The sequence below is a fragment of the Isoptericola sp. NPDC056578 genome (genome assembly GCF_042793275.1).
Taxonomy (GTDB): domain Bacteria; phylum Actinomycetota; class Actinomycetes; order Actinomycetales; family Cellulomonadaceae; genus Isoptericola.
The window spans coordinates 55585-109982 of sequence record NZ_JBHTVC010000007.1; the positions used below are offsets into that span (position 1 = coordinate 55585).

At 74.9% G+C, this 54398-nt stretch carries 53 protein-coding genes and 1 tRNA gene (2 of these 54 only partly in view); 29 read left to right on the top strand and 25 right to left on the bottom strand.

What is annotated here, in order from left to right:
- On the bottom strand, positions 1-84 hold the start of the coding sequence (locus tag ACFQ80_RS04790) for a pyridoxamine 5'-phosphate oxidase family protein (protein WP_430562761.1). It extends 618 nt beyond the left edge of the window; 84 of the gene's 702 nt are visible here — the first part of the coding sequence; the start codon lies at positions 82-84; its stop codon lies off the left edge, out of view.
- 134 nt (positions 85-218) lie between these two features.
- On the opposite strand from ACFQ80_RS04790, the gene ACFQ80_RS04795 reads away from it, so the two are divergent.
- Positions 219-1556 carry a PLP-dependent aminotransferase family protein gene (locus ACFQ80_RS04795; protein WP_430562762.1) on the top strand — a complete coding sequence of 446 codons (1338 nt, stop codon included), beginning with the start codon at positions 219-221 and terminating at the stop codon, positions 1554-1556.
- A gap of 3 nt (positions 1557-1559) precedes the next feature.
- Here ACFQ80_RS04795 and ACFQ80_RS04800 read toward each other — a convergent pair whose 3' ends face one another.
- Positions 1560-2774: an FAD-dependent oxidoreductase gene (locus ACFQ80_RS04800; protein ID WP_430562763.1), complete on the bottom strand. Its 1215-nt coding sequence runs from the start codon at positions 2772-2774 to the stop codon at positions 1560-1562.
- A 141-nt stretch (positions 2775-2915) separates the two neighbouring features.
- On the opposite strand from ACFQ80_RS04800, the gene ACFQ80_RS04805 reads away from it, so the two are divergent.
- Complete coding sequence (locus ACFQ80_RS04805; RefSeq protein ID WP_430562764.1) at positions 2916-5027, top strand: prolyl oligopeptidase family serine peptidase; 2112 nt, start codon at positions 2916-2918, stop codon at positions 5025-5027.
- A gap of 18 nt (positions 5028-5045) precedes the next feature.
- Here the strand turns inward: ACFQ80_RS04805 and ACFQ80_RS04810 are convergent, their stop codons facing one another.
- Positions 5046-5693 carry a TetR/AcrR family transcriptional regulator gene (locus ACFQ80_RS04810; RefSeq protein WP_430551642.1) on the bottom strand — a complete coding sequence of 216 codons (648 nt, stop codon included), beginning with the start codon at positions 5691-5693 and terminating at the stop codon, positions 5046-5048.
- 167 nt (positions 5694-5860) lie between these two features.
- Here ACFQ80_RS04810 and ACFQ80_RS04815 point away from each other — a divergent pair, with 167 nt between their 5' ends.
- Together ACFQ80_RS04815 and ACFQ80_RS04820 are read left to right on the top strand one after the other, a co-directional pair.
- Positions 5861-8758, top strand: coding sequence for an efflux RND transporter permease subunit (locus ACFQ80_RS04815; RefSeq protein ID WP_430551643.1), 2898 nt, complete (start codon positions 5861-5863; stop codon positions 8756-8758).
- On the top strand, positions 8755-11073 hold the full coding sequence (locus tag ACFQ80_RS04820) for a YhgE/Pip family protein (protein WP_430562765.1): 2319 nt from the start codon (positions 8755-8757) through the stop codon (positions 11071-11073). The genes ACFQ80_RS04815 and ACFQ80_RS04820 overlap by 4 nt, the downstream gene beginning before the upstream one ends.
- An 18-nt stretch (positions 11074-11091) precedes the next feature.
- Here ACFQ80_RS04820 and ACFQ80_RS04825 read toward each other — a convergent pair whose 3' ends face one another.
- Positions 11092-14334, bottom strand: a complete 3243-nt coding sequence (locus ACFQ80_RS04825) for a VWA domain-containing protein (protein ID WP_430562766.1) — start codon at positions 14332-14334, stop codon at positions 11092-11094.
- 139 nt (positions 14335-14473) lie between these two features.
- A complete protein-coding gene (locus ACFQ80_RS04830; protein WP_430551646.1) occupies positions 14474-14674 on the bottom strand; it encodes a hypothetical protein in 201 nt (66 codons plus the stop codon).
- A 71-nt stretch (positions 14675-14745) separates the two neighbouring features.
- Here ACFQ80_RS04830 and ACFQ80_RS04835 point away from each other — a divergent pair, with 71 nt between their 5' ends.
- A complete protein-coding gene (locus ACFQ80_RS04835; RefSeq protein WP_430562767.1) occupies positions 14746-15771 on the top strand; it encodes a hypothetical protein in 1026 nt (341 codons plus the stop codon).
- 121 nt (positions 15772-15892) lie between these two features.
- Here ACFQ80_RS04835 and ACFQ80_RS04840 read toward each other — a convergent pair whose 3' ends face one another.
- From ACFQ80_RS04840 to ACFQ80_RS04855, 4 genes are read right to left on the bottom strand one after another with little or no spacing between them, the layout of a single operon-like run.
- Entirely contained in the window at positions 15893-16354 is a 462-nt protein-coding gene (locus tag ACFQ80_RS04840; protein ID WP_430562768.1) for a PTS glucose transporter subunit IIA, read from the bottom strand.
- The gene (locus ACFQ80_RS04845) at positions 16354-16584 is read right to left on the bottom strand and encodes a PTS transporter subunit EIIB (RefSeq protein WP_429735428.1); all 231 of its coding nucleotides are present in this window, start codon (positions 16582-16584) and stop codon (positions 16354-16356) included. The genes ACFQ80_RS04840 and ACFQ80_RS04845 overlap by 1 nt, the downstream gene beginning before the upstream one ends.
- 59 nt (positions 16585-16643) lie before the next feature.
- Entirely contained in the window at positions 16644-16895 is a 252-nt protein-coding gene (locus ACFQ80_RS04850; RefSeq protein ID WP_429765703.1) for a PTS transporter subunit EIIB, read from the bottom strand.
- Entirely contained in the window at positions 16892-17725 is an 834-nt protein-coding gene (locus ACFQ80_RS04855) for a GntR family transcriptional regulator (protein WP_430551649.1), read from the bottom strand. The genes ACFQ80_RS04850 and ACFQ80_RS04855 overlap by 4 nt, the downstream gene beginning before the upstream one ends.
- A gap of 291 nt (positions 17726-18016) precedes the next feature.
- Between ACFQ80_RS04855 and ACFQ80_RS04860 the strand changes: the two genes are divergently transcribed.
- Together ACFQ80_RS04860 and ptsP are read left to right on the top strand one after the other, a co-directional pair.
- Positions 18017-19366: a PTS transporter subunit EIIC gene (locus ACFQ80_RS04860; RefSeq protein ID WP_430551650.1), complete on the top strand. Its 1350-nt coding sequence runs from the start codon at positions 18017-18019 to the stop codon at positions 19364-19366.
- Positions 19366-21048: a phosphoenolpyruvate--protein phosphotransferase gene (gene ptsP, locus ACFQ80_RS04865; protein WP_430562769.1), complete on the top strand. Its 1683-nt coding sequence runs from the start codon at positions 19366-19368 to the stop codon at positions 21046-21048. Before ACFQ80_RS04860 ends, ptsP begins: the two co-directional genes overlap by 1 nt.
- Before the next feature lie 72 nt (positions 21049-21120).
- Here the strand turns inward: ptsP and ACFQ80_RS04870 are convergent, their stop codons facing one another.
- From ACFQ80_RS04870 to ACFQ80_RS04880, 3 genes are read right to left on the bottom strand one after another with little or no spacing between them, the layout of a single operon-like run.
- Complete coding sequence (locus ACFQ80_RS04870) at positions 21121-21678, bottom strand: vitamin K epoxide reductase family protein (protein WP_430562770.1); 558 nt, start codon at positions 21676-21678, stop codon at positions 21121-21123.
- 59 nt (positions 21679-21737) lie between these two features.
- On the bottom strand, positions 21738-22010 hold the full coding sequence (locus ACFQ80_RS04875; RefSeq protein WP_430562771.1) for an HPr family phosphocarrier protein: 273 nt from the start codon (positions 22008-22010) through the stop codon (positions 21738-21740).
- Between the two features lie 31 nt (positions 22011-22041).
- Complete coding sequence (locus tag ACFQ80_RS04880) at positions 22042-22842, bottom strand: TetR/AcrR family transcriptional regulator (protein ID WP_430562772.1); 801 nt, start codon at positions 22840-22842, stop codon at positions 22042-22044.
- 123 nt (positions 22843-22965) lie between these two features.
- Between ACFQ80_RS04880 and ACFQ80_RS04885 the strand changes: the two genes are divergently transcribed.
- Together ACFQ80_RS04885 and ACFQ80_RS04890 are read left to right on the top strand one after the other, a co-directional pair.
- Positions 22966-23928, top strand: coding sequence for an ATP-binding cassette domain-containing protein (locus ACFQ80_RS04885; RefSeq protein WP_430551655.1), 963 nt, complete (start codon positions 22966-22968; stop codon positions 23926-23928).
- Positions 23925-24773 carry an ABC transporter permease gene (locus ACFQ80_RS04890; protein WP_430562773.1) on the top strand — a complete coding sequence of 283 codons (849 nt, stop codon included), beginning with the start codon at positions 23925-23927 and terminating at the stop codon, positions 24771-24773. The genes ACFQ80_RS04885 and ACFQ80_RS04890 overlap by 4 nt, the downstream gene beginning before the upstream one ends.
- Before the next feature lie 71 nt (positions 24774-24844).
- On the opposite strand, the gene ACFQ80_RS04895 is transcribed toward ACFQ80_RS04890, so the two are convergent.
- Positions 24845-25684, bottom strand: a complete 840-nt coding sequence (locus ACFQ80_RS04895; RefSeq protein ID WP_430562774.1) for an aldo/keto reductase — start codon at positions 25682-25684, stop codon at positions 24845-24847.
- Positions 25685-25873: 189 nt separating this feature from the next.
- Here ACFQ80_RS04895 and ACFQ80_RS04900 point away from each other — a divergent pair, with 189 nt between their 5' ends.
- Positions 25874-26329 (top strand): ribonucleotide reductase stimulatory protein, encoded by a 456-nt coding sequence (locus tag ACFQ80_RS04900; protein WP_430562775.1) that lies wholly within the window; start codon positions 25874-25876, stop codon positions 26327-26329.
- A 49-nt stretch (positions 26330-26378) separates the two neighbouring features.
- Here ACFQ80_RS04900 and ACFQ80_RS04905 read toward each other — a convergent pair whose 3' ends face one another.
- Complete coding sequence (locus ACFQ80_RS04905) at positions 26379-27104, bottom strand: cation transporter (protein ID WP_430562776.1); 726 nt, start codon at positions 27102-27104, stop codon at positions 26379-26381.
- A gap of 78 nt (positions 27105-27182) precedes the next feature.
- Here ACFQ80_RS04905 and ACFQ80_RS04910 point away from each other — a divergent pair, with 78 nt between their 5' ends.
- Both ACFQ80_RS04910 and ACFQ80_RS04915 read left to right on the top strand, forming a co-directional pair.
- Positions 27183-27428, top strand: coding sequence for a hypothetical protein (locus ACFQ80_RS04910; protein WP_430562777.1), 246 nt, complete (start codon positions 27183-27185; stop codon positions 27426-27428).
- Between the two features lie 73 nt (positions 27429-27501).
- On the top strand, positions 27502-27723 hold the full coding sequence (locus ACFQ80_RS04915; RefSeq protein WP_430551660.1) for a hypothetical protein: 222 nt from the start codon (positions 27502-27504) through the stop codon (positions 27721-27723).
- Positions 27724-27734: 11 nt separating this feature from the next.
- On the opposite strand, the gene ACFQ80_RS04920 is transcribed toward ACFQ80_RS04915, so the two are convergent.
- A complete protein-coding gene (locus ACFQ80_RS04920; RefSeq protein WP_430562778.1) occupies positions 27735-28286 on the bottom strand; it encodes a TetR/AcrR family transcriptional regulator in 552 nt (183 codons plus the stop codon).
- A gap of 103 nt (positions 28287-28389) precedes the next feature.
- On the opposite strand from ACFQ80_RS04920, the gene ACFQ80_RS04925 reads away from it, so the two are divergent.
- Complete coding sequence (locus ACFQ80_RS04925; protein ID WP_430562779.1) at positions 28390-29583, top strand: FAD-dependent monooxygenase; 1194 nt, start codon at positions 28390-28392, stop codon at positions 29581-29583.
- Positions 29584-29615: 32 nt separating this feature from the next.
- On the opposite strand, the gene ACFQ80_RS04930 is transcribed toward ACFQ80_RS04925, so the two are convergent.
- On the bottom strand, positions 29616-29960 hold the full coding sequence (locus ACFQ80_RS04930) for a hypothetical protein (RefSeq protein WP_430562780.1): 345 nt from the start codon (positions 29958-29960) through the stop codon (positions 29616-29618).
- Positions 29961-30038: 78 nt separating this feature from the next.
- On the opposite strand from ACFQ80_RS04930, the gene ACFQ80_RS04935 reads away from it, so the two are divergent.
- Together ACFQ80_RS04935 and ACFQ80_RS04940 are read left to right on the top strand one after the other, a co-directional pair.
- The gene (locus ACFQ80_RS04935; protein ID WP_430562781.1) at positions 30039-31997 is read left to right on the top strand and encodes an NHL domain-containing thioredoxin family protein; all 1959 of its coding nucleotides are present in this window, start codon (positions 30039-30041) and stop codon (positions 31995-31997) included.
- A 36-nt stretch (positions 31998-32033) separates the two neighbouring features.
- Positions 32034-32936, top strand: coding sequence for a carbohydrate kinase family protein (locus ACFQ80_RS04940; protein ID WP_430562782.1), 903 nt, complete (start codon positions 32034-32036; stop codon positions 32934-32936).
- 82 nt (positions 32937-33018) lie between these two features.
- On the opposite strand, the gene ACFQ80_RS04945 is transcribed toward ACFQ80_RS04940, so the two are convergent.
- Both ACFQ80_RS04945 and ACFQ80_RS04950 read right to left on the bottom strand, forming a co-directional pair.
- Positions 33019-33636: a response regulator gene (locus ACFQ80_RS04945; RefSeq protein ID WP_430551711.1), complete on the bottom strand. Its 618-nt coding sequence runs from the start codon at positions 33634-33636 to the stop codon at positions 33019-33021.
- Between the two features lie 113 nt (positions 33637-33749).
- Positions 33750-35084 (bottom strand): sensor histidine kinase, encoded by a 1335-nt coding sequence (locus ACFQ80_RS04950; protein WP_430562783.1) that lies wholly within the window; start codon positions 35082-35084, stop codon positions 33750-33752.
- A 133-nt stretch (positions 35085-35217) separates the two neighbouring features.
- Between ACFQ80_RS04950 and ACFQ80_RS04955 the strand changes: the two genes are divergently transcribed.
- A complete protein-coding gene (locus tag ACFQ80_RS04955; RefSeq protein WP_430551667.1) occupies positions 35218-36054 on the top strand; it encodes a GAP family protein in 837 nt (278 codons plus the stop codon).
- A gap of 4 nt (positions 36055-36058) precedes the next feature.
- Here ACFQ80_RS04955 and ACFQ80_RS04960 read toward each other — a convergent pair whose 3' ends face one another.
- Positions 36059-37066, bottom strand: a complete 1008-nt coding sequence (locus tag ACFQ80_RS04960; RefSeq protein WP_430551668.1) for a phosphotransferase family protein — start codon at positions 37064-37066, stop codon at positions 36059-36061.
- 21 nt (positions 37067-37087) lie between these two features.
- Positions 37088-37732 carry an HAD family hydrolase gene (locus ACFQ80_RS04965; RefSeq protein WP_430562784.1) on the bottom strand — a complete coding sequence of 215 codons (645 nt, stop codon included), beginning with the start codon at positions 37730-37732 and terminating at the stop codon, positions 37088-37090.
- Positions 37733-37819: 87 nt separating this feature from the next.
- Here ACFQ80_RS04965 and ACFQ80_RS04970 point away from each other — a divergent pair, with 87 nt between their 5' ends.
- Complete coding sequence (locus ACFQ80_RS04970) at positions 37820-38704, top strand: sugar phosphate isomerase/epimerase family protein (protein WP_430551670.1); 885 nt, start codon at positions 37820-37822, stop codon at positions 38702-38704.
- Between the two features lie 39 nt (positions 38705-38743).
- Here ACFQ80_RS04970 and ACFQ80_RS04975 read toward each other — a convergent pair whose 3' ends face one another.
- Positions 38744-39346, bottom strand: a complete 603-nt coding sequence (locus tag ACFQ80_RS04975) for a TetR/AcrR family transcriptional regulator (RefSeq protein WP_429735477.1) — start codon at positions 39344-39346, stop codon at positions 38744-38746.
- 52 nt (positions 39347-39398) lie between these two features.
- Between ACFQ80_RS04975 and ACFQ80_RS04980 the strand changes: the two genes are divergently transcribed.
- From ACFQ80_RS04980 to ACFQ80_RS04990, 3 genes are all read left to right on the top strand, one after another.
- On the top strand, positions 39399-39941 hold the full coding sequence (locus ACFQ80_RS04980; protein WP_430562785.1) for a DinB family protein: 543 nt from the start codon (positions 39399-39401) through the stop codon (positions 39939-39941).
- Positions 39942-40032: 91 nt separating this feature from the next.
- On the top strand, positions 40033-41037 hold the full coding sequence (locus ACFQ80_RS04985) for a hypothetical protein (RefSeq protein ID WP_430562786.1): 1005 nt from the start codon (positions 40033-40035) through the stop codon (positions 41035-41037).
- Positions 41038-41848: 811 nt separating this feature from the next.
- A complete protein-coding gene (locus ACFQ80_RS04990; RefSeq protein ID WP_430562787.1) occupies positions 41849-42880 on the top strand; it encodes a pirin family protein in 1032 nt (343 codons plus the stop codon).
- A 9-nt stretch (positions 42881-42889) separates the two neighbouring features.
- On the opposite strand, the gene ACFQ80_RS04995 is transcribed toward ACFQ80_RS04990, so the two are convergent.
- The 4 genes from ACFQ80_RS04995 to ACFQ80_RS05010 form a co-directional block, all read right to left on the bottom strand.
- Positions 42890-44293, bottom strand: coding sequence for a hypothetical protein (locus tag ACFQ80_RS04995; protein WP_430562788.1), 1404 nt, complete (start codon positions 44291-44293; stop codon positions 42890-42892).
- 136 nt (positions 44294-44429) lie between these two features.
- On the bottom strand, positions 44430-44900 hold the full coding sequence (locus tag ACFQ80_RS05000) for a nitroreductase family deazaflavin-dependent oxidoreductase (RefSeq protein WP_430562789.1): 471 nt from the start codon (positions 44898-44900) through the stop codon (positions 44430-44432).
- Positions 44901-45005: 105 nt separating this feature from the next.
- Positions 45006-45079, bottom strand: a tRNA-Gly gene (locus ACFQ80_RS05005).
- Positions 45080-45180: 101 nt separating this feature from the next.
- The gene (locus ACFQ80_RS05010; protein WP_430551676.1) at positions 45181-45384 is read right to left on the bottom strand and encodes a cold-shock protein; all 204 of its coding nucleotides are present in this window, start codon (positions 45382-45384) and stop codon (positions 45181-45183) included.
- Between the two features lie 580 nt (positions 45385-45964).
- On the opposite strand from ACFQ80_RS05010, the gene dcd reads away from it, so the two are divergent.
- The 9 genes from dcd to ACFQ80_RS05055 form a co-directional block, all read left to right on the top strand.
- Positions 45965-46540 carry a dCTP deaminase gene (dcd, locus tag ACFQ80_RS05015; RefSeq protein ID WP_430551677.1) on the top strand — a complete coding sequence of 192 codons (576 nt, stop codon included), beginning with the start codon at positions 45965-45967 and terminating at the stop codon, positions 46538-46540.
- Positions 46541-46665: 125 nt separating this feature from the next.
- Positions 46666-47784, top strand: a complete 1119-nt coding sequence (locus ACFQ80_RS05020; protein WP_430562790.1) for a hypothetical protein — start codon at positions 46666-46668, stop codon at positions 47782-47784.
- A 127-nt stretch (positions 47785-47911) separates the two neighbouring features.
- Positions 47912-50821: a Na+/H+ antiporter subunit A gene (locus tag ACFQ80_RS05025; RefSeq protein WP_430562791.1), complete on the top strand. Its 2910-nt coding sequence runs from the start codon at positions 47912-47914 to the stop codon at positions 50819-50821.
- Positions 50821-51351: a Na(+)/H(+) antiporter subunit C gene (locus ACFQ80_RS05030; protein WP_430551680.1), complete on the top strand. Its 531-nt coding sequence runs from the start codon at positions 50821-50823 to the stop codon at positions 51349-51351. Before ACFQ80_RS05025 ends, ACFQ80_RS05030 begins: the two co-directional genes overlap by 1 nt.
- Entirely contained in the window at positions 51351-52961 is a 1611-nt protein-coding gene (locus ACFQ80_RS05035; protein ID WP_430551681.1) for a Na+/H+ antiporter subunit D, read from the top strand. Before ACFQ80_RS05030 ends, ACFQ80_RS05035 begins: the two co-directional genes overlap by 1 nt.
- Entirely contained in the window at positions 52958-53584 is a 627-nt protein-coding gene (locus ACFQ80_RS05040) for a Na+/H+ antiporter subunit E (RefSeq protein ID WP_430551682.1), read from the top strand. Before ACFQ80_RS05035 ends, ACFQ80_RS05040 begins: the two co-directional genes overlap by 4 nt.
- Positions 53581-53982, top strand: coding sequence for a monovalent cation/H+ antiporter complex subunit F (locus ACFQ80_RS05045; protein WP_430562792.1), 402 nt, complete (start codon positions 53581-53583; stop codon positions 53980-53982). The genes ACFQ80_RS05040 and ACFQ80_RS05045 overlap by 4 nt, the downstream gene beginning before the upstream one ends.
- Positions 53979-54335: a monovalent cation/H(+) antiporter subunit G gene (gene mnhG, locus ACFQ80_RS05050; RefSeq protein WP_430551684.1), complete on the top strand. Its 357-nt coding sequence runs from the start codon at positions 53979-53981 to the stop codon at positions 54333-54335. The genes ACFQ80_RS05045 and mnhG overlap by 4 nt, the downstream gene beginning before the upstream one ends.
- Positions 54336-54358: 23 nt before the next feature.
- Positions 54359-54398, top strand: the start of a protein-coding gene (locus ACFQ80_RS05055) for a cation diffusion facilitator family transporter (protein ID WP_430562793.1). It continues 1049 nt past the right edge of the window; the window shows 40 of its 1089 coding nt (coding positions 1-40); its start codon is at positions 54359-54361; the stop codon falls past the right edge of the window.

Below are 54398 nucleotides of genomic sequence, written 5' to 3' on the forward strand. Positions count from 1 at the left end.
GGCGTGCAGCGCGGCCCGGTCGGCCACGGCACGGTTCCGGCCGCGCCGGACGGTGGACCTGGGGGTGGGGGAGAGGGCGTCCATGGCACTACCGTGAACCCTGGGTGGCCCGTCGTCACGAGCCATTCCTCGCACGTTTCGACAGGCCACTTTCGACAGGCCTCTTTCGACAGGCCGCTTTCGGGGGCCGCTGTCGCCCGCCCAGGTCAGGAGTCCTGATGTCCGCGCTGCCCGTCCGCCTCGACCGCGGCGGCCGCGACCCGCTCGGCGCGCAGCTGTCCGCCCAGGTCCGCGACCTGGTCTCCCGCGGCACCCTGCGGCGCGGCGACCGGCTGCCCAGCACCCGTGCGCTCGCCGCGGACCTCGGCGTCGCCCGCTCGGTGGCCGAGCAGGCGTACGACCAGCTCATGGCCGAGGGGTGGCTGACCGCACGCCGCGGCGCGGGCACCTTCGTCGCCGCCGACGCCGTGCCCCGTCCCACGACCGGACCGCGACGGGCCGCCGGGCCGGCCACCGGCCTCGTGCGCCTGAGCACGGGCGAGCCGTGGATCGACCCGCGCCACCGCGCGGGGTGGCGGCGGGCATGGCGGGAGGTGTCGGCGACCGCGCCGCCGCGGGGGTACGACGACCCGTGCGGTCTGCCCGACCTCCGGGCGGCGCTCGCGGAACGCCTCGGCCGGACCCGGGGCCTCGTCGTGGACGCCGACGAGGTGGTGGTCACCGCCGGGACCACGGCCGGGTTCCGGGACCTGCTCGGCGTGCTGCCCGCGGGTCCCGTGGGCATCGAGGACCCGGGCTACCGGGCCGCCGTCGCGACGGCGCACGCCGTGGGCCGCACCGTCGTCGACCTGCCCGCCGAGGCCCGCCACGACGAGGGCGCCCTGCGCGGGCTGGCCGCCGCGTACGTGACGCCGGCGCACCAGCACCCGTTGGGACGGGTGATGCCCGCCGACGACCGCCGCGCGCTGCTCGCCGCGTCGCGGGCCACGGGAGCCGTGGTGGTCGAGGACGACTACGACTCCGAGCTGCGGTACGACGTGGCCCCGGTGCCGGCGCTCGCGGCGCTCGGCCGGGACCGGGTCGCCTACCTCGGCACGGCGTCGAAGTCCGCGCCGCCCGGGCTGCGGATCGGGTGGCTGGTGCCGCCCCCGGCGATGCTCGACGACGTGGTGCGGCAGCGCGACGTCGTGCACGACGTCGCGGCGTGGCCCACGCAGCGGGCCCTGCTGACGCTGCTGCGCGACGGCTGGCTCGACGCCGTCCTGCGCACCGCGCGCCGCGTGTACGCCGAGCGGGCGGCCCGCGTCGCCGCGGTGCTGGCGCCGCACGCCGCGCCGGCCGCGACGTCCGCCGGCATGTACTCGACGTGGCTGCTGCCGCCGGACGCCGCGCTGTCGGCCCGCGACGCCGCGCGGCGGGCGGGCTTCGACCTGCCCCTGCTGTCCGACCTGTGCCGCACCGCCGAGGTCACCGGCGTCGTCGTCGGGTTCGGCGGGGTGGACGACGCCGAGCTCGACCGCGCGCTCGCCGCGATCCGCGCGGGGCTGGGCGGCTGAGGACTACAGCAGGCCGTCGACGACCTTCGCCGCGAGGCCGAGCGCCGTCGTCGTGCCCAGCCCGTCCGCGACGGTCACGGTGGTGACGCCCGGTGCGGGGTCGGTGACGACGAACGGCGTGCCGGCGAACGGCCCGCGGCGCGGGCGGGGCACCGCGAGGTCGGGCACCGACCAGCGCCGCCGCACCTCGACGGGCCGCCCGAGCAGGGCCTCGGCCTCGCGCAGCAGCAGCGAGTCGGCGGTCTCCGACCGCTCGGGGTCGCGGTCGAGGCCGGCGCCGTCGCGGCGGTCGGCGTCCGTGCGACGGGCCTCGCCGAGGAGCAGCGTGTCGCCGTGCGGGGTGAACGCGAGGTGGACGCCGGCATCGAGCAGCTCCGGGGCGCTCGTGCGCAGCCGCTCGCGCACGTCCGCCAGCGCGGGGGAGTGCGCGGTGGCGGCATCGCGCAGGAGGGTCGTGCCGCCCAGCACCGCGGGGCCGGCGGCGTCGTGCCGGCGGCCCGGCGTCGCCACCCGGAGCACCTGCCGCACGTCGGGCCGCAGCCCGGCGCGCGCCGCCTCGTCGGGGAAGAACCGGTCCAGGTCGGGTCCGACGGCGACCAGCACCCGGCGCGCCACGACCTCGCCGCGCGACGTGCGCACCAGCGTGCGCCCCGTGCCGGCCTCGAAGGTGAGCGCCGTCGTCGACCACGCGACGTCGGCGCGCGGCCGGGAGTCGAGCGCGGCGGCGAGCGCCCGGAGGGCGTCGCGCGGCTCGACCCGCAGGTCGAGCGGGAGGAACGCGCCGCCGACGACGTCGCCCGCGCTCGTCAGCCCGGCACGCCGGCCTGCCTGCGCGGCGTCGAGGAGCAGCGCGTCGCCGTCGCGGGCGGCCACGAGGTCGTCCAGCACCGCGAGCTCGTCCTCGGAGCGCGCCACGACGACGGCGCCGGTGTCCTTGACCCAGAAGCCGGCCTCCCGGCCGAGCTTCAGCCAGCGCTCGCGCGACGCCAGCGCGCACGACAGCGTCGCGGCGTCCTGCGTGGTGACGGCGACGTGGCCGCTGCGCCGGGCGGACGCGCCGTCGGGCCGCGGGTCGCGCTCCACCACCAGCACCGAGTGCCCGCGGGCGTGCGCCTCCAGGGCGTGCGCGAGCCCGACGATCCCCGCCCCGACGACGACCAGGTCGGCGGTGGCGGGCAGCGGCGGCAGGTGGGCGGCGCGGGGCGACGGCGGTCTCACGACCAGACCGTGCCCGATCGGGCGTCGCCCGCTCAACCGCAGGAGGCGCCCCCGCGAACAAGTTCAGCGAACGTTCATCCGGTGTTCCCCGTGGTCGCCGCCCGACCGCCCGGGGGGCGCGGGCTGTGGTAGACCGGGCGCGTGAGCCAGGACGACGACGCCCCCACGCCCTTCGACGACCTCGACCGCTACCTGGAGCTCCCGCGGGTGGGAGGGCTCGCGCTGAGCCCGGACGGCACACGCCTCGTCACGACCGTCCAGACGCTCGACGCGAAGCGCACCGGCTGGACGACCGCCGTCTGGGAGGTGGATCCCGCCGGCGTCGCCCCGGCGAGGCGGCTGACGCGCAGCCGCAAGGGCGAGTCGTCGGCGGTGTTCGCGGCTTCGGGCGACGTGCTGTTCACGTCGGCGCGGCCGGACCCGGACGCGGAGCAGGACGACGACGAGCCGAAGGCGGCGCTGTGGCTGCTGCCCGCGGGCGGCGGCGAGGCGCGGGTCGTCGCGACGGCTCCGGGCGGGGTCGGCGGGGTCCTCGCGGCCCGCGCGGCCGACGTCGTGTCGGTCTCCGCGCCGGTGCTGCCGGGCGCGGCGGGCCTCGCCGAGGACGCGGCGCTGCGCAAGGACCGCACGGACCGCAAGCTCTCGGCGATCCTGCACGCCGGCTACCCGGTGCGGCACTGGGACCACGACCTGGGCCCGGACGAGGAACGCCGGTTCGCGGGCTCGCTCGGCGGTGGCGACCGGCTCGAGCTGCGCCCGCTGACCGGCGCGGGGCGTCAGCTCGACGAGCACGAGGCCGACCTGACGGCCGACGGCACCACGCTCGTCATGACGTCGGGCGTGGCCGACCCGGGCGCGGCGCGGCGGGTCACGCTGGTCGCGGTCGACACGGCGTCGGGGGAGCGCCGGACGCTGGTGGACGACCCGGACGCGGACGCCTTCGCGCCGGCGGTGTCGCCGGACGGGCGGTGGGTGGCGTTCGGGTCCGAGACGATCACGACGCCGGAGCAGGCGCCCGAGGTGCGGCTCGGCCTGGTCCGGCTCGACGACCAGGACGGCGAGCTCGCCGCACCCGAGATCCTCGCCGACGACTGGGACCGCTGGCCCACGTCCGTCGCGTGGCTGCCCGACGGCTCGGGGCTGGTCGTGACCGCCGACGATGACGGCCGCGGCCCGGTGTTCCTGCTGACGTTCGGCGCGGGCGGCCTGGGCGGCCAGGAGCCGGTCACGGTGGAGCGCGTGACGAGCGACGACGCGTCGTTCAGCGACGTCCGCGTCGCTCCCGACGGCTCGGCGCTGTACGCGCTGCGCAGCAGCTATGCGGCCCCGGCGGAGCCGGTGCGGGTCGATCTCGCCGCCTTCCTCGCGACCGGCGCCGCCGGCGGGCGCACCCCCGTCGCCGCCGACGCGCTGCGCGGGCCCGTCCCCGCCCCCGCGCTGCCGGGCACGCTCACCGAGGTCGAGACGACGACGGCGGACGGCGCGCGGGTGCGCGCCTGGCTCGCGCTGCCCGAGGGCGCTGCCGCGGACGCGCCCGCGCCGCTGCTGCTGTGGATCCACGGCGGCCCGTTGAGCACGTGGAGCGCCTGGAGCTGGCGCTGGAACCCGTGGCTGATGGTGGCCCGCGGGTACGCCGTCCTGCTGCCCGACCCGGCGCTGTCCACCGGGTACGGGCAGGACTTCGTGCAGCGCGGCTGGGGCGCCTGGGGCGGGGCGCCGTTCACCGACCTCATGGCGATCACCGACGCCGTCGAGGCCCTGCCGGAGGTGGACGAGAGCCGCACCGCCGCGATGGGCGGGTCGTTCGGCGGGTACATGGCGAACTGGGTGGCCGGGCACACCGACCGCTTCCGCGCGATCGTCACCCACGCCAGCCTGTGGGCGCTGGACCAGTTCGGCCCCACCACCGACCACGCCTACTACTGGCTGCGTGAGATGACGCCGGAGATGGCGGAGGCGAACAGCCCGCACCGGTCCGTCGCGGACATCCGGACCCCGATGCTCGTCGTGCACGGCGACAAGGACTACCGCGTGCCGATCGGGGAGGGGCTGCGGCTGTGGCGCGAGCTGCTCACCGACTCGGCGCTGCCCGCCGCCGACGACGGGACCACCGTGCACCGGTTCCTGTACTTCCCGGACGAGAACCACTGGGTGCTCGCGCCGCAGCACGCGAAGGTCTGGTACCAGGTGGTGCTGGCGTTCCTGGGCGAGCACGTGCTGGACGAGGGGCCGGAGCTGCCCGCCTTCCTGTAGCCGGCCGGCGGCGGGCGGTCAGGCGGGGGTGACGATGAGGTCCACGAGGACCTCGAGCATGGCGCTCGCGTCCTTGCGGGCGGTGACGGCGGGCAGCATCGACGCCCGCTGGCCGGCCTCGTGGGCGCCCAGCAGCAGGTCGATGGCCACGTGGTCGTCGACGGCGAAGCGCAGGCCGAGGGCGGCCATGACGCGGTTCAGCGCGGCGATCATCTCCCCGCGGAGCACCTGCTGCTGGTCCACGTAGCGCTGCGCGATCTGGGGGTCACGCAGGGCGAGCAGCTCGAACTCGAGCTCCATCACGCACCAGGACGTCTTGGCGGCGGGGTCGGGCAGCACGGACGCGATGACCTCCCGCACGGTGGCGCGGAACCCCTCGGGCGTCTGCAGGGCCGCCGGGTCGACGGTGGTCACCGCGCGCTCGAGGGCGCCCAGGTGGCCGCGCGCCTCGCGCTCCGTGAGCGCGAGGAACAGCTCCTCCTTGCTCGCGAAGTTCGAGTAGAAGGCGCCGCGGGTGAAACCGGCCGCCTCGCACACCGCCTCGATCGACGCGGCCTGGACGCCCACCTGCGCGAACACCTGGAACGCGGCGTCGAGCAGGCGCTCGCGGGTGCGCTCGCGCCGGGGCGAGCGACCGGGGCCGACCGTAGCCTCGTCGGGAGTCACGCTCTCGGTGGTCAGGGGGTCCTCCTCGGGATGCTGCCGGTACCGGCACGGTGCGGGCGCCGCGCCCGGCCGGGCCCACTCTAGCCAATACAGCGACGTATCGGATACGTTCGTGCATCGGATACAGTGCCGTATCGAATCCCTGCTCCGTCGTCCCGGGAGAGCCTGTGTCCTCCGTCCTGTACTCCCTCGGCCGCTGGGCCGCCCGGGCCCGGCGGCTCGTCGTCATCGGCTGGGTGCTGGTGCTCGCCGTCGTCGGCGGAGCGGCCGGCCTGCTCTACCAGGGCTTCGACAACTCCGTGACCATCCCGGGCACCGAGTCGCAGGACGCGCTCGACAGTTTGTCCGCCACGTTCCCGCAGGTCAGCGGCTCCTCGGCGCAGATCATCGTCGTCGCCCCCGACGGTTCCACGATCGACGACGACGCGGTGCGCGGACCGATCACCGACACCGTCGACGACCTCGGCGAGCTCGACCAGGTCGCCGCCGTCACCTCCCCGTACGACGACCAGATGGCCGCGTCGGTCAACGACGACGACACCGCCACGCTGCTGACGATCCAGCTCGACGGCGACCAGTCCGTCATCACCGAGGACACCAAGGACGCGCTGCACACCGCGAGCGACGACCTCGCCGCCGCCCTGCCGGCGGGGTCGCAGACCAGCCTCGGCGGCGAGCTGTTCAGCGTCGAGTTCCCGGCCCTGAGCATCATCGAGGCGATCGGCGTCGTCGTCGCGCTCGTGGTCCTCATCATCACGCTCGGCTCGTTCGTCGCGGCCGGCCTGCCGCTGGTGAACGCGCTCATGGGCGTGGGCGTGTCGATGCTCCTGCTGCTCACCGCCACCGTGTTCGGCCCGATCAACTCGACGACGCCCATGCTCGGCCTCATGCTCGGCCTCGCGGTGGGCATCGACTACGCGCTGTTCATCGTGTCCCGGCACCGCGAGCAGCTCGCCGCCGGGCTCGAGGTGGACGAGTCGATCGCGCGCGCCACCGCGACGGCGGGCTCGGCCGTCATCTTCGCCGGCCTCACGGTGATGATCGCCCTGGTGGGCCTCGGCGTCGCCGGCATCCCCTTCCTCACCGTGATGGGCATCGCCGCCGCCGTGGCGGTCGGCATCGCGGTCCTCGTCTCGCTCACGCTGCTGCCCGCGCTGCTGTCCTTCTCCGGCGAACGGCTGCGGCCGCGTGCCCCGCGCGCCGCCCGCAAGCCGAAGGGGAAGGCCAAGCGCGCCGCCGCGCCGGCCGCGGGCGTCCACCGCAACCGGTTCTTCGACGGCTGGGTGCGAGGCGCCACCCGCTTCCCGGTCCTCACGATCGTGCTCGTCGTGGGCGCCATCGCCGCCCTCGCCTGGCCGGCCACGAACCTCCGCCTCGCGCTGCCCGACGCCGGCACGCTGCCGGAGGACAACAGCGCCCGCGTGACCTACGACCTGGTGGGCGAGGAGTTCGGCGAGGGCTTCAACGGCCCCCTGATCGTGACCGGCTCGATCGTCACCAGCAACGACCCCGTGAAGCTCATGGACGAGCTGGGCGACGAGATCGGTGACCTGCCCGGCGTCGCCGACGTGCCGCTCTCCACCCCCAACGAGACCGCCGACACCGGCATCGTCCAGGTGGTCCCGGAGGGCGGGCCGACGTCGCAGGAGACCAAGGACCTGGTCAACGAGATCCGCGACCAGCACGACCACTACCTCGACAAGTACGGCGTCGACCTGTCCGTCACGGGCTTCGCCGCGGTCGGCATCGACGTCTCGGACAAGCTCGGCGCCGCGCTGCTGCCGTTCGGCCTGGTCGTCGTGGGCCTGTCGCTCGTGCTGCTGACGATGGTGTTCCGCTCGATCTGGGTGCCGATCAAGGCCTCGCTCGGCTACCTGCTGTCCGTCGGGGCGGCCTTCGGCGTGGTGACGCTCGTGTTCGAGAACGGCGTCCTCGCCGACGCGCTCAACGTCACGAAGCTGGGCCCCGTCATCAGCTTCATGCCGATCATCCTCATGGGCGTGCTGTTCGGCCTGGCGATGGACTACGAGGTCTTCCTCGTGTCCCGCATCCGGGAGGACTACGTGCACGGCGGCGACGCCCGCCGCGCGGTGCGCTCGGGCTTCCTCGGCTCGGCCAAGGTGGTCACGGCCGCGGCGGTGATCATGTTCGCCGTCTTCGTCGCGTTCGTGCCCGAGGGCGACATGACGCTCAAACCCATCGCGCTCGGCCTCGCGGTCGGCGTGCTCGTGGACGCGTTCGTCGTGCGCATGACGCTCGTGCCCGCCGTGCTCCATCTCCTGGGCGACCGGGCCTGGCACATGCCGCGCTGGCTCGACCGCGTCCTGCCCACGTTCGACGTCGAGGGCGAGGGCCTCACCAAGGAGCTGCGGCTCGCGTCGTGGCCGGAGCCCGACGCCACGGACGCCGTCGCCGCGCGCGACCTCGAGGTCGCCGGGCCGGAGGGGAGCGACGCGCCCGTCGTGGGGCCGGTGAGCGTGCGGGTGCCCGACGGCGGCGCGCTGTGCGTGCACGGCGACGCCGCGGCCCCCGTGTCGGCGCTGCTGCTCGCCCTCGCCGGGCGCATGTCGCCCGACGCCGGGGCGGTCAAGGTGACCGGTCTGGTGCTGCCGGAGCGCGCGATGACGGTGCGCGGCCGCGTCGCCGTCGTCGACGCCCTCGCCGAGCACGGTCGCCCCGCCGCGACGGTCGACGCCGCGGTGCGCGACGGCGCGCGGGTCGTGGTCGTGGACCGCACCGACGCCGTCGCCGACCGCCCGGCCCGCGAGGCGCTCGCCGCCGCGCTCGCCCGGGCGCAGCGCGGCGGGACGGCGGTGCTGCTGGGCGCCAGCGGCGTCGCGGCGACCGACCTGCTCGACGACGGCACCGGCCGCGAGGTCGCCGTGCTCGACGTCGGCGCCGGCTGGGGCGCGCCGAGCGTGCTCACCGGCGCGGACGTGCCCCCGCCCCCGCCCGCGCCCGCCGACGAGCACCACCCCGCGCCCGCGGAACCCGACCCCGCGGCCACCGACGAGATCGACGACCCCATCGAGGGTGACACCCACGTGCAGGAGGTGCGGGCATGACCGCCCCGACCATCGACACCCGGACGCGCCGCGACCCCTGGCGCATCGCCGCCGTCGCGCTGCTGCCGATCATGGTGCTCGGGCTGCTGCTCGCGGCGCTGTGGAACCCGCAGGACCGGCTGGACCAGGTGCCGGCCGCCATCGTCAACCTCGACGAGCCGGTCGAGGTCCAGGGGCAGACCGTGCCGCTGGGCCGCCAGCTCGCGTCCGGGCTGGTCAGCGGCGGCGAGACCGCCGACGGGGCCAAGGCAGCCCAGCCGGCCGAGGACGCCACGAACTTCGACTGGACGATCACCGACGAGGAGTCGGCCGCCGACGGGCTCGCGAACGGCACCTACGCCGCCGTCGTGACCATCCCGGAGGACTTCTCCGCGGCCGCCACCTCGTACGGGAACGACGACCCGTCCGAGGCCCGGCAGGCCACCATCGACGTCAGCACCCCGCCCGGCGGCCGCGTGGCCGACGACGCGCTCGCCCGCGTGGTCGCCGCCACCGCCACGTCCGTCATGTCGAGCACGCTCACCGAGACCTACGTCGACAACGTGCTGGTCGGTTTCAACGAGCTGTCCGACGGCATCGGGCAGGCGCAGGACGGCGCCGTGCAGCTCGCCGACGGCGCGGGCCAGACGCAGGACGGCGCCGACCAGCTCGCGGACGGCGCGGGCCAGGTCGCCGACGGCGCGGGCGACCTCGCCTCGGGCGTGGGCGAGCTCGGCACCGGCGCGGACCAGCTCGCCTCCGGCGCGGACGACCTGGCCGGGGGCGCGGACCAGCTCGCCGGCGGCGTCTCGCAGAGCGCGTCGGGCGCGGACGGCATCGCGAGCGGGGTCGAGGACCTCGCCGCGGGGACGAAGGGGCTGGCCGCCGGCGCGAGGGACCTCTCCGACGGCCTCGCGCTGCTGTACGACGGCACCCCCGAGACACCCGGGGTCTCCGCGTTGCCGGAGCAGGCGCAGCAGCTGGCCGACGGGTCGGCGGGCGTCGCGGTCGGCGTCGACGGGCTGGTCGACAGCCTCACCGGCGCGGCCGGCACGGCCGACGACGCGCTGGCGGACCTGGCCGACCGGCTGGGCTGCGACGGCACGCCGGGGGAGCTGCTCCCGCCGGAGGTCGCGGACCTCCTGACTCCGCAGCAGCTCGAGGAGCTCGGCAAGGCTCTGGCCGGCCAGAGCGCCGACGCCTGCGCGCAGATCGAGGAGGCCCAGGCGGGCCTCGCCGCGCAGACGGACCAGCTCGGGCAGCTGCAGGACGGCGCCCGGCAGGTCGCGGACGGCAACCAGGCGATGGCGACCGGCCTCGGCGAGCTCGCCGGCGGCGTCGACGACCTGTCCGAGGGTGCCGACGGCCTGGCCGGCGGCATGGAGGAGACGGCGTCCGGCGCCGGTGACCTCGCGGCAGGTGCCCGGGGCCTCGCGAACGGGCTCGGCTCGCTGAGCACCGGCGCCTCCACCCTCGCGGGCGGCGCCGGGGAGCTCGCCACCGGCACGCAGGGGCTGGCCTCCGGCGTGGACGAGCTCGGGGGCGGCGCGAACCAGCTCGCGACCGGCACCGAGGGCATCGCCTCGGGCGCCGGTGACCTGGCGGGCGGCGTCGGGCAGCTCGCGTCGGGCGCGGACGACCTGGCCTCCGGGCTCGACGACGCGAAGAACCAGATCCCGACGTACACGGACGACGAGCGTCAGACGCTCGCGTCGGTGGTCGCGGAGCCCGTGGCGGCGCCGTCGGCGTCCGGCATCAGCACGGGGGCGTCGGGCCCGCTGTTCGCGGTCGTGGCGCTGTGGCTGGGGGCGCTGGCCCTCATGACGGTGTTCCCGCCGGTCATGGCGCGGGCCCTGGGCTCGACGCGTGACTCGGTGCGGCTGGCCCTGTCCGCGTTCTGGCTGCCGGCGGCCGTCGGGGCCGGGACGGGCGCGCTGATCGGCGTGATCCTCGCGGCGGTCGAGAAGCTCGACGCGGGGGGATGGGTCGGGTCGATCCTCGTGGGGGCGGTCGCGTCGGTGGCGTTCGTCGCCGTGCACCAGGGCTTCCTCGGCTGGCTCGGCAACCTGGGCCGCGGCATCAGCCTGCTGATCGCCGTCCTGCTCATCGCGACGGGCGTCGTCGCGACCGTGCCCGCCGCCCTGCAGGGGCTGGTCGACGCGCTGCCGATCGGTGCCGCGCGCGACGCCCTGACGGCGGTCGTGGTGCCCGCGGCCGGCGGTCTCGGGATGGGCGTGACCCTGCTCGTGCTGTGGGGGCTGGGCGGTCTCGCGCTGGCGGCCCTCGTCACCGCGCGGGGCCGGCGGCTCGGGGTACGGCGCCTGCTGCGCGCCTGATCCCGCGGGCGGCGGTCGTCAGGAGCGCGACCGCCGCACCACGAGCGTCACCGTCCCCGCCACGAGGAGCAGGACGGCGAGCAGCAGCAGGCCGCCGCCGAACCCGGTGACCGGCAGCGAGCCCCACGGTCCACCTGACGTGCCCGGACCGGCGTCTCCGCCGTCGCTCCCCGGGGCGCCCGGGCCCGCCGACGGGGGCGTCGTGGGCGCGGTGGTCGGCGTCGCCGACGGGCTGGGCGACGGCGACGGGCTGGCCGTCGGTGTCGGGGTCACCGAGGGCGTCGGGCTCGGCGAGGGGGTCGGTCCCGCGTCGTCGTCGTTCGCCACCGTGCAGGTCACGACCGTGCCTCCGGTGAGGGTCACCGTGTCGTCCTCGACGGCGAGCGGGTCGCCCTCGGCGGCGCACGTCCACCCGAGCGACGTGTAGCCCGCGGGCCCGTCCTCGGACAGCGCGTAGTCGCCGGGCGCCACCTCGGCCCCGGTGACCTCGTCCGCGCCCGTCACGCCCGTGACGGGCGTCGGGCCGTCGGCCGCCAGCGTCCAGTCCTCGGGCTCGGCCGTGCCGCCGTCGTCGTTGACGACCTCCTTGACGAGCGTCAGCCTCGCGCCCACGGCCCGGTTGGTGAGCAGGCAGTCCGCCGACTCCGGCCAGACGAGCTCGATCGTGAACAGCCGGTCCCCGACGCGGTCGCCGCCGTCGCTGATGCGGCACACCTGGTCGACCAGCTCGTAGCCGAGCGGCCCGTCCTCGGTGATGAGATACTCGACGCCGGGTCGCAGGAAGACCTCGTCACCGGCGAGGGAGCCCGTGACCGTCTGGGGTCCGAGCCCCTCCGGGAGGTCGTCGCCGAGGGGCGTCGCGGTGAGCTCCCAGTCGCCGGGCACGGCCGTGCCGCCGAACGAGTCGTCCACCGCCTTGCGCAGCCGCAGCGGGTCCGTGTCGTTGTAGGCCGTGCACTCCACGTGCGTGCCGAAGAAGACCTGCACGCCGCCGTTGAGGCCGTCGGAGAAGCCGGGAACGGGGTTGCCGTCGGCGTCGATCTCCCGGCACACCCAGCTGCCGGACGAGCCCGGCCTCGGTGTGGCCGTCGGGTCGACGAACTGCGCGTACCGCGGGTCGCCGCCCGACTCCGTCAGCGTGTACAGGGCCTGCGGGATCACGTCGCCCTCGACGCCCGTGGTGCCGTTGAGCGCTTCGGCGCCGTCGGGGTCCAGGGCCGTGAGCGTCCACTGCTCCGGTGTGGCCGGGCCGCCGCCGCGCACCTCCTTGACCAGGGAGAGCTGCGTCGTGCACTCCACCTCGTTGGTCACCAGGAACGTGTTGACACCCTCGTCGAGCGTGAACGACCCGCCGAGCTCCCCCTCCGCGCCGCCCGGGCCGGTGACCGAGCTGTCGGTCAGCGTGCAGAAGCGCGGCATGCCGGCGCCCGTCTCCCCGAGGGTCTCGTCGACGGTCACCTCGTCGCCCTCGGCGAACCCGGTGGTGCCGGCTCCGCCCCACGGCACGGAGGCGTCGTTCAGCAGCGCGCCGGCGGTCAGCTCCGACGGCTGCGACCCGTGGGCCACCGGGTCCGCGCCGTTGATCGACCACTGCTTGTCCACCACCACCGACGCGGGAGGCACCGGCGACTCGTTGTACACGGTGCAGGTGAGGACGGAGCCCTGGTCCACGTCGGCGGTGAACTCCGTCCCGTCGTCGCTGCTCTCCACCGGGACGACCTGCGGCTCGCCCGGCTGCGAGATGTCCCGGCAGACGGCGTTGTCGAGCGTGCCGTCGTCGTCGCCGTCCGTCGGGTGCGGGACGAAGCCGCCCTGCAGCGTCTCGGTGATGGTCACCGACCCCGAGCCGGTCTCGCCCGGGAAGCCGAACTGGAAGTTCACGCCGCCGGTCGCGTCGGTGACGGCGGTGGTGTCTCCCTCGGAGACGGCGTCCCCGTCGAAGGCGGCGTCGAAGGTCCAGCCCGGCATGAGCTCGGCCCCGGTGATGTCGCCGTCGGGCGTGCCCGGCGGCACGACCTGCTTGACCACGCTGATCGACGGGGTGCAGCCGGCCAGCGCGATCGCCCGCAGCTCGGCCCCCGCCTGCGCGTAGTCGGTGGTGCGGAAGTAGTCGGAGCCCTCGACGGGGCCGGAGATGGCCACCAGGTTCTGCCGGCTGCCCTCGGCCGTCAACCCGTCGCCGACGCCGAACGCCACGACCCGGGTGCCGGCGGCCTTGAGGGCGTTCGCCGAGAAGATCCCCCGCTCGGTCTCGCGGAACCGGGTGTTGCTCCCGTTGCCCTGGCCGTTGCCCCACAGCGTCGGGTTCCCGTCGGTGAGGACGATGACCATGTCGTACTGGGCGGCCTCCGGCACCACCTGGTACAGGCCCTCGTCCCAGTTGGTCGCGCCGCCGGCCGTGTACCCGTTGATCGAGGCGGTGAGGGCGGCGGCGTTGGTCGCGCTGGAGACGGGGGTGCGCGGCACGTTCGCGTTGTTGCTCGTGTTGGCGGGGGCGGTGTTCGCGAACGTGTACAGGCCCATCGTCGACGGCGTGCCCGTGAGCGCGCCGACGAACTGGGTCGCCGCCGCCTTGAGGGACGTGATCTGACCGGCCACGGAGCCGGACACGTCGGTGACCAGCGCGACGTCGATGCCGCACTGCTCGGGCGCCGGCGGGTTCGAGCGGGACGACTGCCAGACGCCGCCCGAGGCCGTCGGGCCCGTGCCGGTCGACACCATGAAAGGGGTGGTGCCCGGTGCGCCCGTGGAGGAGTACGTCACGCCCGCCTGCATGGCCGGGGTGAGGAAGCGGTACGGACGGGACGTCATCGACGCGGTGGTGCCGGTGCCGAGCGCCGCGTTCGTCGTGAAGCCCGCGGGCGCGCCCGTCTGCTCGACGAGGAAGTACCGCCCGCGGTTGCCGCCGCTCCCGGTGGCCGTGTCCGTCTGCGGCACGACGAAGCTGCAGTCCCCGTCGGCGTCGGAGGTGCAGAATCCCCAGTCGTCCGTGACGAGGTCGCCCGCGGCACCCGCCTGGTTGCTGTAGCGCAGCTGGAGCCCGACGCCGGGGAGGAGGGAGACCTCCGACGTCGACTGCCGGTCGGCGCCCGTCTTGACGGTGATGACCGACGTGGTCGTCGTGACCGGCGGCACCTCGGCACCCGCAAGCGGCGGGGCCGTGGCCCCGGCGACCAGCAGCCCGACGATCCCCAGGCTCGCGACCGCAGCGGCCACCCGCGAGGTCCGGCGGGTCCGTGCGGTCGTCACGTCGTGCGTCATGCGGCCTCTCCTCCGAGCGATGAAGAAGGTCAGGACCCGCAGAGGCCCCACGTCGGCGAGGGATGGGCCTGACGCTTCACCGTGCCACGGCCCCCGCGATACCGCGCGCCGAGCAGCGGCGACGCGGCCTGCGCCGCGCTCAGAGCCCGTGGCTCGCGCGGGCGGCGGCGCGCTGCCAGCGGAGCACGAGGACGGCGTCGGCGCGTCGTCGCGCGGCGTGGCCCAGGTGAGCGACCTGGCGGTGCTCGAGGAGAGCGTGCAGGTCGTGGTCGAGCGCCCAGGTGAGGGCGCGCCGGACGTCGTCGAAGTCGGGCGCGAGCAGGGCTGGTGCGGGTCTCACGCGGGGAGAGATGTCCGACTCGCCGGTTTGTGACATCGGGGTGTGTCACCGGTCTGCACCAGACTCGCCGCATGGACCTCACCCAGGCGCGCGAGACCAAGGCACAGCTCAGCGGCTTCGCCCGTGACCTGGCCGAACGGCACGGCGTGCCCGCCAGCCCGTACGCGGTCGGCGACGACGCCACCCCCGCCGACGTGGTGCGCGCGCCCACCCTCTCGCTGGGCCTCGCGCCCCAGGGCGACGGGGGCTTCGGCATCGCCGTGCGCTACCGCCTCGGGGTCCCCACCGCCCGGTCGTTCGTGCGCAAGCTCGCCGCCGAGGCGGGCGACGCCGTCGACGTGCGCCGCACCGGCCGCATCCGCACCCTCGGGGCGCAGGTCCGCCCGCCCGTCGCCACGGCCCGGGCCCTCGGGGAGACCGACCGGGTACGGCCGTTGCGGCCGGGCGTCTCGATCGCCCACGTGGACGTCACCGCGGGGACGCTCGGTGCGTTCGTGGTGAAGGCGGACGACGCCGCGCGGTACGTCCTGTCCAACTTCCACGTGCTGGCGGGGTCGCCGTCCGCGCAGGTGGGGGACGTCGTCGTGCAGCCCGGCCCGGCCGACGGCGGCCGCGCGCCCCAGGACCGGGTCGGCACCCTCGCGCAGGTGGTGCCGCTGACGCCGGGCGAGCCGGCCACGGTGGACGCGGCCCTCGCCGTGCTGGACGACGGGGTCGAGATCGACCCGACGTACCCGGTGGGCACGGTGACCACCACGGCCGTCGCGGTGGGCGGCGAGGCGGTGGCGAAGATCGGGCGCACCACGGCGCACACGCAGGGCCGGGTCACGGCCATCGAGATGGACGACGTCGTCGTCGGGTACGGCGACGAGCTCGGCGCGCTGTCCTTCGACAACCAGATCGAGGTGGAGGGCACCGGCGGCGCGTTCTCGCGCGGCGGCGACTCCGGGTCGCTGGTCTACCGCGAGGACGGCGTCGCGCTCGGCCTGCTGTTCGCCGGCTCCGAGACGGGCGGCGCCGACGGCACCGGGCTGACGTACTGCAACCCGGTCGACGCCGTCCTCGAGGCCCTGGGCGTCACCCTCGTGCCGAGGTAGTCCACGATTCGCCGAGGTAGCTCGAGATCTGCCGAGGTAGTTCGAGCCCTCGCGAGGTAGCGAACTACCTCGCGGGCCTGCGAACTACCTCGGCAGATCTCGAACTACCTCGGCGGGTGCGTCAGCCCCAGGTGAGCAGGTCCTCGCCGTGCTCGACCATCGTGCCGACCTGCGCGAGGTGGTCGACGGCGTCGGGCGTGGCCTCGAGCGCGACGACGGGGCAGACGGCGGACTTGCCGCCGTCGCGCACGGCCGCCGGGTCCCACGTGACCAGCACGGTGCCGCGCTGCACGACGTCGCCCTCGGACGCGTGGGTCGTGAAGCCCTCGCCGCCGAGCCTGACGGTGTCGATGCCGAGGTGCACGAGCACGGCGCGGCCGTCGTCGTGCTGCACGACGAACGCGTGCGGGTGCAGCTTGACGATCGTGCCCGTGATGGGCGCGACCGCCTCGCGCCCGCGGACGCCGTCGGGCTCGATCGCGAGGCCGGGGCCGACGAGGCCGGCGGAGAACACCGGGTCGTCCACCTCGGACACGTCGACGACGGTGCCGGTGACGGGCGCGAGGACGGTCAGCGCCGTCATCAGCGGAGGTCCTCGATGTCCGAGGCGAGCGTGTCGGCCTCGGGGCCGACGATGACCTGGATGGCGACGCCGGAGCGCACGACCGCGATGGCGCCGGCCTTCGTGAGGTCGGCGTCGATCACCTTGGCGGGGTCCTCGACCTCGACGCGCAGCCGGGTGATGCACGGCTCGAGGTCGATGATGTTGTCGTCGCCGCCGAGCGCGTCGAGGATCTGCTGTGCCTTGCTCATGATGCTCCTTGGTGGGGTCCGGGTGGAGATTCCGGGGGGCGTGGGGTGCGGGGCCGCGCTCACATGAGCTCGGCGAGGTCGGAGGCGATCGTGTCGACGCGCGGGCCGACGACGACCTGCACGACGCGCCCGTTGATCATCACGCCGAACGCGCCGGCGCGCTTCAGCAGCGCGGCGTCGACGAGGGCCGGGTCCTTGACGAGGGACCGCAGCCGGGTGGTGCACGGGTCGATCTCCTCGATGTTCTCCACCCCGCCGAGGCCGGCGAGGATCGAGGCGGCGAGCTGTGCGTCGGGGTCGGGCGTGCTCATCGGGGGCTCCCTTCGGGGATGCGTCCGGGGCGTTCGGAAGGCTGGACGGGACGGCCGGCGTCGGTGCCGGTGCCGGGGTCGGCGGACCGCGTGCGGGGGACGAGCGTGGGCCGTGCCTCGCGCAGGGGCACGAAGACGCTGTACCGGTCGCCGCGGTAGCTGGCACGCGAGTACATGACGGCGGCGTCGCCGCCGAAGGTGCGCCGGGCGGTGCGCATGACGGCGCGGGAGCCCTGCATCTGCAGGGCCTCGAGCTCCTCGGGGGTGGCGTCCGCGGCGGTGATGACCTCCTCGCCCCAGGTGGGGTCGAGGCCGCGCTCGCGCAGCGCCGCGTAGATGCTGTCGGGCACGCCGCCGGAGAGCAGGTCGGGGGCGAGGTCGACGGGGATCCACGACTCCTCGACGCTCATCGGGTTGCCGTCGGCGGTGCGCAGCCGCACCACGTGGTGCACCGGGGTGCCGACCTCGCGGTCCAGCGCCTCGGCGACGACGGCGGGCGCGGGCAGCTGCTCGCGCCGCAGCACCGTGGCGCCGGGGACGAGGCCGCGGCGCCGCGCCTCCTCGCCGAACGTCGTCAGGCGCATCTCGAAGTCGGCGCGCGGCGGGGCCACGAACGTGCCGCGGCCCTGCGCGCGCTCCAGCACGCCCTCGGTGACGAGCGCGTCGATCGCCTGGCGCACGGTCATCCGCGACACGCCGAACTTCTCGGTGAGGCTGCGCTCGGACGGGATCGCGTCGCCGACGGCGAGCTCGGTCGTGACGAGGTCGGCGAGGTACGCGCGCACCGCGAGGTACTTGTGCTCGCCGGGGCGAGCGCCGTCCCTGACCATCCTCGTGTCCTGTCCTGCCCTGTGATCGGCATCGATCTGCGTGCTGTGCGACATCGGGACCAGTATCGGGCGTCGCGGCCCGCTCCCGGTGCGGTGTCCTCCCCGCCGAACCGCGGGGTTGACACATCATGAGGTCTAGACCACTCTTCCTGCAAGTGGTCCAGACAACCTGCCGGTGGCAGCGTGTGGAGCACCGGCAATGACGCCCCGACGTCGCGACACTGCCGCCGGACGACGCAGGCACGGCCTGCCGGACACGCCCGCCCCCGGGCCATCCATCGGAGGAGAACCATGACCACGGTCGCAGAGACCAAGCAGAAGCGGAGCATCCCCGGCTTTGCCCAGCTGCAGCGGGTGGGCCGCTCGCTGATGCTGCCCATCGCCTCGCTGCCCGCCGCCGCCCTGCTGCTGCGTCTCGGGCAGCCCGACATGCTCGGTGGTCCCGCGGGTGTCGCCGGCACCTTCTCGTGGATGCAGCCGGTGGCCGACGTCCTCGGCGCCGCGGGCAACGCCCTGTTCGCCAACCTGGCGCTGATCTTCGCGCTCGGCGTCGCGGTCGGGTACGCCCGCAAGTCGGACGGCTCCACCGCGCTGGCCGCGCTGATCGGCTACCTCGTCTTCACGGGCGTCACCGACGTGCTGTCCCCGTACGTCCTCGGCCTGGACGACAAGGGCGAGCAGCTGATGATCGACTACGGCGTGCTCGGCGGCATCGTCATCGGTCTCACCGCGGCGCTGCTCTACCAGAAGTACTACCGGATCAAGCTGCCCCAGTACCTCGCGTTCTTCGGCGGCCGCCGCTTCGTCCCGATCGTCACCGCGGGGATGTCGGTGCTCATCGCCGTCGTCGGCGCGCTGATCTACCCGGCCTTCAACTGGCTGATCAACGACCAGATCGGCGGCTTCGTCACCGGCTCCACCGTGCTGGGCGCCTTCGTCTACGGCACCCTCAACCGCCTGCTGCTGCCGATCGGCCTGCACCACCTGCTCAACTCGCTGCCCTGGTTCCAGTTCGGCTCCTACACCGACGCGTCCGGAGCCGTGTGGAACGGCGACATCGCACGCTTCCTGCACGGTGACCCGACCGCCGGCACGTTCATGACCGGCTTCTTCCCGATCATGATGTTCGCCCTGCCGGCCGCGGCGCTCGCCATCATCCACACGGCGAAGCCGAAGAACCGCAAGGTCATCGCCGGTGTCATGGGCTCCGCCGCCCTGGTCGCGTTCGTCACCGGCGTCACCGAGCCGCTCGAGTTCGCGTTCGTCTACGTCGCCTACCCGCTGTACGCGATCCACGCGGTCCTCACCGGCACCTCGATGGCTCTCGTCAACGCGCTCGGCATCCGCGACGGCTTCGGATTCTCCGCGGGCGTCATCGACTACCTGCTGAACTTCCGCATCGCGGAGATGCCGCTGCTGCTGATCCCGATCGGGCTCGGCTACGCGGTCCTCTACTACTTCCTGTTCCGGTGGGTCATCACGAAGTGGAACCTGCGGACCCCCGGGCGCGAGGACGACCCCGAGGCCACGGCCGCGGTCGTCGGCGACCAGGCGGTGACCGACCAGAAGGAGGCCGCCGCGGTGCCGGCCGGCGGCGCCCCCGGTGGCGAGGGCGCCGCGAAGGAGAAGGGCTCCGTCTGATGAGCACCACCCTCACCGGTGCCCCGGTGAGCCCCGGGCGGGCGGCCGGCGTCGTCGTGACGATGCCGGCCCCCGTCCCGGAGCCCCCCGCGGCGGCCCTCGACACGTCCGACGGCTCCGGTGCCGACGACGCGGTGTCCCGCCTGGGCGCCGCGACGTCCGCCGTCCGGGACCGCCTCGCCGCGCAGGCGGCGCAGGCCACGGGGACGGCGGCGGACGTGCTCGCCGTGACCGCCGCGATGGCGGCCGACCCCACGCTCGCGTCCGACGCCGAGCGGCGCGTGCGCGAGTCGGGCGCGACCCCCGAGCGGGCCGTGTGGGACGCCGCGAACGCGCTCGCCGCGCAGCTCGAGCCGCTCGGCCCGCCGCTGAGCGAGCGGGCCCGCGACGTGCGCGACGTGCGCGACCGCATCGTCGCCGAGCTCACCGGGGTGCGGCCGCCGGGCGTGCCCTCGCCCGGCCACCCGTTCGTGCTGGTCGCCGAGGATCTGGCGCCCGCCGACACGGCGACCCTCGACCCGGAGGCGGTCGTCGCCATCGTCACCAGCGGCGGCGGCCCCACCTCGCACACGGCGATCCTGGCGCGCGCGCTCGGCATCCCCGCGGTCGTCGCGGCCCGGGGCGCGGAGGACCTCGCCGACGGCGAGACCGTCGTCGTCGACGGCGGCGCCGGCACCGTGCTGCGGGACCCGTCGGACGCGGAGGTCCAGGCCGCGCGCAGCGCGGTGCGCGTCGAGCGCGAGTTCGACGGCCACGGCCGCACGGCCGACGGGCACCGGGTGGAGCTGCTCGCCAACGTGGCCGACCCGGACGCCGCGCAGGCCGCCGTCGCCGCGCACGCCGAGGGCGTGGGCCTGTTCCGCACCGAGTTCTGCTTCCTCGGGCGTGACGTCGAGCCGACCGTCGAGGAGCAGGTCGCCGCCTACCGCGGCGTCCTGTCCGCGTTCGCCGGCCGCAAGGTCGTCGTCCGCACCCTCGACGCCGGGGCGGACAAGCCGCTGCCCTTCGTCACCGCCGACGACGAGCCCAACCCGGCGCTCGGCGTCCGCGGCCTGCGCACCGCCGTCGCCCACCCGGAGGTGCTGGACCGGCAGCTCCAGGCGATCGCCGCGGCCGCCGAGGCCGAGTCCGCGGAGGTGTGGGTCATGGCGCCGATGGTCGCCACCACGGACGAGGCGCGGTCGTTCGTCGCCGCGTGCGAGGCGCACGGGCTGCGGCGCGCCGGCGCGATGATCGAGGTCCCCGCCGCCGCGCTGCGGTCGCGGTGGGTCTTCGAGCACGCCACGTTCGGCAGCATCGGCACCAACGACCTCACGCAGTACGCGATGGCCGCCGACCGGATGCTCGGCGACCTCGCCGCGCTGTCCACGTCGTGGCAGCCCGCCGTCCTCGAGCTGGTGCGCGCCACCTGCGAGGGCGCGCACTCCCGCGGCCGGCCGGTCGGCGTGTGCGGCGAGGCGGCGGCCGACGCCGTCCTCGCGCCCGTGCTCGTGGGCCTCGGCGTGAAGTCGCTGTCCACGACGCCGCGGGCGCTCGCGGACGTCGCGGCGGTGCTGGCCGAGGTGTCGTTCGTGCGGTGTCGCGAGCTCGCCCGCGTGGCCCTGGAGCAACCCGACGCCGACGCCGCCCGGTCCGCCGTGCGGCGCGAGCTGGTCGACGTCCTGGATCCCCTCGGCCTCTGACACCGACCCGGGTGCGGTGAGCGGGCGGGTGGCCCACCTCTCGACGAGAGGGCCGCCCGCCCGCTCACGCCATCAGGCGAAGAGGGCCGTGCCGTACTTGAGCAGGACGACGGCGGCGAGGAGCAGGAACCAGGCGGCGGTGAGGATGCCGAACGCGCCGGAGCGCACCAGCGACATCGCCCACGACTGCATCCGGGCCGGCCAGTAGAGGTTGTCCTCGAGGATGTTCCAGTGCAGCATCGACGCGAAGACCAGCGTCGTGGAGACGGTGATCGTCAGGCACCACGGGCAGAGCGCGCCGATGACGAACATCGACTGCCAGAACAGCCAGTACGCGAAGACGAACCCCAGCAGGTAGACGGTCTGGGCGGCCGTCATGAACCAGCGCGGGAACCGCACGCCGGCCAGGCCCGCGACGGCCACGGTGATGACCACGGACTCGGCGATCAGCCCGAGGAACGCGTTGGGGAAGCCGAACAGGCTGGCCTGCCACGACGTGCCGACCGTGCCGCACGAGATCACGGCGTTGATGTCGCACGCCAGCGCGGCGTCCGGGTTCGCCGCGAGCTCGACGGCGTCGACCGACAGCACGAAGGCCGCGACGAGCCCGACGAGCGCCCCGACGAGCATCTCGCCGAACAGCCAGCCGGCCGAGTGGAAGAACCCGCTCGGCCGGGCGGGCCTGTCCGTCAGGCCACCGCTTCCTGCGACAGGAACTCGACGAGGGCGTCGAGCGCGGTGCTGGCGTCGTCGCCGTCGGTCTCGGTGCGCAGCACCACCTCGTCGCCGACCGAGGCGCCGAGGGTCATGATCCCGAGGATGCTCGCGGCGTCCACGGCGTCGCCGCCGGCGGTCTTGGCGATCTTCACGGGCACCGGCTGCTGGCCGGCCTTCTGCGCGAAGAGCGCGGCCGGGCGGGCGTGCAGGCCCTCGATGATGGCGACGACGACGGTGCGTTCCATGGGGTCCTCCGGGACGGTGGTCTGGACCAGTTCATCGTAGGGACGAGCCGCCGGGTTGGGAAGTCCCGCGCGCGCGGTCGATCGCCATGCCCACGGAGTCGAGCAGCCGCTCCAGCGAGGCCTCGAACGGCGTGGCCTCGGCGTCGAAGCCGCCCGCGTCCCAGATCCGCAGCATGGTGGGGTAGCGCTGCGGGTCGAAGTGGTCCACCCAGAAGCTGCTCATCGACGTCCAGTACTCGTCGTTGCTCTGCCCGGAGGCGTCCTTCTCCGCGGACTCCGCGACGGTCGAGCGCGCCAGCCCGCGCACGAACGCGTCGACGAGCCCGACGATCTCCACCACCTGACGCTCCGGCAGCCCGGTGTCCACGAGGGTGCGCAGCCCGCACTCCTGCGCGTCGAGGACCGACGGGGTGAGGGGCAGGCGCCACATGTTGGTCTGCAGGATCCACGGGTGGCGCTGGAACAGCTCCCAGTGTGCGCGCGCGTACGCGGCGAGGCCGTCGCGCCAGGTCGCCGTGGCGGGCGGCAGCCCGAGCTCGGCGAAGGCCCGGTCGATCATGAGGTCCAGCAGCTCCGTGCGCCCCGGCACGTACGTGTACAGCGACATCGCGCCGACGCCGAGACGCGCCGCGACCTTCCGCATCGACAGCCCTTCCAGCCCGTCGGCGTCGGCGATCGCGGTGCCCGCGCCGACGACGTCGTCGAGGGTCAGCCGGGCCCGGCGGCCGCGGCCCGACGGCTGCGGCGGGTCCCACAGCAGTGCCAGCCGCCGCACGACCTCGGGCGGGCGGGGGACGCCGTCGTCCGGCGGCTGAGGCGAAGTGCTCGACATGGCTCGTCATCCTCCCATCCCGGCGGTCTCGTCCTCGCGCACGGGTCTTGTCGGACCCCCTGGCTAGAGTCGAGACTAGTTCCAGTACAGCGTACGAGAGATGAGGGTGGAAGAGGTGCGGAGATGATTCGAGCACGAGGGCTGACCAAGACGTTCAGCCGTCGCAAGGAGACCGTCGAGGCGGTCAAGGCGATCGACGTCGACGTGGCGGAGGGCGAGCTCGTCGCCTTCCTCGGGCCCAACGGGGCCGGCAAGTCCACGACGCTGCGGATGCTGACGTCGCTCCTGGAGCCGACGGCGGGCGAGGCCACCGTGGCCGGGTACGACGTCGTCAAGAGCCCCGCGCAGGTGCGGGCCCGGCTGGGCTTCATCGGGCAGGGCAACGGCGGCGGCTTCAGCTACAAGGTGGCCGACGAGCTGCACAACCAGGGCCGCTTCTACGGGCTGCCGCCGGAGGTCTACAGGGAGCGCGCCGCCGACCTCATGGCGGCGCTCGAGCTGGGCGGCCTCGAGAAGCGGTCGGTGCAGTCGCTGTCGGGCGGCCAGCGTCGCCGGCTCGACGTCGCGCTCGGGCTGATGAACCACCCCCCGCTGCTGTTCCTCGACGAGCCCACCACCGGTCTCGACCCGCACTCGCGGGCCAACCTGTGGGGGCACATCACGGCGATGCGCGAGCGGTACGGGATGACCGTGGTGCTCACCACGCACTACCTCGACGAGGCGGACAGCATGGCCGAGCGCGTCGTCGTCATCGACCACGGCGAGATCATCGCGGACGCCGCGCCCGACGCGCTCAAGCGTCGGTACGCCGACGACACCCTCACCGTCGTCGTCGCGACCGACGACGGCGGGGCGGTCCGGGCCGCGCTGCCGGACGCTCTCGGCGACGTCGAGCTCACGGCGCAGGACGCCGGGCTGCAGGTGCGGGTCGGCACGGCGCAGGGCGCCGAGGCGCTGCCCGCCGTCATCGAGGCGCTCCGGGTGGCCGGCATCGCCACGACGTCGGCGAGCGCCCGCCAGGCCAGCCTCGACGACGTGTTCCTCAACCTCACCGGCCGGAGCCTGCGCGAGGAGGCGGCAGCATGACCGAGCAGACCCGCACCACCACGACGACGGCGCAGCACGAGGCGCCGCGCATCGTCACGCGCACCGGGCCGGGCAAGTTCGTCTCGGACACGGGGGCGGTCTTCACCCGCGAGATCCTGCTGGTGCTGCGCGACCCGTTCACGCTGATCTTCTCGCTGCTGCAGCCGCTGATCTTCCTCGGCCTGTTCGGGCCGCTGCTCACCGGCACGTTCGGTGGTGGCTTCGGCGGCGGGGGAGCGAGCACGGCGGACACCCTGCAGTGGTTCGTGCCCGGGGTGATCGTCATGATCTCGCTGTTCGGCACCTCGATGACCGGCTCGAACCTGCTGTACGAGATCATGACCGGCTCCTACGAGCGGGTGCTCGCGACGCCGCTGGACCGCTCGGCGATCCTCGTGGGCCGCGCGCTCAAGGAGTTCGCGCCGCTGCTGGCGCAGGGGCTGCTCATCGCCGTCGTGTGCATCCCCTTCGGGTTCACGTTCCATGTGCTGCCCGCACTCGCCGGCCTGGTGCTGCTCGGCGTGTTCGGTGTCGGGATCGGGGCGCTGTCGCACGCCCTGGCCCTGGCGTCGAAGAACCGGGAGTGGCTGTTCTGGGGCGTGCAGCAGTCGCTGCTGTTCCCGCTGCTCATCCTGTCCGGGATGATGCTGCCGCTCGAGGCCGGCCCGTCGTGGATGCAGACCGCGGCGAAGTTCAACCCGCTCACCTACATGGTCGACGCCGAGCGCGTGCTGTTCGGCGGCACGTTCGCCGACAGCGCCGTCCTGTGGGGGGTCGTCGCCGCGGCCGCCACGTGCGCCGTCGGCCTGCTCGTCGGGATCCGCGCCACCCGCAAGGCCGTGTGACGTGCGGTGCGCATGAAGGGGGCCCGCTCTCGCGAGCGGGAGTGGGCCCCCTTCGTGCTCGCGGCGATCGGTCAGCGGCCGGTGTTGTTCATCTCGTCGGGGTGGGAGCCGATGCGCTCGCCGCGGTCGAGGCCGGTGATGGAGGCCATGTCGCCGCCGGAGAGCTCGAAGTCGAAGATCTCCAGGTTCTCGCGGATGCGCGAGGGCGTCGCGGACTTGGGGAAGACGACGTCGCCGCGCTGCACGTGCCAGCGCAGCACCACCTGGGCGGGGGTGCGGCCGTGCTCGGCGGCGATGCGGGCGAGGGTCGGGTCCTCCAGCACGCGGCCGCGGCCCAGAGGGGACCAGGCCTCGGTGACGATGTCGTGCTCGGCGTCGAACGCGCGGACCTCCTCGTTGCCGAACCACGGGTGGATCTCCACCTGGTTGACGGCGGGCACCACGGTGCCCTCCGCGAGGATGCGGCGCAGATGGTGCGGCTGGAAGTTCGACGTGCCGATCGCGCGGGTGCGGCCCGAGCGGTACAGCTCCTCGAGCGCTCCCCACGCCTCGACGAACCGACCGACGGCGGGCAGCGGCCAGTGGATGAGGAACAGGTCCACGTGGTCGAGGCCGAGCTCCTCGAGCGACCGGTCGAACGCCTCCAGCGCGGCGTCGTGCTCGTGGAACGCGTTGTTCAGCTTGGTGGTGACGAAGAGCTCGTCGCGCGGCAGCCCGGCCGCGGCGATGGCCTCGCCGACGCCCCGCTCGTTGCGGTACATCTGCGCGGTGTCGATGTGCCGGTAGCCCGCCTCGAGGGCGGTCAGCACCAGCTCGCGCGTCTCCTCCGGCGGGACCTTGAAGACGCCGTAGCCGAGCTGCGGGATCGACGTGCCGTTGTTCAGGGGCAGGGACGGGATCTCGGTGCTCATGTCACCCATCTTGTCGCGGACGGGGCGGTGCCGCAGCGAGATCGCGTCCGCGCCGGTGAGGGCGCGCCGCCGAGATGACGGCGCCGCGTGATCGATCCCATGGCGCCCGGGGTCGCCGTCCCACGGGTGCCGGGAGCAGGCTGGAGGTGTCGTCCCGGCGGCCCCGCAGCCGCCCAGTCAGGAGGCCCGATGTCGCCCGAGCAGGCACCGTCCGACCAGGTCGAGGTGTACTTCGCGTCGTCCGCGTCGGGCATGGTGCGCCAGTTCTGCGAGCGCCTCGGCCGCCCCGCCCACGACCTCGGCGACCGCGCGGTGCGCCGTGCGGTGCCGGCCGGTCCGTGGGTGCTGGTGACGCCGTCGTACAAGACCGGCAACCCGGACAACGACACCCTCCCCGAGCCGGTGCGCCGGTTCCTGCGCGACCCCGTGACGCGACGCCGGCTCGTGGGCGTGATGGGGTCGGGCAACCGGAACTTCGGCCCGCACTACCAGGCGGCGGCGCGGCAGGTGGCGCGTGCGTCCGGGCGCCCGGTGCTGCTCGAGTTCGAGCTCCAGGGCACGAGGTGGGACGTCGAGCGGGCGCGCGAGGTCCTCGCCGCGCTCGACGCCGGGCTGCGCGAGCGGCACGCACGCGTGCCCGCCTGAGACCGCACGACCCGGCGGGGTGGCCGGCGGCGACGGTGCCGCCGCACGGTCAGCGCGGACCGGCCGCCCCGCCGTCAGGGGGAGCGCAGCAGCCGTCGTCGCACCTGTCGTCGTCGCACCCCTCGTCACCTGCGAGGAGCGCCCCGACAGGGGTGCAGCAGGCGTCGCCGCGCCAGGCCTCGACGCCCTCGCGCACCGCGAACCCGGCGATGACGAGCGCCGCGAGCGGGTCGGCCCACGACCAGCCGAGCGTGGCGTTGAGGACGAGCCCGACCAGCAGCACCGCCGACAGGTACGTGCAGATCAGGGTCTGCTTCGAGTCGGCGACGGCGGACGCCGAGCCGAGCTCGCGGCCGGTGCGCCGCTCGGCCCACGACAGGAACGGCATCACCGTGAGGCTGACCGCCGCGAGAGCGATGCCGACGGGGGAGTGGTCCGGGTCGGCCGCGCCGAGCAGCGTGCGGGCGGCGTCGACGGTGACGAACAGCGCCAGCCCGAAGAACGACACCGCGATGAGCCGCAGCGCCGTGCGCTCGCGGCGGTGCGGGTCCGGCGCCGCGAACTGCCAGGCGACCGCGGCCGCCGACAGCACCTCGACCACGGAGTCCAGGCCGAAGCCGACCAGCGCCGCCGACGACGCCGCGCGCCCCGCCGCGATGGCCACGACCGCCTCGACGACGTTGTACGTGATCGTCGCGGCGACGATCCAGCGCACCCGGCGCTCGAGGAGCGCGCGGCGGGCGGACGGCAGGGGGTGCAGCGGGAGGCTCGTCACCCCGCTGACGGTACACGGAGATCTGTACCGTCGACCAGGGCCGGCGGGGGCGGCCCGGGTGGCAGGCATGCTGTACCCATGGCGAAGAATCTCCCCCTGGGCCCCACGGTGATCGACGACGACCGGGAGGTGCGGTTCGTCGCGGGGCCGAACCAGTTCGCGATCAAGCTCAAGGACGGGCACCTGCACGTGCGCGCCATCGACGCCGGCGAGGGCGAGGCCCGGATCACGGTCGCCCCGACGTCCCGGAGCACCCTCGACCTGCGGATCGAACGCCGGTCCCCGCAGGGCCCCGTGGAGGTCGAGGGCCCGACCGTGCGATAGGGGCGCAGGTCACGGCACCCGGACTGCGGCCCTGTCGGCGGGTGGCGCACAATGGAGGGGTCGGAGGTGTTCCATGGTCACGATCGACGAGGCGCGCGCCGCGAAGCCCGCCCTGCGCGAGGCGCTCGAGAGCGTCGAGGGGGTGCGCGGCGTCGGCCTCGCCCAGCGCGGCGACGAGACGGACTGGGTGCTGCAGGTGAACGTCGTCTCCCTCAGCGCGCGCAAGGACGTGCCGCCCCAGGTGGACGGCGTCCCCGTGCAGGTGACGGTGGTCGGCGCGGTCACCGCGCTCTGACGTCCTGACGCTCAGGCGGCCAGCGCCGCGAGCGCGGCCACCTGCTCCAGCAGCTCGTCCGCGCCGACGGCGTCGTCGGGGTCGAGGAGCACCCGCGACACCGCCCCCAGCAGCAGCATCTGCACGAGCGCGCCCTGGGCGTCGGGGACCCCGAAGAGCTCGGCCAGCGCGGCGCGGGCGTGCGCGTTGTCGGCGGCGACGGCGGCGGCCCGCTCCGGGTCGCGCGCGGCGGCCGCGACGAGCTCGAGCTGCACCGCCCAGAGGGCGCGGTCGTCGGCGACCGACGCCATGACCCGCCGCCACACCGCGCGGAACCGCTCGCCCGGCGACGCCCCCAGGTCCTCGGCGCCGATGGCCTCCAACGCGTCGCCCCAGTCGCGCAGGGCGTCGACGAGGGCCGCGTCGAGCAGCGCCTCCTTGCTCCCGAAGTGGTACCCGATCGCCGCGAGGCTCACGCCTGCGGTGGTGGCGACGTCGCGTGCCGACGTGCGGGCGTACCCCTTGTCGCGTAGGCAGGTCCGGGCGGCGGCGAGGAGCGCGGCCCTGTTGTCGGTGGAGCGCATGACGCCCATGCTAGCTCGAACGTCTGAAACGAACGTCTTGCACGATCGTCTGAGTCGGGTCTAGCGTGGTGCGCGCCACCTTCCCAGGGTCAGGAGAACTCCCATGAACCGCTCCGTCCTCGTCTCCGGCGGCGGCGTCGCCGGCCTCGCGCTCGCGCACCGGCTCGCCGCCCGCGGCGACGTCGTGACCGTCGTCGAGCAGGCGCCCGCGCCCCGCGACGGCGGCTACAAGGTCGACGTGCGGGGCGCCGCGCTGCAGGTCCTGGACCGCATGGGCCTGCTCGACGAGGCGCGGAGCCTGCGCACGGAGGTCCGCGCGGGCACCGTCGTCGACGCCCGCGGGCGCCGGGCAGCCAGCATGGACGGCGACACCTTCGGCGGGCGCGCGCACGACGACGTCGAGCTGCTGCGCGGCGACCTGCACCGCCTGCTGCGCGAGGGGGCGGCCCGCGCCGAGCACGTCCACGGCGACTCGATCCGGTCCCTGGTGGACACCGGCGACGGCGTGGAGGTGGAGCTCGCCTCCGGCCGCACGGGGCGCTACGACGTCGTCGTCGGCGCCGACGGGCTGCGCTCCCGGACGCGGAACCTGGTGCTCGGGCCGGACGAGCGGCACGTCCTCGACCTCGGGTACTACGTCGCCGTGGCGACCGTCCCCAACCGGCTCGACCTCGACCGCGAGGAGGTCACCTACGTGGGGCCTGGCCGCACCGCCCTGGTCTACGCCACGGCGCGGGAGGAGGGCGCGCGGGCGATGTTCCTGTGGTCGTCGGGGCCCCTCGGCCACCGGGACCTCGGGCGCGCGGAACGCGAGCGCCTGCTCGCCGACGCGTACGCCGGCGAGGGCTGGGAGGTGCCCGGCCTGCTGGCCGACGTGCCCGCCTCGCCCGACCTGCTGTTCGACTCCCTCAGCCAGGTGCGCGCCGAGCGGTGGTCGGCCGGCCGCACCGTGCTGCTCGGCGACGCCGCGTACTGCGCCTCGGCGGCGTCCGGGCAGGGCACGAGCCTGGCGCTCGTCGGCGCGTACGTGCTGGCCGCCGCCCTCGACGCGCACGACGACCCCGCCGCCGCGTTCGCGGACTACGAGCGCCGGATGCGCCCGTTCGTGGCGGCGAACCAGGCGCTCGGACCGGCGAACATCAAACGGATGGTGGTCGCCACCCGTGGGCAGGTGCGCGCCTCGCTCGCGATGCTGCGGGTCATGGACAGGCTGCCCGGCAAGGACCGCATAATGGCCGCGATGACGGCGCCCATCCACAGGGCGGCCAACGCCGTCGAGCTGCCGGACGCCGCCTGAGCGGCGTCACGGGCGATCGTCACCGCGGCTCGTCACTCGCCGCCCGGGGGAGCGCCGATCGCCCGGTTGTAGACGACGTCGAGCTGCTTGGCGAGTCGCCAGACCTCGGCGAGGACGACGACCAGGCCGACCGCCGCGGTGATCAGGCCGAGGTAGTACGGCACGTCGCCGCTCGGGGGCTGCCCGTCCTCCAGGACGACCATCCCGTCGACGAACATCTGCTGGCCCGCCTGGAACAGGACCAGCCCGACGACCAGCAGGACGATCCCCACCACCAGCGCCGTGGCGGACGGCTTGCGGGGCGGGAACTCGGGGTCGACGGAACCGCCGGCGGCGGGGACGGGAGCTGCAGCGGGCGCGCCGGAGTCGTCGGTCATGGGCACAGTGTGGCGGCCGTCCCGGTCGCCGGGCCGCCGTGACACGGGTGAACCCGGCCGATCCCGCAGAATGGATCGGTGAGCTCCTCCCGACTGCCCCGCGTCCGTGCCTCCGAGCTGGTCGGCCGCGGCTGGCTCAACACCGGCGGCCGCGACGTCACGCTGGCCGACCTGCGCGGCAAGGTCGTCGTCCTCGACTTCTGGACCTTCTGCTGCATCAACTGCCTGCACGTGCTGGACGAGCTGCGCGAGCTGGAGGAGCGGCACCGCGACGAGCTGGTGATCGTGGGCGTGCACTCGCCCAAGTTCGCGCACGAGGCGGACCCGGACGCGCTGGCCGCCGCCGTCGAGCGGTACGAGGTGCACCACCCGGTGCTCGACGACCCGGAGCTGGTCACGTGGGGCGCGTACACGGCCCGGGCCTGGCCGACGCTCGTCGTCGTCGACCCGGAGGGGTACGTCGTGGCGCAGATGGCGGGGGAGGGGCACGCGTCGGCGATCGAGGCGATCGTGGACGAGCTGGTCGCCGAGCACGACGCGAAGGGCACGCTGCACCGCGGCGACGGGCCGTACGTGCCGCCCGAGCCGACGTCGGGCACGCTGCGCTTCCCGGCCAAGGCGGTCGCGCTGCCGTCCGGGAACCTGCTCGTGGCCGACGCCGGGCACCACTCGCTGGCGGAGCTCGCGCCCGACGGCGAGACCCTGGTGCGGCGCATCGGCTCCGGCGAGCGCGGGCTCGCCGACTCCCGCGGCGACGCGGCCCCCGACGAGGCGCGGTTCAGCGAGCCGAACGGTCTGTGCCGCGTGCCGGACGAGCTGCGCCCGGCGCTCGGGTACGACGTGCTCGTCGCCGACACGGTGAACCACGCGCTGCGCGGCGTCGACCTGGCGACCGGGCGCGTGCGGACGGTGGCCGGCACGGGCGAGCAGTTCATGGTGGGCGGGCAGGAGAACGTCGTCGGGTCGACCGACGCGTTCGACCCGGCCGCGACCTACCCCGCGGCCGCCGTGCGCCTCAGCTCCCCGTGGGACGTCGCGTGGTCGCCGCGCCTCGGCGCGTTCGTCGTCGCGATGGCCGGGAACCACACGCTGTGGGCGTTCGACCCGGTGGCGAGCGACGGTCACGGCTCGATCCGGCTGCTCGCCGGCACGATGAACGAGGGGCTGGAGGACGGGCCGGGCGCCGACGCGTGGTTCGCGCAGCCGTCCGGTCTGGCCGCCGCGAGCGGCCCCGACGCCGCCGACGCGCTCTGGCTCGCCGATGCCGAGACGTCGGCCCTGCGCCGCGTCGTGCCCGCCGCGGACGGGACGGTCGCCGTGAGCACGGCCGTCGGGCAGGGGCTGTTCGACTTCGGCCACCGCGACGGCGCGGCCGGCGAGGCGCTGCTGCAGCACCCGCTGGGCGTGGCGTCGCTCCCCGACGGCAGCGTCGTCGTCGCCGACACGTACAACGGCGCTCTCCGCCGGTACGACCCGGCGGCGGAGACCGTGACGACGCTCGCCACCGGCCTCGCGGAGCCGAGCGACGTGCTCGTCGAGACGTCCGACGACGCGGTCCACCTGCTCGTCGTGGAGTCCGCCGCGCACCGGCTGACCCGGGTCGCGCTGCCCGCCGACGTCGCGGGCCAGGTGCTCGACGGCGGTGCGCACCGGGTGGCGCGCCCGGCGACGGAGGTCGCGCCCGGCGAGCTGCGCCTGGACGTGCCGTTCGTGCCCGCCCCGGGCCAGAAACTCGACGTCCGCTGGGGCCCGTCCACCGAGCTGCGCGTCAGCGCCACCCCGCCCGAGCTGCTGCTCGACGGCGCGGGCGACGGGACCGACCTGGACCGGGTGCTGGTGCTGAACCCGGACGTCGCCGAGGGCGTGCTGCACGTGACCGCGAAGGCGGCGTCGTGCGACGTCGTCCCTCTCGGCCCGGACGGCGAGCCCGACCCCGACGTCTTCCCCGCCTGCCACCTGGCGCAGCAGGACTGGGGCGTGCCCGTGCGCGTCACGCCCGACGGCGACGCGACGCTCAGCCTGCCGCTGCGCGGCTGACGCGGGCCGAGGCCGCGGCACCCTAGGGTGCCGGTCGTGACCACACCGAGCACCACACCGAGCGCCACACCGAGCACCACACCGAGCACCGCCGACGTCCTCGTCGCCGGCCCCGCGTCCTGGAACCGGATCGTGCACCTCGACGCGCTGCCCGATCCCACGCCCCACACCGTGTTCGCGCGCGGCGCGTACGACACGGTCGGCGGCACCTCGGCCGGCAAGGCGCTCAACCTGGCGAGCCTGGGGCGCGGCGTCGTGCTGCGCACGGTGCTCGGGGACGACGACGAGGGCGCCCGCGTGCGCGCGGTGCTCGACGACGCCGGGGTGCGCGTGCTCGCGGAACCGTCCCCGGACGGGCGCACCGAGAGCCACCTCAACCTCATGGACACCGGCGGCGGCCGGCTGTCCGTCTACCTGCGCGCGCCCGGAGAGGTCGCCGCCACAGGGCCCGGCTGGGACGCGGCGCTCGCGGCGGTGGACGCCGCCGCGGCCGTCGTCGTCGACCTCGCGGCGCACTCCGTCCCGGTCCTGGTCGCGGCCGCCGAGCGGGGCCGCGACGTGTGGGTGGACCTGCACGACTACGACGGAGCCACCGCGTTCCACCGCCCGTGGGCCGACGCCGGCACGCACGTGTTCCTCAGCTCCGACCGGCTTCCCGACCACCGCGCCTTCATGGCCGAGCGGCTCGACGCCGGGGCCCGGCTGGTGGTGTGCACGCACGGCGCCCGCGGCGCCACGGCCCTCACCGCCGACGGCTTCGTGGACGTCCCCGCCGAACTGGTGGACGACGTCGTGGACACCAACGGCGCGGGCGACGGGTTCTTCGCCGGCTTCCTCGACGCCCACCTGGGCGGGGCGGACCTCGCCGAGGCGCTCGCCGCGGCCGCGGCCCACGCCGCGCGGGTGGTGCGCAGCCCGGGCCTCGCCCCGGTCGGCTGACGCGTCGGCGTGTCGAGCGGCGTGTCGTCGCGGTGATCGCGTTGCCGGTTGCGGCACTGTCAACAGAGGTGTCAGGTCGGCGTCAGGCCAGGCCGACGTCCCGCGCGACGATCGCCGCCTGCATCCGCGACACCACGCCCAGCTTCGCGAGCACGCGCGACACGTGGGTCTTGGCCGTCGCCTCCGTGATCACCAGCTCGTCCGCGATGCCCTGGTTGGACAGCCCTCGGCCCAGGGCGCCCAGCACGTCGACCTCGCGCGGCGTGAGGTCCCCGAGCCGGGGGTCCACGAGGCTCGGCGGCCCGGCGGCGGCGGGCATGGCGGCCGGCGCGACGCCGGTCCCCGACAGCTGGGCGAGCACGCGGCGGGTGACCTCGGGCGCGAGGACACCGTCGCCGGCCGCGACGCGGCGCACGGCGTCGAGCAGCGCGGCGGGCTCCGCCGTCTTGAGCAGGAACCCGGCGGCGCCCGCGCGCAGCGCGCCGTCCACGTACTCGTCCAGGTCGAACGTGGTGAGCACCAGGACGTCCGCGAGGCCCTGGGCGGCGATGGCGCGCGTGGCGGCGATGCCGTCCGTCCCCGGCATGCGCAGGTCCATGAGCACGACGTCGGGGCGCAGCGCGCGGGCGTTCGTCACCGCGGCGTCTCCGTCGGCCGCCTCGCCCACCACCTCGACGTCGTCCGCCGCGTCCAGGAGCATCCGCAGCCCGGCGCGGATCGCGGCGTGGTCGTCCGCGATCAGCACGCGGACCGTGCCACCTGCCGTGCCGCCCGCCGTGCCGCCTGCCGCGCCGTCCCGGGTCGCTGGCGTCGTCATCCCCTGGTTCCCCCGCTCTCTCGGCCGTTCTCCGCACCGGCCGGCACCCGCGCGCGCACGGCCCACCCGCCGTCGTCCGTCGCGGCGGCCTCGAAGGTGCCGCCGAGCGCCTCCGCACGCTCGCGCATCGTGAGCATGCCCGTCCCGGCGCTGAGCGGCAGCCCGGCCGCGCCGGCGGGCGAACCCTGCCCCGTCGGCGGAGCCGCGTTCCGCACCTCCAGCGCCACCGCACCGCCGCGGGGCCGGGGCTCGCGGGTCAGGCGCACCGTCACCGGCGCCCCGGGCGCGTGCTTGCGGGCGTTGGTGAGCGACTCCTGCGCGATCCGGTACAGGGCGTGCCCGACGGCGGCGGGCAGCTCGGCGCGGGCGACCCCGTCCGGGTCGTCGGCCGTCACGACCGTGCCGCCCGCCCGGGCGAGGTCGAGCAGGTCGTCCAGGCGGTCGAGCCGCCCGGGGGCGGCGAGCGGGTCGCGCGCCGAGTCGGCGCGCAGCAGCTCGATCATGGACCGCATCTCCGTGAGCGACGCGACCGCGCTCGCCCGCACCTGCTCCAGCGCTCCGCGGTCGCGTGCGACGTCCGGCGGGACGGCCAGGGCGGCGCCGGAGTGGATCGCGATCGTCGACAGGTGCGAGGCGATGACGTCGTGCAGGTCGCGCGCCATCGCGGCCCGCTCCGCCCGCACGGCCTCGTGCCGGTCGAGCTCGGCGATCCGTTCGAGGTCCGAGGCGCGCTTGCGCTCCAGCTCCGCCGCCCGGGCGGCCTCGTCGGCCCGTGCGCGCTCCACCGCCGCGAGCTCGGACTTCTGCCGCACGTTGTCGGCCCACCACATCGGCACCAGCAGGATCGCGCCGAACTGCAGGCCCGCGTAGACGAACATCCGCGCGTCCCGGGTCACCTCGCCGACCGCGATCGCACCGCCCACCGCCAGCACGAGCGCCGTGCTCCACAGCCAACGTCGCGCCGTCGGGCCCGTCCACAGCGCGGCCGCGTACAGCAGGTCCCAGAACACGAGCATGATCGCGAGGCTGCCGCCCCACAGGACGTCGACCGCCGTCACGACGGCGCCGCCCGCGAGCGCCAGCATCGGCCGCGACCGCTTGGCGAGGGTGAACGCGCAGCCGACCGCCAGGAGCGCCACCCGCCACCAGGGCTCGGCCCGGGCCGTCAGGGGCGGGTCCCAGGTGTAGAGGTCGACGAGCCCGACCTCGAGGAACAGCCAGCCGAGGAGGAACAGCGTCACCGCGGTCGTGACGTCGCCGCGCCGGTCGTCGCCGCCCCACACCCGCACGAGCCTCCCGAGGAGGGTGGGGGCGGGGCGGTCGGTCGTCACCGCACCATCCCAGCACAGGGCGTCCCGCGGCGGATCGGTCGAAGGGTGTACCCGTGCCGCGTGTCCCACCACGGTGCAGGATCAGTCGTTCGGGCGACGACGGCATCCGTGCCGCGCCGCGAGGATCGTCGGCATGGACCTCATCGACGTCGGCGGGCTGGAAGGCGCGGGCCTCGGCGTGCTCGCGGGAGCGCTGGTCGTGCTGGCGCTGATCGACTCGACCAGCTTCGGCACCCTGCTCATCCCCGTGTGGCTGCTCATGGCGCCCGGCCGCCCCCGCCCGGCGCGGCTGCTCGCCTACCTCGGCACCGTCGCCGGCTTCTACCTCGCCGTGGGGATCGCGGTGATGCTCGGCGCGGGCGCCCTGCTGGACCGGTACGGCGACGCGCTGGACTCGCGGCCGGCGATGCTGCTGCAGCTCGCCCTCGGCGTCTTCCTGTTCGCCATCAGCTGGCGCTTCGACGGCAAGAAGGCCGAGGCCCGGGCCGCGCGCCAGGGCGCGAAGCCCGGGCGGCTGGTGCGCTGGCGGGCGCGGGCGATGGGCATCGAGGCGGGGACGACGACGCCCGGCGGCCCCGTGCCGGGCCTGCTGCCCGGCACGACCCCGACGTCGACGGTCGCGGCGCCGCACGCGTCGCTGCTGCCGCTGCTGGGTCTGGCGCTCGGCGCGGTGGCGCTCGAGGTCGGCACGATGCTGCCGTACCTGGCGGCGATCGGCCTCATCACGACGTCGGACCTGGGCACCGGCACGAGCGTCGGCGTCCTCGCCGCGTACTGCGTGGTCATGGTGCTGCCGGCGCTGCTGCTGCTGGGCGGGCGGCTCGTCGCCGCACGGTTCGTCGAGCCGTTGCTGGCACGGCTGGAGAGGTGGCTGTCGAGGAACGCCGCCGAGCTCACGGGGTGGGCGCTCGGGATCCTGGGCGTGCTGCTCGCCCTCAACGCCCTCGGCCGGCTCGGCTGGACCGGCTGACGCGTCAGGCGTCCAGCTCGTCCAGCACCCGCTGGAGGTTGGCGCGTGCGGTGCGCACGTACCCGGCCACCCAGTCGCCCTCGTACGCGCGGGGCACGATCTCCACGACCAGGAGGCAGGCGAAGTACGCCCGGTAGAGCCGCAGGCGCTGCCAGGCGTCGGGGTCGCCCGACCCGGGCGTGCCGTCGCCGACGCCCAGGTCCCCGCCGGCGTCCCGGTACCCGGCGAGCAGGTCCGCGTCCACCGCGCCGGCGCCGAGCTGGTCGGCGCCGACCAGCTCGAACAGGGGGTCGCCCCACAGCGCCCGCTCGGCGTCGATCGCCCCGACCACCGTGCGGTCGACGGGGTCGAGCAGGAGGTTGCCCGGCCACAGGTCGGCGTGCACGAGCCGCGGCGTCGTGACGGCGGCGAGCAGGTCGTGGTGCCGCTCGACGGCGGCCACGAGGCGGCCGGCGGGCAGGTCGACGCCCCAGCGGGCGGCGTCGTCGAGGGCGGCGCGCACCATCCCGGCGAACGCCTCCGGCCAGGTGGCGGCGGCGAGCCCCGACTCGGGTGCCGGGTACCCGAACCGGTCGCGGGCGTCGTCGTCGCGGGCGAGGCGGTGCAGCCGGGCCATGAGGGCGCCCAACGAGCGGCGGGCCCGGCCGGCGGTCGCCCCGTCCAGCTCGAGGGTGCTCCACAGGTCGCCGTCGAGGAAGGTCGTGACGAGGGCGTCGCCGTCCACGTGGGCGCGGGTCGTGTCGAGGTGCAGCACCCGCGGCACGGGCAGCCCGGCGGCGTGGGCCACCCGGTCGACCGCCGCCTCCGTGCCGAGCACGCCGTGCTCGTAGCGCAGCAGGCGGGACGTGTCCGCGCCGGTCACCTTGACCACCACCGTCCGCCCGTCGGCGAGGTCCGCGCGCAGCACGCTCGCGAACAGGCCGCCGCTCAGCGGGATGACGCGTCGCACGACGCCGAGCGGCGCGAGCAGCGCGACGACCTGTGCGTCGGAGACCGCCGTCTTGGTGAGCACGCGCGCGAGCGTAGCGGCTGCTCAGCCCGCGAGGAGCGCGGGCAGCTCGAGGAGGGAGTCGACGACGGTCGCGCGCGCCGCCTCGGGGCGCTCGGCGTGCAGGAAGCCCCACGGGCCGCGCCGGACCAGGATCGGCACCATCCCGGCGTCGGCGGCGGGCAGGACGTCGTTGTCGAGCCGGTCGCCGACGTACGCGATCTCGGTGGCGGGCACGCCGGTGAGCTCGGCGACCTTCGCGAAGAACTCCGGTTCGGGCTTCTGCACGCCCCACTCGTCGGAGGTGCGGATCGCGTCGACGGGCAGGTCCATCGCCTCGAGCGCGGCGCGCGCCTGGGGCGGCTGGTTCCCCGCGACGACGACGGCGAGCCCGGCGGCGCGCAGCGCGGCCAGCGCCTCGCGCACGTCGGGGTAGAGGTCGTCGGCGTCGAAGTTCTCCCGCAGGCCGGTCGGGTCGTCCGTCGCCCACCGCTCGATCTCGGCGGGGACGTCGAGGTCCGGTCGCACCATCTCGAACGCGTGCCGGTGCGACAGGTCGAGGGCCGCGCACCCGCCGAGGATCCCCAGGAACGTCAGTGCGGGCACCCCCAGGCGGTCGGCCCAGCGGGTCCAGATCCGGGTCTCGTCGATGAGGGTCTCGCCGACGTCGAACACCACCGCACGCACCATGCCGCGACCCTATCGGTCGTCGTGCGCGCGGGCGGGGGACAGCCGCTTGTCAGCCTCCGTCCAGTTGCGGCGGCTATCGTGCGGAGCATGGCCGAACCGCGCGAAGCACAGGCAGTCCCCGTGACGCTGTCGACCGCCTCGGTGTACCCACGTCGCGCGGCGTTCGCGTTCGAGGTCGCGGCCGAGCTCGGGTACGACGGCGTCGAGGTCATGGTGTGGTCCGACCCCGCCACGCAGGACCCCGCGGCGCTGCGGCGCCTCTCCGACGAGCACGGCATGCCGATCCGCTCCGTGCACGCCCCGACGCTCCTGGTCAGCCAGCGGGTGTGGGGCCGGTCGCCGGCCGACAAGCTGCGCCGCGCCGTCGACATGGCGGGCGAGCTCGGGGCCCCGACCGTCGTGGTGCACCCGCCGTTCCGGTGGCAGTACAAGTACGCACGGCAGTTCCAGGACCTCGTCCACGAGCTCAACGAGGCCAGCGTCCACGAGGCCGACGGCGTCACCGTCGCCGTGGAGAACATGTACCCGTGGAAGCCGCGCTCCCGCGGCGACCGGGAGCTCAAGGCCTACCTGCCCGGATGGGACCCCGCGGACCACGACTACGACGCCGTGACCCTCGACCTCTCCCATGCGGCGATCGCCCACCAGGACGGGCTGGCGCTGGTGCACGGCTTCGGCGACAAGCTGCGGCACGTGCACCTCGCCGACGGGACGGCGTCGGGCCGCGACGAGCACATGGTGCCCGGCCGCGGCGACATGGCGTGCGACAAGGTGCTGGAGGAGCTGGCGCGACGCGACTACGCGGGCGACGTCGTCGTCGAGATCTCGACGCGCAAGGCGCGCACCGCGAGCGAGCGGCACGCCGACCTGCAGGCGGCGCTGAAGTTCGCGCGGGCGCACCTCGCGCCGGTGCCGGAGCCGTACCAGCCGCCCCCGCCGGAGCACCACCACCTGCCCGCCGACGCCTGGTAGGCCGCCGGGCAGGCGGGGGACGGCGGCCGGGCGGAGCTCTCAGGCCGCGGCGACGCGGGCGCCGACGGCGCGCAGCACGAACGCCTCGGTGGCGCGGATCGCGCGCTCGCGCGCGGCGGGGTCGTCCGGGATGAGCCGGCCCGACAGGCACGCGTTGACCAGCTGCACGGTCGGTTCGATGTCCTGCTCGGGGAACTCTCCCTCCGCGATCCCCGCGCGCAGGATGCGCTTGAGGATCGACTCCACGATCTCCGCGTGCTCGCGGAGCCGCGCCTGCGTGGTGCGCGACAGCACGGTGCGCAGGTCCGGGCCGGGGGCGAGGTGGAAGACGCGGGTGAGCTGGGCCTGCTGGCGGATGTACGTCCGGAGCTGTTCGACCGGATCGTCCACCTCGGCGAGTGCCCGCTCCAGGGTTTGTGCGTACTGCTCGGTCTCGTGGGTGATGAACCCCAGCAGCAGCGCTTCCTTGTCGGGGAAGTGGTTGTAGACCGCGGTGCGACCGACGCCGGCCGCCGTCGCGATGTCGGCCAGCGTCACGGAGTCGAACCCCCGCTCGGACATCAGCGTCGAGAGGGCGGTGAACAGCTTGTGCCGGGTCATCTGGCGGTGCTCGTGCAGGCTCTTCCCGATGATCTTGGGCATGCTGACATCATAGGCATCCGTTGTCAGCACCTCGGGACGCTAGGGTTCCGGTGTGACCGACCCCACCGCACAGCCGGACGGCATCGTCCCGGACACCAAGGACTGGACCTGGGTGCTCGAGCGCCCCTGTCCCGAGTGCGGCTTCTCGGCCGCGGGCGTGGAGCCGTCGGACGTCGGCCAGGCCGTGCGCGGGACGCTGCCCCGCTGGCGCGCCGCCCTCGGCCGCCCCGACGTCGCCGAGCGGCCCCGTCCCGACGTGTGGTCCACGCTCGAGTACGGCGCCCACGTGCGCGACGTCTTCCGGATCTTCGACGAGCGCCTCGCGCTGATGCTCGCCGAGGACGACCCGGCGTTCGCGAACTGGGACCAGGACGTCGCGGCGCTCGAGGGCGACTACGCCCACCAGGACGTCGCGACCCTGGTCGCCGAGCTCGACGCCGACGGCGCGGCCGTCGCCGCGGCGTTCGACGCCGTCGCGCCCGGCGAGGCGGAGCGCACCGGCCGCCGGTCCAACGGCTCGGTCTTCACCGTCCGCACGCTGGGGCGGTACTTCCTGCACGACGTGGTGCACCACCTGCACGACGTGCGCGCCTGACGGACGGCACCGCCCGCGCGTCTCCGCAGGTCACACGTTCGCAACACGGTCGTGACACGGGGGTGACGGTGCGACCGGTACGGTCCGCGCCATGGCCTCCGTCCCGGCGCTCGTCCCCGCGGAGCACACCTCCGACCACGTGCTCGTCGTGCCGCGCCCGGCCGACGACGGCGTCGGGCCGAGCCACGACCTGCCCGGGTTGGCGGCGGCCTGGTTCGACGACGTCCGCTGGCTGAGCGAACCGTCCACCGCGGCGCCCGCCCGGCCCGCGGGCGGGGCGCGGTTCCACGGCGTGCGGGCCGCGGCCCGGCCCGCCGCCGGCGTGCTGCGGCTCGGCGAGGAGCACCGCGCCACGGGGCCCTTCCCGCTCGACGCCGACGCGGCGGCGGCGCTGGGGTGCGCGCACCCGGCGGAGGCCTGGGCGCTGGGCCGCGCGGACGGCGCGCTCGACGTCCGGGGCGGCCGACCCGCCGTGCACGACGACCGCGACGGGATCGCACGGGCGTTCGCCGCGGCGCTGCCCGTGGGGGAGGAGCTGCGGCTCGTCGGCTGGGCGGTCGCGGTGGCCCGGCGCACCTCGGGGCTCCTGCTCGCCGACGGACGGCAGGTGCTGCGCCCCGACCCCGGCGCCTCCGTCGACCTCTCGGTCCGGCCGGCGCGGCCGGTGCCCGCCGGGGAGCTGCTCGAGGTGGTGCGGGCCGTGGTCGCCACCGCCACGCTCGCGGCCGTGCCGGGCGGCCCCGGCCACCGGGTGCTGGCCCGGACCGCGTACGACGGCGACCTGGTGGTCACCCAGGAGGCGGCGGGCGGGCTGCCGCGCGCGCTCGAGACCCGGTCGTGGCCCGACGGGGCTCCCGCGACCGTCGTCCGCCTGGAGTGGCGGCCGCAGGACCCGTACGAGCTCCAGGTCTCCGACCCGTCGGGCCTGCACGTCATCGCCCGGGACCGGGCGCGGGCCCTGCTGGCGAGGGTCGCGACCCTGCTGCTCGGCCGGGCCGGCGGCGCCGTCCTCGACGACGCGGGGTTCGAGGTGACGGCCCGTGAGCTGGAGCTGCGCCGCGCGAGCCCGACCCCGGGGTCGCGCGCCTGGGTGTGAGGAGCGCCGTCCACAGCCGCTGTCCACAGCCGCTGTCCACAGGGCGGGGTGGACGGTGACCGCCTTCCCGTGGTCCCTCACCTGCGACGTTCCACCGTGGAACGGTGTGCGGTGGGCTCACGTCGGGTCGTGCGGAGGTGCGGGGCCGGACGGACCGAACCCCCGCGGGAACCGCGAGATCCTGCGGATCGTGGGTCGAGCCGGGCGGGGCGGCGCCGGGCCTGTCGCGGGCGGCGCGGTGACCCGGCGGGCGGGTGGGGCGTGTCGCGCCCGGCGCGTCGTCCACAAATTTCTTCCACAGGGCTGTGGGTGACGTGGGGATTCCGCGGGTCGCCCTGTGGACGAGCCTGTGGCCGGAGGATCCACCCGGAAAACCTGCTCCACACCCCTTGCACCGCACCCGTAGCAGGTCTAGAAACGTGCGTACCGGTCTTGCGGAGATCGGGTCGACGATCACCCGAGAGGGCGGCCGCCTGCCCGCTCCACGGGACACGGTCGACCGGAGAACGACGGGCCGTCCCGTACCGCGGTGCGGGTTGTGGGTGACGACACAGGTGCCTGTACGGGGCCGGAAGACCACCCGCGTCCGGCTGTTCGTGGAGAACGGGTTCTGCAGAGGCGACGACGCACCAGGCCTCGACGGGACACGGCGAGCGGTCGGGGTCGTGACGTCGCCACGGCACCCCTGGTCCCCGGGACCGTCGATCAGGGGTACGCGGTTCTCTCCGAGGCCCCCCGGCCGCCCCGGGGGGCCTCGGCATTTCCCGGGTCCTGGGTTCGCCGGCCGCACCGCGCGGCCTACGCTCGGGCCATGAGCAACCTCGAGACGCGTCCCGCCGAGCGCACCTGCACCGCCGGCGACCGCCCGGCCGGCGTCGAGCTGCTGACCGCCCGCGACGTCCCCCTCGGCGGTCCCCGCGCGATGAACGTGCGGCGCACCATCCCGCAGCGGCAGCGGTCCCTCGTGGGTGCCTGGTGCTTCTGCGACCACTACGGGCCGGACGACGTGTCGACGTCGACGGGGATGCAGGTGCCGCCGCACCCGCACATCGGGCTGCAGACCGTCTCGTGGCTGTTCGCGGGCGAGATCCTGCACCGCGACTCGGTGGGGTCCCTGCAGACGGTGCGGCCCGGGGAGCTCAACCTCATGACCGCGGGCGTCGGCATCTCGCACTCGGAGGAGTCGCCCGCCGAGGGGCGCCCGCCTCGGCTGCACGGCGTCCAGCTGTGGACGGTGCTGCCCGAGGCCGACCGCACGTCCGAGCCGCACTTCGAGCACCACGGCGACCTGCCCGTGGCGACCGCGGACGGCGCGCGCGTGCAGGTGTTCATGGGCGAGCTCGAGGTCGCGGGGGAGCGGCTCGTGTCCCCGGCCCGCACGTACACGCCGCTCGTCGGCGCCCAGCTCGACCTGCCCGCGGGCGGGAGCGTCACGCTGGGGACCGCCCCGGGCTTCGAGCACGCCCTGCTCGTCGACGCCGGTGACGCCCGCCTCGAGGGCGAGGTCGTACCGCCCGCCGAGCTCGGCTACGTGGCCCCCGGCCGCGACCGGCTCGTCGTGACGGCGGGCGCCTCGCCCGTGCGCGCCGTCCTCATCGGCGGGGAGCCGTTCACCGAGGACGTCGTCATGTGGTGGAACTTCGTGGGGCGCACGCACGACGACGTGGCGCGGGCCCGCGCGGACTGGATGGCGCAGGTCGCCGACTCGGGCGAGGGCACCCCGACGCGGTACGCCGACGGCGCCGCGGGCCGCCGGTTCGGCGAGGTGCACGGCTACGCGAGCGGGCCGCTGCGCGCGCCGGTGCTGCCCGACGTGCGGCTGCGCCCGCGCACCCGGCGCTGACGGCGCGGTTCAGGTCCGGGGGAACGTCACCCGGACGGTGGCGACGCCGGCGGACGTGGAGCGCACGGTGAGCCGCATCGCGCCGGAGCGGGTCGTGAACGACGACCCCTCGCGCAGGTTCGACCGCCGGGCGGACTCCTTGCCCATCGGCACGATCAGGTGCTCGCCGGGATAGGCCCAGGTCGAGCCCCGCCACCCGAGACGGCTCACCGTGACGCCGTACGAGACCGTGTAGTTGCCCGCCGCCCGCCACGGCATGCCGCCGAGGCGCCGGTACGTGGCCCCGGACGGGCGCCGGAGCTCCACGTAGTAGTACTGCCCCGTCTTCGGGTCGACGGCGCGCAGCAGGGTGGGGCGGCTGGTGGTCCGGTGCCGGGCGTCGAGCGTGACGGTGCGGGCGCCGCCCTTCTTCGTGACGGTCACGACGTCGGACGCCGGGAGCACGCCGAGGCGCTTCTTCTGGGCGCCGGACAGCGGGGCGGTGCCGACCGCGGCGAAGTCGGCGCCCATGAGGTCCATCGGGTCGAGCCCCTCGACCGCGCCGCAGCGGGAGGACGTGAAGGTCCGGTCCGGGACGCTCCCCGTGCACCAGCCGACGCCCGAGTGCTCCAGGCCCATGTTGTGGCCGAGCTCGTGCGCCAGCGTGGACACCGCCGTCCGGTACTGAGGGTGCGTGAACCGGGAGCTGCGGGTCGCGCCGCCCGGGCCGCCGAACAGGGAGAACGACCAGCCGCCGGGGTTGTCCCGGCTCGCCTTGCTCGGCAGCGAGCCGAGCCCGAGCGTGCCGCCGCACGTCTCCGACTCGCGCGGGCCGCCGGGGTAGTCGCCCCGCAGGTACGGGAAGAGCACCACGAGGTGCTCGCGCGTGCCCGGGCCGCGCGTCGTGGAGTCCATCCAGTCGGCGCCGTAGTGCGCGCGGCCGCCGCGCTTCACCTGCGTGAGGATGCGACCGGTCGTGGTGCACCGGCCGTCGCCGGTCTCGACGCGCTTCACGGCCGAGGAGCGCACGAACCGGACCCGCCCGCCCGACTGCGTCGACCAGTACGTCGACACCTTGGCGAGCAGGGCGTCGACGTCGGCGTCCCGGATCAGCCGCGACGCCCGGGTCTTCGACATCCAGCGCGGCGTCGCGACCGCGACGTCCACCCGGTGCACCCTGCGGTCCGTCTGGGCGGCGGCGGTACGCGCGAGGTCCGGCCGGGTGACGGACGACTGCCAGCGGACCGTGTCGTCGACCACGTCGTCCGGCACCGTGTCGTCGATGCCGGGGGCCTGGGGGAGGGCCTGGGCGGGGGCGTGGGCGACGGCGCTCGGGACGGCGCCCGACGCGGCCGGGGCGCCGACGGCCGCGAGCGGCTCCGCGAGCAGCGCGGCGGTGACGAGAGCGACGACGGTGGTCGCGCGTGCCTGCATGGTTCCCCCTGGGCTCCGGATGCGCGCCGGGAGGGCGCGATCGGCCCCAGAAGCGTAGGCACCCACCCTGCGGTGCCGCCCACCGGAGCGGGGGTGACGTGGGCCGGCCGGCGGGTGAAATCGTCGCCCGGGGCGCTCACCCGAGGCGCAGCTCGACCACCGGCACGACCCGGAGCCAGTCCGTCTCGCCCCGCTCGCGGGCGAGGGGCTCGGCCCACTCGGCGAGGACCGGGCCGAGCGTCGCCCACGGGCCGGGGTGCGCGGCGGTGTACGCGCGCAGGATCGCGGCGCCCTCGTCCGGGGCGAGCACGACGGCGCGGGACCGGACGTCGAGCCGCGTGCCGATCGACACGAGCACGCGCGGGTCGGCCCGCACGTTGCGGAACCACTGCGACCGCGGCCCGAGCCCGGCGACGACGACGGCGCGGTCCGGCCCCGGCCGCGCGACGACCTCGAGCACGACGTACCGCCGCTCCCCGCTGCGGCGTCCGCGGTGCTGCATCATCAGCAACCGGCCCCCGGCGAGGAAGCCGAGACCCGCACGGAACATCCCGATCGGTGCGCGGACGAACCAGCGGGTGCGCAGCAGCCGGGACGCGAGGCTCATGCCCGCGAACGTATCGGCGCCGGCCGTCGTCGTCCCGTCGGCGCGGCACCCCGCGCTCGGTCCGGGGACGACGAAGGCCCGGACCGAACGGTCCGGGCCTCGTGATGGAGCGGGTGACGGGAATCGAACCCGCGCTGTCAGCTTGGGAAGCTGAAGTTCTACCATTGAACTACACCCGCGTAGCAGCACCTGACGGTGTGCGCGCCCCGATCATACCCAACCGGGGGTGATGCTCCGAACCGGTGGCCGGCACGCCGCGGACGGCGTGCCGGCGGCGGCGTCAGAGCGGACGGATGTCCGAGGCCTGGAGACCCTTGGGGCCCTGGGTGACCTCGAACTCGACCTGCTGGCCCTCGGCGAGGGTACGGAAGCCGCTGGCCGAGATCGCGCTGTAGTGCGCGAACACGTCGGCGGTGCCGTCGGAGGGGGCGATGAAGCCGAACCCCTTCTCCTCGTTGAACCACTTCACAGTTCCGGTGGTCATGGTGTCTTCTCTCGTTGATGCGACGGACCCGCGAACCGGGGTCCGGTCGTCGCACCCGGACGGGTGCGGACGGTGTGGGCGCGGGCTCGGCGAGCGCGCGGGGTGCCGTGGCGGGACGGGGCGTGGAGCCCCGTCGCCTGGGCAAGCGTGGGGACGACGGCGACGGGCCGCGAGAAGCGGTCGTGCACGTGGTAGCCGTCCGGGAGTCGGGTGATCATGCCCCCGTACTCGCCGTCGACCGTCGCGACCCACAGGTCGTCGTCGGCCCGGCGCCACACGGGGGTAGGTCGGGTGCTGCCCTCTGCCGCGGATGCGGACGGGGGCCTGGCGATGGTGGAAGAAGTGATGCTCTCTGCTCTGCTCTCGCTCCGCGTGACGTCGGTGTTCGGTTCGTCGGGCGGAGATCGTCGTCGACGGCGGGACTGCCGTCTGCGCGCGGACCTGGCTTCGATGCGAGGTACCGAAGAGTGCCGGGGTCGGATCCCGCGGCATGCGCGGCACCCAGGGTACACGACGACGCGGCGTGCCCCGTCATCGGGACGACGGGGCACGCGCCCGCCGACCCGACTACCGTGTCCCCGTGCTGCTCTCCGACCGCGACATCCGGGCCGAGCTCGACGCCGGGCGGGTCGTCCTCGACCCCTACGACCCGGCGATGCTCCAGCCCTCCAGCATCGACGTCCGCCTCGACCGGTACTTCCGGCTGTTCGACAACCACAAGTACCCGTTCATCGACCCGTCGCAGGAGCAGCCCGAGCTCACGCGGCTCGTCGAGGTGTCACCCGACGAGCCGTTCGTGCTGCACCCGGGCGAGTTCGTGCTGGGCTCCACGTTCGAGTCGGTCACGCTGCCGGACGACGTCGCCGCGCGGCTGGAGGGCAAGTCGTCGCTGGGCCGGCTGGGTCTGCTCACGCACAGCACGGCCGGGTTCATCGATCCGGGCTTCTCCGGGCACGTCACCCTGGAGCTGAGCAACGTCGCGACGCTGCCGATCACGCTGTGGCCGGGCATGAAGATCGGCCAGATGTGCTTCTTCCGCCTGTCGTCCCCGGCGGAGCACCCGTACGGCTCGGACGCGTACGGCTCGCGGTACCAGGGACAGCGCGGGCCGACGGCCAGCCGGTCGTGGCAGTCGTTCCACCGGAGCGACGTCTGAGCGCCGCGCGCGGCCGCGGCACCGGGGCGCCTGACGGGGCGTTCCGCGACGGGGCGGGACGTCGCTACGCTCGGTCCCGCCGCGCCGGCACCGGCGCGCCCCGGTCCCGGAAGGAGCTCCGCCAAGTGGCCCAGAACCAGCCCGCCCTGCCGCCGTTGCCCCAGGTGGCGGCACAGGGTCACCAGGCGCGTCACCTGCTGGGTGTGCCGTCGGACGTCGTGGTCGACGAGATCGAGGTCCTCGCGATGTCGCGCTTCGTGGGCACGCGCTGGGACGTGGTCCCCGCGGACCTGCCCGGCGCGGACGTCCCCGTGGGCCGGATGGCGAACCCGGGGGAGCCGGGCGTGCTGCGGCTGTCGCGGCACAGCGTCGTCTCCGGCCCGTACGCGCCGTCGGGCAAGGGTGTCGACGCGGGCCTGCCCGGTGGCACCGCGATGGTCTTCGACGTCGTGTGCCCGCGCGAGCGCTGGGACGACGCGGCCCGCCTCGGCGGCGACCGGGACGGCCTCGGGCGGGCGTTCCCCGCGGCGCTGCCGAACCGCGAGGAGGAGCGGGTCGTCGCCTGGCTGCTCCAGGCGGCACGCCGTCTCGGCGGCTCGGTGCGGCTCGACGTCGCGGGCACCTGGGACGACGCAGACGGTGGCCGGCGCGCGACGGGCCCGGGAGTGGTGCTGACCCCCGACCCCGACCGGGCCGTCGACCTCACCGTCTACTCCGACATCTGGCTGGACCCGCAGGCCGCGCACCGTGTGCTGCAGGCCACGCACCCGCGGGTCCGGCTCGCGACGGAGGGCAAGCCGTACCAGGGCCCGCCCGCCGGGATCGCGGACCGGCCCCTGTACCCGGGGGAGCCGCTCGACCCCGAGGTGCGCAAGGCGATCCACGAGCGCGCGGACGACGTCGACATCGAGGCGCTGCAGGCGCCGATGGTGCTCGACGCCTACGGCCTGACGACCGACCTCGGCCTCGACGGCTCCGTCACCGTGGAGGTGATCGGCGACGAGACCCTGCCCCTGCTGGTGCGCGAGCTGCCGTGGGCCGCCTCGGGCGCCGTCTGCTACCACGTGCGCTGGGACCCGCCGGACCTGTTCGAGGCGAACCAGGAGTTCCCGCAGGCGGCGCACGTTGTCGCCCGGCGGCGCGCCGCCGACCTCGTCGGGAAGATGGCGGTGGCGATCCACGCCGCCGTGGGCGGCGAGATCGCGGACGAGGCGGACTTCCTGCTGGCCCCCGAGGACCTGTAGTCCCTGCGTCCGGTCCCGGGGTCGAGCGACCCAGGTCACACCGACCTGTCACCTCGTCAGGGTCGGACCATCGCCCGATGCCGGTAAAGTAAAGCCGACGCCCCGCCCCTCGACCGGACGGAGTGCTGTGCTCTCAGTGCTGCTCTTCACCTTCCTGCTGGCCCTCGCGGCGCCGGCTCTGGTGGCGTGGGTGGGCAGGAGAGCCTTCTGGCTGCTGGCCCTCGGGCCCGCCTCCGCCGCCGCGTACGCGCTGGCGATGACCCCCCGGGTGACCGCGGGCGACTTCCCCACCACCGAGGTCCCCTGGGTGCCCGGGCTGCACCTGTCGATCACCCTGCAGCTCGACACGCTCGCGTGGTTCATGCTGCTCGTGGTCGGCGGCGTCGGTGCTCTGGTGCTGCTCTACTGCTCCGCCTACTTCGCCCGCGACGCCCTCGGGCTCGGCCGGTTCGCCGCCGTGCTCACGGCGTTCGCCGCCGCCATGGTCGGCCTCGTCGTCGCCGACGACCTGCTGCTCCTGTTCGTGTTCTGGGAGCTCACCACCGTCTTCTCCTACCTCCTGATCGGCCACTACGCGGACCGCAAGGCCTCCCGCCGGGCGGCCATGCAGGCGATCGTCGTGACGACGGCGGGCGGCCTGGCCATGCTCGTCGGGCTCATCATCCTCGGCGTCGTGGGCGACTCCTGGCGGGTCTCCGAGCTGGTCGCGAACCCGCCGTCGGGCACCGCGGTCACCTGGGCGGCGGTGTGCCTCCTCGCGGGCGCCGCCACGAAGTCCGCGCTCATCCCGTTCCACTTCTGGCTCCCCGCGGCGATGGCGGCCCCGACGCCGGTGTCCGCCTACCTGCACGCGGCGGCCATGGTCAAGGCGGGCGTCTACCTCGTGGCGCGCTTCGCCCCGGCGTTCGCCGACCTGCCCGTCTGGCGCTGGCTGGTGCTGGTCCTGGGCGGCGGCACCCTGCTGCTGGGCGGCTACCAGGCGCTGCGGCAGCACGACCTCAAGCTCGTCCTCGCGTTCGGCACCGTCTCCCAGCTCGGCCTGATCGTGCTGCTCCTGGGGCTCGGGAGCAAGGCGCTGGCGCTCGCCGGCCTCGCGATGCTCGGGGCGCACGCCATGTTCAAGGCCGCGCTGTTCCTCGTCGTCGGCGCGGTCGACGTCGCCACCGGCACCCGCGACCTGCGCAAGCTGTCCGGGCTGTGGCGCACGATGCCGTTCACCGCCGTCGCGGGCGTGCTCGCCACGGCCTCGATGATCGGCTTCCCGCCGTTCGCCGGGTACGTCGCCAAGGAGGCCGCCCTCGAGGGGCTGTGGCACGACGTCACGCACGGCGCCGGCGCCGTCGAGTGGATCGCCCTCCTCGCGGTGGTCGTCGGGTCGGCGCTCACCGTCGCCTACGGCCTGCGGTTCGCGTGGGGCGCGTTCGGCACCAAGCGGCGTCCGGGCGTCGCCGCGGCCGGCGTCCCGGCCACGACCCGCGACGCCGCGGCGGAGCCCGCGCCCGCGACGCCGGTGCGCCGCCAGCCGTGGCTGCTCGTCACCCCGCCCCTCGTGCTCGCGGTGCTCGGCCTGGCGGTGGCGCTCGTGCCGGCGACCGGGGAGCGGCTGCTCGCCCCGTACGCGGACCGCTACCCGGGCGGCGAGCCGGGCCACCTGACCCTGTGGGGCGGCTTCACGCCGGTCCTCGCCCTCACCGTGCTGGTGCTGCTCGCCGGCGCCGTCCTCTTCTGGCAGCGCGCCCGCGTGGAGAAGGCCCAGGACTTCCTGTGGTCCCCGCGCTCCGCCGAGGTCACCTACCGGCGCACCATGCGCCGGCTGGACGACCTCGCGGCCGACGTCACCGCCGCCACCCAGCGCGGTTCGCTGCCCGTCTACCTCGGCGTGATCCTCGTGGTCCTCGCCGTCGCGCCGGGCACCGTCATCGCGTCCGGGCTGCTCAACGGCCATCCGCGGACGGAGCTCGTGCTGTGGGACCGGCCCGCCGACGCGGCGGTCGTCGCGGTCGTCGTCGTCGCCTGCGTGCTCGCCGCCCGCGCGCGTCGGCGCCTCAAGGCCGTCGTCCTGGTGGGTGTCGCCGGGTACGCCAACGCGACGCTGTTCATGCTGCACGGCGCCCCCGACCTCGCCCTCACGCAGGTGCTGTGCGAGACGATCACGCTGGTCGTCATGGTGCTGGTGCTGCGGCGCATGCCCCCGTACTTCACGGACCGGCCGCTCGCCGCCAGCCGCTGGTTGCGGCTCGCGCTGGCCGTGGTGACCGGCGTCGTCATGATGGCGTTCACCGTCGCCGCGCCGCTGGTGCGCGTCGCCGAGCCGATCAGCACCCACTTCCCCGACGAGGCCTACACGTGGGGCGGCGGCAAGAACATCGTCAACGTGACCCTGGTCGACATCCGCGCCTGGGACACCGTCGGCGAGATCTCCGTGCTGCTCGTCGCGGCGACGGGCGTCGCCTCGCTCATCTTCCTGCGGCAGCGCAGCGGCGAGGTGCTGCGGCTGTCCCGCGTGGACGAGGTCAGCAGGTCCGACCCGCACACGCGCCGCGTGTGGCTCGCCGCGGGCAGCACGCTGGAGCCGGAGCGCCGGTCCGTCCTGTTCGAGGTCGTGACCCGCGTGATCTTCCACGCCATGATCGTGTTCGCCCTGTTCCTGCTGTTCAGCGGGCACAACGCGCCCGGCGGCGGCTTCGCGGCGGGGCTCGTGGTGGGCATCGCGTTCGCCGTGCGGTACCTCGCGGGCGGGCGGTACGAGCTGGGCGAGGCGGCGCCGATCAACCCCGGTGTGCTGCTCGGCACCGGCCTGTTCCTCTCCGCCGGCGTGGGCCTCGCGACGCTCGTCGGCGGCCAGGAGGTGCTGCAGAGCACGATCCGCAACCTGAGCATCCCCGTCCTCGGGGAGGTGCACCTCGTGACCTCCCTGTTCTTCGACATCGGCGTGATGCTCGTCGTGGTCGGCCTCGTGCTCGACCTGCTGCGCACGCTGGGCGCCGAGATCGACCGCCAGGACCCCCGACCCGCACGTGAGGAGGTCGAGGTCTGATGGTCGTCCTCGAGAACACCCCGCCGGCCATCCTGGTGCTGGCCATCGGCGTGCTGTTCGCCACCGGCGTCTACCTGCTGCTGGAGCGCCCGCTCACCCGGGTGCTGCTCGGCTTCGTGCTCATCGGCAACGGCGTCAACCTCATGCTGCTGGTCATGGGCGGCCGGTCGGGAGCGTCGCCCATCATCGGCAACGCCCCGGACGGCGTGCGCATGAGCGACCCGCTCGCGCAGGCGATGGTGCTCACCTCGATCGTCATCACCCTCGCACTCACCGCGTTCGTGCTGGCCATGGCCTACCGGTCGTGGCAGCTGCACGGCCACGACGAGGTCGCGGACGACGTCGAGGACCGGCGCGTCGCCCGGCACGCGGCGCTCAACGCCCCCGCGTTCGAGGACGCGGACGACACCGAGCCCGACCGGACGCTCGACGAGGAGGCCGCCGACGTGTACGACGACGTCGACGACAGCGACGGCGACGACGGTCACCGGGCCCCTCACGGCGCCGCCGGCCACAAGGAGCGCCCCTGATGCCCTGGGACTCCGCCACGCTGGTGCCGCTGCCGGTCATGCTGCCGCTCTTCGCGGCCGGGCTGACGCTCGCCCTGCACCGGTACGCCCGCGTGCAGCGCATCATCAGCGTCACCGCGCTCGCCGCCGCGCTCGCCGCGTCCGTCGGGCTGCTCGTCGCCGCGGACGGCGGGCCGATCGTCGTCGAGGTCGGCAGCTGGGCCGTGCCGGTCGGCATCGACCTGGTGGCCGACCGCATCTCCGCGGTGATGCTCACCGTCTCGTTCGTGATGCTGCTGTGCGTGCTCCTGTACTCCCTGGGGCAGGGCGTGCCCGAGGGGGAGGACGACCCGGGCACCACGCGCGGCGACATGATCCCCGTCGCGATCTTCCACCCGACGTTCCTCATCCTGGCCGCCGGCGTCGCGAACGCGTTCCTCACCGGCGACCTGTTCAACCTCTACGTCGGGTTCGAGATCCTGCTCGCGTCGTCCGCGGTGCTGCTCACCCTGGGTGGCACGGCCGAGCGCATCCGCGCCGGGTCGGTGTACATCATCGTCACGCTGGTCTCCTCGCTGCTCTTCCTCACCGCGATCGCGCTGATCTACGGCGCGACCGGCACGGTGAACATGGCGCAGCTCGCCGAGCGGCTGCCGGAGATCGACCCGACCGTGCGCACGGCGCTGCAGCTCCTGCTGCTGCTCGCGTTCGGCATCAAGGCCGCCATCTTCCCGCTGTCCGCGTGGCTGCCGGACTCCTACCCGACGGCGCCCGCGCCGGTCACCGCCGTGTTCGCGGGCCTGCTCACCAAGGTGGGCGTGTACTCCATCCTGCGCACGCAGACCCTGCTGTTCCCGGACAACCCCACCGTGGACCAGGTGCTCATGGTGCTGGCGCTGCTCACGATGGTCATCGGGATCCTGGGCGCCGTCGCGCAGAACGACGTCAAACGTCTGCTGTCGTTCACCCTGGTCAGCCACATCGGCTACATGATCTTCGGCATCGCGCTCGCCACCGAGGCAGGCACGGCGGCGGCCATCTACTACGTGGTGCACCACATCTCCGTCCAGACGGCGCTGTTCCTCGTCGTGGGGCTCGTCGAGTGGCGGGGCGGGTCGACGTCGCTCGACCGGCTGGGCGGGCTCGCCAAGCTCGCGCCGGGGCTCGCGGTGCTGTTCTTCGTGCCCGCGCTCAACCTGGCGGGCATCCCGCCGCTGTCCGGGTTCCTCGGCAAGGTCGGCCTGCTCACGGAGGGCGCGACCGTGGGGACCGGGCTCGCGTGGGTGCTCGTCGTCGGGTCGGTCGTGACGTCGTTGCTCACCCTGTACGCGGTGGTCAAGGCGTGGAACAAGGCGTTCTGGCAGGCGCCGTCGGAGGAGATCGAGTCCGACGTGCCGCTGCCCCGCGGGATGGTGCTGCCCACCGGCGCGCTCGTCGCGTTCGGCCTGCTGCTCACCGTCGCCGCCGGCCCGCTGTACGGCTATGCGGAGCGCGCCGCCACCGCGTCGATGGACGGCCACAGCTACGTGGACGCGGTCTTCCCCGACGGCGCGGACCGCGGCCGCGGCGAGTCGGTCGTCGTGGGCGACGACACCGACGCCGACGCGGACCAGGGAGGTGGGCACGGATGAGCCCGCAGTCGCGCCGACCCGCCCACCTGCTGCGCCGGCTGGGCTCGCAGTGGCACGCGCTCGTGCTGCTCACCGCCGTGTGGGTGCTCCTGTGGGGCGACCTGTCGTGGGCGAACGTCATCGCGGGTGCCGTGATCGCGAGCGCCGTGCTGACGTTGTTCCCGCTGCCGGCCATCGACATGCAGGGCACCGTGCGACCGTGGCGGGCCGTCGTGCTCGTGGCGCGGTTCGTCGCCGACCTGTTCGTCGCCTCCTTCGAGGTGGCGTGGAAGGCCGTCCGGCCGGGCCCGGCGCCGCACGGCGCCATCGTCGCCGTCCGGCTGCGCAACCCCGAGGATGCCTACCTCACCATCACGGCGGTGATGTCGTCGCTGGTGCCGGGGTCGCTGGTCGTCGAGGCGCGCCGCAGCACCGGCGTCGTCTACCTGCACGTGCTCGACATCGACGGCTCCGGCGGCGCGGAGGCCGTGCGCCGCGACACGCTGGCGCTCGAGGAGCGGGTGCTGCGCGCGTTCGCGAGCGACGCCGTGCTGGCCCGGTGCGGACTGGCACCCGGTGACGCCGCCGCGGCCCTCGACGCCGCGGCGACGCCGCCGTCCGGGCGAGGGAGGGGGGACGCATGATGCTCGCCGCCGTGATCGCGGCCGCCGTGCTCGTGGCCGTCGCCGCGCTGCTCGCGCTCGTGCGGGTGGAGCGGGGTCCGTCGATGCTCGACCGGGCCGTCGCGCTGGACACCCTGACCGTCACGCTCGTGTGCGCCATCGCGATCGAGGCGATCTGGTCGCGGCGCACGGAGACCATCCCGATCCTCGTCGCGCTGTCGATGGTCGGCTTCGTGGGCTCCGTGACGATGGCCCGGTTCGCCGCGAAGGAGCCCGAGGACGAGGGCCGCGTGCGGACGCCCGAGGAGGTCGCCGCCCAGGCGCGTGCCGCGGACGTGCCGCGGGGCGAGCAGCGGGACGGCGCGCGCGCCATCGATGCCGAGGACGACGCCGAGAGCGCGGGAGGTGCGCCGAGATGACCCACGTCGACCCGGGTGTGTGGACGACGGTCGCCGACACCGTCGCCGCGGTGTGCCTGCTCGCCGGGGCGTTCCTGACGCTCGGCGCGGGGCTGGGCCTCGTGCGCTTCCCGTCCCTGCTGGCCCGCATGCACACCGTCACCAAGCCGCAGGTGCTCGGCCTCATCCTCCTGCTCACGGCGCTCGCGCTGCGAGTGCGCAGCTGGTCGGCCGTCGCGATGCTGGTGCTGGTCGTGGCGTTCCAGCTCGTCACGTCGCCCGTCGCCGCGCACATGGTCGGCCGGGCCGGGTTCCGCACGGGCAAGGTCGACCCCGAGGACCTGCGTCCCAACGAGTTCGGCGAGCCCGACTGACCCACGGCTGGTAGACCGGGCGCATGGCCCCTGCCGAGCCCGGACCCGATCGCGAGCCCGACC

What these genes read in the sequence shown, in the direction of transcription:
- ACFQ80_RS04795 (WP_430562762.1), top strand. Translation starts at nt 219, where the DNA reads ATGTCCGCGCTGCCCGTCCGCCTCGACCGCGGCGGCCGCGACCCGCTC.
- ACFQ80_RS04820 (WP_430562765.1), top strand. Translation starts at nt 8,755, where the DNA reads ATGACCGCCCCGACCATCGACACCCGGACGCGCCGCGACCCCTGGCGC.
- ACFQ80_RS04825 (WP_430562766.1), bottom strand. Translation starts at nt 14,334, where the DNA reads ATGACGCACGACGTGACGACCGCACGGACCCGCCGGACCTCGCGGGTG.
- ACFQ80_RS04835 (WP_430562767.1), top strand. Translation starts at nt 14,746, where the DNA reads ATGGACCTCACCCAGGCGCGCGAGACCAAGGCACAGCTCAGCGGCTTC.
- ACFQ80_RS04840 (WP_430562768.1), bottom strand. Translation starts at nt 16,354, where the DNA reads ATGACGGCGCTGACCGTCCTCGCGCCCGTCACCGGCACCGTCGTCGAC.
- ACFQ80_RS04845 (WP_429735428.1), bottom strand. Translation starts at nt 16,584, where the DNA reads ATGAGCAAGGCACAGCAGATCCTCGACGCGCTCGGCGGCGACGACAAC.
- ACFQ80_RS04850 (WP_429765703.1), bottom strand. Translation starts at nt 16,895, where the DNA reads ATGAGCACGCCCGACCCCGACGCACAGCTCGCCGCCTCGATCCTCGCC.
- ACFQ80_RS04855 (WP_430551649.1), bottom strand. Translation starts at nt 17,725, where the DNA reads ATGGTCAGGGACGGCGCTCGCCCCGGCGAGCACAAGTACCTCGCGGTG.
- ACFQ80_RS04860 (WP_430551650.1), top strand. Translation starts at nt 18,017, where the DNA reads ATGACCACGGTCGCAGAGACCAAGCAGAAGCGGAGCATCCCCGGCTTT.
- ptsP (WP_430562769.1), top strand. Translation starts at nt 19,366, where the DNA reads ATGAGCACCACCCTCACCGGTGCCCCGGTGAGCCCCGGGCGGGCGGCC.
- ACFQ80_RS04870 (WP_430562770.1), bottom strand. Translation starts at nt 21,678, where the DNA reads ATGCTCGTCGGGGCGCTCGTCGGGCTCGTCGCGGCCTTCGTGCTGTCG.
- ACFQ80_RS04875 (WP_430562771.1), bottom strand. Translation starts at nt 22,010, where the DNA reads ATGGAACGCACCGTCGTCGTCGCCATCATCGAGGGCCTGCACGCCCGC.
- ACFQ80_RS04880 (WP_430562772.1), bottom strand. Translation starts at nt 22,842, where the DNA reads ATGTCGAGCACTTCGCCTCAGCCGCCGGACGACGGCGTCCCCCGCCCG.
- ACFQ80_RS04885 (WP_430551655.1), top strand. Translation starts at nt 22,966, where the DNA reads ATGATTCGAGCACGAGGGCTGACCAAGACGTTCAGCCGTCGCAAGGAG.
- ACFQ80_RS04890 (WP_430562773.1), top strand. Translation starts at nt 23,925, where the DNA reads ATGACCGAGCAGACCCGCACCACCACGACGACGGCGCAGCACGAGGCG.
- ACFQ80_RS04895 (WP_430562774.1), bottom strand. Translation starts at nt 25,684, where the DNA reads ATGAGCACCGAGATCCCGTCCCTGCCCCTGAACAACGGCACGTCGATC.
- ACFQ80_RS04900 (WP_430562775.1), top strand. Translation starts at nt 25,874, where the DNA reads ATGTCGCCCGAGCAGGCACCGTCCGACCAGGTCGAGGTGTACTTCGCG.
- ACFQ80_RS04910 (WP_430562777.1), top strand. Translation starts at nt 27,183, where the DNA reads ATGGCGAAGAATCTCCCCCTGGGCCCCACGGTGATCGACGACGACCGG.
- ACFQ80_RS04915 (WP_430551660.1), top strand. Translation starts at nt 27,502, where the DNA reads ATGGTCACGATCGACGAGGCGCGCGCCGCGAAGCCCGCCCTGCGCGAG.
- ACFQ80_RS04920 (WP_430562778.1), bottom strand. Translation starts at nt 28,286, where the DNA reads ATGCGCTCCACCGACAACAGGGCCGCGCTCCTCGCCGCCGCCCGGACC.
- ACFQ80_RS04925 (WP_430562779.1), top strand. Translation starts at nt 28,390, where the DNA reads ATGAACCGCTCCGTCCTCGTCTCCGGCGGCGGCGTCGCCGGCCTCGCG.
- ACFQ80_RS04930 (WP_430562780.1), bottom strand. Translation starts at nt 29,960, where the DNA reads ATGACCGACGACTCCGGCGCGCCCGCTGCAGCTCCCGTCCCCGCCGCC.
- ACFQ80_RS04945 (WP_430551711.1), bottom strand. Translation starts at nt 33,636, where the DNA reads ATGCTCCTGGACGCGGCGGACGACGTCGAGGTGGTGGGCGAGGCGGCC.
- ACFQ80_RS04955 (WP_430551667.1), top strand. Translation starts at nt 35,218, where the DNA reads ATGGACCTCATCGACGTCGGCGGGCTGGAAGGCGCGGGCCTCGGCGTG.
- ACFQ80_RS04965 (WP_430562784.1), bottom strand. Translation starts at nt 37,732, where the DNA reads ATGGTGCGTGCGGTGGTGTTCGACGTCGGCGAGACCCTCATCGACGAG.
- ACFQ80_RS04970 (WP_430551670.1), top strand. Translation starts at nt 37,820, where the DNA reads ATGGCCGAACCGCGCGAAGCACAGGCAGTCCCCGTGACGCTGTCGACC.
- ACFQ80_RS04975 (WP_429735477.1), bottom strand. Translation starts at nt 39,346, where the DNA reads ATGCCCAAGATCATCGGGAAGAGCCTGCACGAGCACCGCCAGATGACC.
- ACFQ80_RS04985 (WP_430562786.1), top strand. Translation starts at nt 40,033, where the DNA reads ATGGCCTCCGTCCCGGCGCTCGTCCCCGCGGAGCACACCTCCGACCAC.
- ACFQ80_RS04990 (WP_430562787.1), top strand. Translation starts at nt 41,849, where the DNA reads ATGAGCAACCTCGAGACGCGTCCCGCCGAGCGCACCTGCACCGCCGGC.
- ACFQ80_RS04995 (WP_430562788.1), bottom strand. Translation starts at nt 44,293, where the DNA reads ATGCAGGCACGCGCGACCACCGTCGTCGCTCTCGTCACCGCCGCGCTG.
- ACFQ80_RS05000 (WP_430562789.1), bottom strand. Translation starts at nt 44,900, where the DNA reads ATGAGCCTCGCGTCCCGGCTGCTGCGCACCCGCTGGTTCGTCCGCGCA.
- ACFQ80_RS05010 (WP_430551676.1), bottom strand. Translation starts at nt 45,384, where the DNA reads ATGACCACCGGAACTGTGAAGTGGTTCAACGAGGAGAAGGGGTTCGGC.
- ACFQ80_RS05030 (WP_430551680.1), top strand. Translation starts at nt 50,821, where the DNA reads ATGGTCGTCCTCGAGAACACCCCGCCGGCCATCCTGGTGCTGGCCATC.
- ACFQ80_RS05035 (WP_430551681.1), top strand. Translation starts at nt 51,351, where the DNA reads ATGCCCTGGGACTCCGCCACGCTGGTGCCGCTGCCGGTCATGCTGCCG.
- ACFQ80_RS05040 (WP_430551682.1), top strand. Translation starts at nt 52,958, where the DNA reads ATGAGCCCGCAGTCGCGCCGACCCGCCCACCTGCTGCGCCGGCTGGGC.
- ACFQ80_RS05045 (WP_430562792.1), top strand. Translation starts at nt 53,581, where the DNA reads ATGATGCTCGCCGCCGTGATCGCGGCCGCCGTGCTCGTGGCCGTCGCC.
- mnhG (WP_430551684.1), top strand. Translation starts at nt 53,979, where the DNA reads ATGACCCACGTCGACCCGGGTGTGTGGACGACGGTCGCCGACACCGTC.